55 protein-coding genes, 1 tRNA gene and 2 pseudogenes (1 of these 58 running past the window's edge) are annotated in these 55838 nt (G+C 63.7%); 32 read left to right on the forward strand and 26 right to left on the reverse strand.

Translation table 11 applies throughout. The features are described from left to right. Together AC2VNO_RS10750 and AC2VNO_RS10755 are read left to right on the forward strand one after the other, a co-directional pair. The coding region (locus AC2VNO_RS10750; protein ID WP_486934132.1) for a hypothetical protein at positions 1-291 on the forward strand (291 nt) is incomplete at its 5' end. Then, a complete protein-coding gene (locus AC2VNO_RS10755; RefSeq protein ID WP_486934133.1) occupies positions 281-1102 on the forward strand; it encodes an ankyrin repeat domain-containing protein in 822 nt (273 codons plus the stop codon). The genes AC2VNO_RS10750 and AC2VNO_RS10755, both read left to right, overlap by 11 nt. A 118-nt stretch (positions 1103-1220) precedes the next feature. Here AC2VNO_RS10755 and malG read toward each other — a convergent pair whose 3' ends face one another. From malG to copM, 4 genes are all read right to left on the reverse strand, one after another. Next, positions 1221-2111 (reverse strand): maltose ABC transporter permease MalG, encoded by an 891-nt coding sequence (malG, locus tag AC2VNO_RS10760; protein WP_486934134.1) that lies wholly within the window; start codon positions 2109-2111, stop codon positions 1221-1223. Positions 2112-2136: 25 nt separating this feature from the next. After that, on the reverse strand, positions 2137-3750 hold the full coding sequence (malF, locus tag AC2VNO_RS10765; RefSeq protein ID WP_486934135.1) for a maltose ABC transporter permease MalF: 1614 nt from the start codon (positions 3748-3750) through the stop codon (positions 2137-2139). A gap of 60 nt (positions 3751-3810) precedes the next feature. After that, positions 3811-4998 (reverse strand): maltose/maltodextrin ABC transporter substrate-binding protein MalE, encoded by a 1188-nt coding sequence (gene malE / locus AC2VNO_RS10770; protein ID WP_486934136.1) that lies wholly within the window; start codon positions 4996-4998, stop codon positions 3811-3813. A 199-nt stretch (positions 4999-5197) separates the two neighbouring features. Next, a complete protein-coding gene (copM, locus tag AC2VNO_RS10775) occupies positions 5198-5767 on the reverse strand; it encodes a CopM family metallochaperone (RefSeq protein WP_486934137.1) in 570 nt (189 codons plus the stop codon). A gap of 95 nt (positions 5768-5862) precedes the next feature. Here copM and AC2VNO_RS10780 point away from each other — a divergent pair, with 95 nt between their 5' ends. The 4 genes from AC2VNO_RS10780 (at position 5863) to AC2VNO_RS10795 (ending at position 8359) form a co-directional block, all read left to right on the forward strand. Then, on the forward strand, positions 5863-6315 hold the full coding sequence (locus tag AC2VNO_RS10780) for a nodulation efficiency, NfeD-like protein (protein WP_486934138.1): 453 nt from the start codon (positions 5863-5865) through the stop codon (positions 6313-6315). 84 nt (positions 6316-6399) lie between these two features. Further along, a complete protein-coding gene (locus tag AC2VNO_RS10785; protein WP_228575360.1) occupies positions 6400-7446 on the forward strand; it encodes an SPFH domain-containing protein in 1047 nt (348 codons plus the stop codon). A 136-nt stretch (positions 7447-7582) separates the two neighbouring features. Next, positions 7583-7741 (forward strand): YhfG family protein, encoded by a 159-nt coding sequence (locus tag AC2VNO_RS10790; RefSeq protein ID WP_228575340.1) that lies wholly within the window; start codon positions 7583-7585, stop codon positions 7739-7741. 21 nt (positions 7742-7762) lie between these two features. Beyond that, positions 7763-8359: a putative adenosine monophosphate-protein transferase Fic gene (locus AC2VNO_RS10795; protein WP_486934139.1), complete on the forward strand. Its 597-nt coding sequence runs from the start codon at positions 7763-7765 to the stop codon at positions 8357-8359. 10 nt (positions 8360-8369) lie between these two features. Here the strand turns inward: AC2VNO_RS10795 and zapE are convergent, their stop codons facing one another. From zapE to fabV, 10 genes are all read right to left on the reverse strand, one after another. Beyond that, on the reverse strand, positions 8370-9515 hold the full coding sequence (zapE, locus tag AC2VNO_RS10800) for a cell division protein ZapE (protein ID WP_486934140.1): 1146 nt from the start codon (positions 9513-9515) through the stop codon (positions 8370-8372). Beyond that, on the reverse strand, positions 9512-9985 hold the full coding sequence (locus AC2VNO_RS10805; protein WP_486934141.1) for a GNAT family N-acetyltransferase: 474 nt from the start codon (positions 9983-9985) through the stop codon (positions 9512-9514). The genes zapE and AC2VNO_RS10805 overlap by 4 nt, the downstream gene beginning before the upstream one ends. Before the next feature lie 43 nt (positions 9986-10028). Further along, on the reverse strand, positions 10029-11390 hold the full coding sequence (astB, locus tag AC2VNO_RS10810; RefSeq protein ID WP_486934142.1) for an N-succinylarginine dihydrolase: 1362 nt from the start codon (positions 11388-11390) through the stop codon (positions 10029-10031). Next, positions 11387-12856 carry a succinylglutamate-semialdehyde dehydrogenase gene (gene astD / locus AC2VNO_RS10815; RefSeq protein WP_486934143.1) on the reverse strand — a complete coding sequence of 490 codons (1470 nt, stop codon included), beginning with the start codon at positions 12854-12856 and terminating at the stop codon, positions 11387-11389. Before astD ends, astB begins: the two co-directional genes overlap by 4 nt. Continuing rightward, positions 12853-13899, reverse strand: coding sequence for an arginine N-succinyltransferase (gene astA / locus AC2VNO_RS10820; protein WP_228575328.1), 1047 nt, complete (start codon positions 13897-13899; stop codon positions 12853-12855). The genes astD and astA overlap by 4 nt, the downstream gene beginning before the upstream one ends. After that, positions 13899-14972, reverse strand: a complete 1074-nt coding sequence (locus AC2VNO_RS10825; RefSeq protein ID WP_228575326.1) for an arginine N-succinyltransferase — start codon at positions 14970-14972, stop codon at positions 13899-13901. The genes astA and AC2VNO_RS10825 overlap by 1 nt, the downstream gene beginning before the upstream one ends. A gap of 50 nt (positions 14973-15022) precedes the next feature. After that, complete coding sequence (locus AC2VNO_RS10830) at positions 15023-16237, reverse strand: aspartate aminotransferase family protein (RefSeq protein WP_486934144.1); 1215 nt, start codon at positions 16235-16237, stop codon at positions 15023-15025. Between the two features lie 111 nt (positions 16238-16348). Continuing rightward, on the reverse strand, positions 16349-17326 hold the full coding sequence (locus tag AC2VNO_RS10835) for a GlxA family transcriptional regulator (protein WP_486934145.1): 978 nt from the start codon (positions 17324-17326) through the stop codon (positions 16349-16351). Between the two features lie 144 nt (positions 17327-17470). Next, positions 17471-17680: a hypothetical protein gene (locus tag AC2VNO_RS10840; RefSeq protein ID WP_486934146.1), complete on the reverse strand. Its 210-nt coding sequence runs from the start codon at positions 17678-17680 to the stop codon at positions 17471-17473. 60 nt (positions 17681-17740) lie between these two features. Further along, positions 17741-18952, reverse strand: a complete 1212-nt coding sequence (fabV, locus tag AC2VNO_RS10845) for an enoyl-ACP reductase FabV (RefSeq protein WP_486934147.1) — start codon at positions 18950-18952, stop codon at positions 17741-17743. 161 nt (positions 18953-19113) lie between these two features. Between fabV and AC2VNO_RS10850 the strand changes: the two genes are divergently transcribed. Next, on the forward strand, positions 19114-19503 hold the full coding sequence (locus tag AC2VNO_RS10850) for a DUF7079 family protein (RefSeq protein ID WP_228575316.1): 390 nt from the start codon (positions 19114-19116) through the stop codon (positions 19501-19503). Between the two features lie 15 nt (positions 19504-19518). Here the strand turns inward: AC2VNO_RS10850 and AC2VNO_RS10855 are convergent, their stop codons facing one another. Then, positions 19519-20013: a glutathione peroxidase gene (locus AC2VNO_RS10855; protein WP_486934148.1), complete on the reverse strand. Its 495-nt coding sequence runs from the start codon at positions 20011-20013 to the stop codon at positions 19519-19521. A 229-nt stretch (positions 20014-20242) separates the two neighbouring features. Between AC2VNO_RS10855 and AC2VNO_RS10860 the strand changes: the two genes are divergently transcribed. Then, positions 20243-21895, forward strand: a complete 1653-nt coding sequence (locus tag AC2VNO_RS10860; protein WP_486934149.1) for an acyl-CoA dehydrogenase family protein — start codon at positions 20243-20245, stop codon at positions 21893-21895. Here the strand turns inward: AC2VNO_RS10860 and AC2VNO_RS10865 are convergent. The 4 genes from AC2VNO_RS10865 to AC2VNO_RS10880 all read right to left on the reverse strand — a co-directional run bounded on the left by AC2VNO_RS10865 (position 21835) and on the right by AC2VNO_RS10880 (position 24544). Continuing rightward, positions 21835-23058, reverse strand: a complete 1224-nt coding sequence (locus tag AC2VNO_RS10865) for an EAL domain-containing response regulator (protein WP_486934150.1) — start codon at positions 23056-23058, stop codon at positions 21835-21837. The two genes, AC2VNO_RS10860 and AC2VNO_RS10865, sit on opposite strands and share 61 nt — an antisense overlap. A 92-nt stretch (positions 23059-23150) precedes the next feature. Next, positions 23151-23768, reverse strand: a complete 618-nt coding sequence (locus AC2VNO_RS10870) for a LysE family translocator (protein WP_486934151.1) — start codon at positions 23766-23768, stop codon at positions 23151-23153. Between the two features lie 45 nt (positions 23769-23813). Further along, positions 23814-24227 (reverse strand): nucleoside diphosphate kinase regulator, encoded by a 414-nt coding sequence (gene rnk / locus AC2VNO_RS10875; RefSeq protein WP_486934152.1) that lies wholly within the window; start codon positions 24225-24227, stop codon positions 23814-23816. A gap of 158 nt (positions 24228-24385) precedes the next feature. Beyond that, complete coding sequence (locus AC2VNO_RS10880) at positions 24386-24544, reverse strand: hypothetical protein (protein WP_486934153.1); 159 nt, start codon at positions 24542-24544, stop codon at positions 24386-24388. 368 nt (positions 24545-24912) lie between these two features. Here AC2VNO_RS10880 and AC2VNO_RS10885 point away from each other — a divergent pair, with 368 nt between their 5' ends. Next, entirely contained in the window at positions 24913-25329 is a 417-nt protein-coding gene (locus tag AC2VNO_RS10885; protein ID WP_486934154.1) for a GNAT family N-acetyltransferase, read from the forward strand. Positions 25330-25410: 81 nt separating this feature from the next. Here AC2VNO_RS10885 and AC2VNO_RS10890 read toward each other — a convergent pair. After that, positions 25411-25497 (reverse strand) — tRNA-Leu (locus tag AC2VNO_RS10890). A 137-nt stretch (positions 25498-25634) separates the two neighbouring features. Between AC2VNO_RS10890 and queA the strand changes: the two genes are divergently transcribed. From queA to secF, 5 genes are all read left to right on the forward strand, one after another. Further along, positions 25635-26675 carry a tRNA preQ1(34) S-adenosylmethionine ribosyltransferase-isomerase QueA gene (queA, locus tag AC2VNO_RS10895; RefSeq protein WP_486934155.1) on the forward strand — a complete coding sequence of 347 codons (1041 nt, stop codon included), beginning with the start codon at positions 25635-25637 and terminating at the stop codon, positions 26673-26675. A 73-nt stretch (positions 26676-26748) separates the two neighbouring features. Continuing rightward, positions 26749-27867 carry a tRNA guanosine(34) transglycosylase Tgt gene (tgt, locus tag AC2VNO_RS10900; RefSeq protein ID WP_486934182.1) on the forward strand — a complete coding sequence of 373 codons (1119 nt, stop codon included), beginning with the start codon at positions 26749-26751 and terminating at the stop codon, positions 27865-27867. A gap of 102 nt (positions 27868-27969) precedes the next feature. Continuing rightward, positions 27970-28299 carry a preprotein translocase subunit YajC gene (gene yajC / locus AC2VNO_RS10905; protein ID WP_486934156.1) on the forward strand — a complete coding sequence of 110 codons (330 nt, stop codon included), beginning with the start codon at positions 27970-27972 and terminating at the stop codon, positions 28297-28299. A gap of 153 nt (positions 28300-28452) precedes the next feature. After that, a complete protein-coding gene (gene secD, locus AC2VNO_RS10910; protein WP_486934157.1) occupies positions 28453-30303 on the forward strand; it encodes a protein translocase subunit SecD in 1851 nt (616 codons plus the stop codon). 22 nt (positions 30304-30325) lie between these two features. Beyond that, positions 30326-31252, forward strand: a complete 927-nt coding sequence (gene secF / locus AC2VNO_RS10915) for a protein translocase subunit SecF (RefSeq protein WP_486934158.1) — start codon at positions 30326-30328, stop codon at positions 31250-31252. Positions 31253-31368: 116 nt separating this feature from the next. Here the strand turns inward: secF and AC2VNO_RS10920 are convergent, their stop codons facing one another. The 3 genes and pseudogenes from AC2VNO_RS10920 to AC2VNO_RS10930 form a co-directional block, all read right to left on the reverse strand. Then, entirely contained in the window at positions 31369-33075 is a 1707-nt protein-coding gene (locus AC2VNO_RS10920) for a potassium/proton antiporter (protein WP_486934159.1), read from the reverse strand. A gap of 18 nt (positions 33076-33093) precedes the next feature. Then, a pseudogene (locus AC2VNO_RS10925) lies at positions 33094-34191 on the reverse strand (AI-2E family transporter). A gap of 374 nt (positions 34192-34565) precedes the next feature. Beyond that, positions 34566-35360, reverse strand: coding sequence for an inositol monophosphatase family protein (locus AC2VNO_RS10930; protein ID WP_228575292.1), 795 nt, complete (start codon positions 35358-35360; stop codon positions 34566-34568). A gap of 190 nt (positions 35361-35550) precedes the next feature. Between AC2VNO_RS10930 and trmJ the strand changes: the two genes are divergently transcribed. From trmJ to AC2VNO_RS11010, 16 genes and pseudogenes are all read left to right on the forward strand, one after another. Then, positions 35551-36354, forward strand: a complete 804-nt coding sequence (trmJ, locus tag AC2VNO_RS10935; RefSeq protein WP_486934160.1) for a tRNA (cytosine(32)/uridine(32)-2'-O)-methyltransferase TrmJ — start codon at positions 35551-35553, stop codon at positions 36352-36354. A gap of 115 nt (positions 36355-36469) precedes the next feature. Further along, a pseudogene (cysE, locus tag AC2VNO_RS10940) lies at positions 36470-37342 on the forward strand (serine O-acetyltransferase); the annotation flags it as partial. A gap of 125 nt (positions 37343-37467) precedes the next feature. Next, a complete protein-coding gene (locus tag AC2VNO_RS10945; protein ID WP_228575286.1) occupies positions 37468-37938 on the forward strand; it encodes a Fe-S cluster assembly transcription factor in 471 nt (156 codons plus the stop codon). Between the two features lie 40 nt (positions 37939-37978). After that, positions 37979-39127 (forward strand): aminotransferase class V-fold PLP-dependent enzyme, encoded by a 1149-nt coding sequence (locus AC2VNO_RS10950; protein WP_486934161.1) that lies wholly within the window; start codon positions 37979-37981, stop codon positions 39125-39127. Positions 39128-39163: 36 nt separating this feature from the next. Continuing rightward, positions 39164-39490, forward strand: coding sequence for a HesB/IscA family protein (locus AC2VNO_RS10955; protein ID WP_228575282.1), 327 nt, complete (start codon positions 39164-39166; stop codon positions 39488-39490). A gap of 223 nt (positions 39491-39713) precedes the next feature. Next, complete coding sequence (gene ndk, locus AC2VNO_RS10960; protein WP_228575280.1) at positions 39714-40139, forward strand: nucleoside-diphosphate kinase; 426 nt, start codon at positions 39714-39716, stop codon at positions 40137-40139. A gap of 60 nt (positions 40140-40199) precedes the next feature. Next, a complete protein-coding gene (gene rlmN, locus AC2VNO_RS10965; protein WP_228575278.1) occupies positions 40200-41324 on the forward strand; it encodes a dual-specificity RNA methyltransferase RlmN in 1125 nt (374 codons plus the stop codon). Between the two features lie 39 nt (positions 41325-41363). Then, positions 41364-42173: a type IV pilus biogenesis/stability protein PilW gene (pilW, locus tag AC2VNO_RS10970; protein WP_486934162.1), complete on the forward strand. Its 810-nt coding sequence runs from the start codon at positions 41364-41366 to the stop codon at positions 42171-42173. Positions 42174-42204: 31 nt separating this feature from the next. Further along, a complete protein-coding gene (locus AC2VNO_RS10975) occupies positions 42205-43179 on the forward strand; it encodes a RodZ domain-containing protein (RefSeq protein WP_486934163.1) in 975 nt (324 codons plus the stop codon). Positions 43180-43184: 5 nt separating this feature from the next. Further along, entirely contained in the window at positions 43185-44300 is a 1116-nt protein-coding gene (gene ispG, locus AC2VNO_RS10980; protein ID WP_486934164.1) for a flavodoxin-dependent (E)-4-hydroxy-3-methylbut-2-enyl-diphosphate synthase, read from the forward strand. Positions 44301-44327: 27 nt separating this feature from the next. After that, positions 44328-45638, forward strand: a complete 1311-nt coding sequence (gene hisS / locus AC2VNO_RS10985; protein ID WP_486934165.1) for a histidine--tRNA ligase — start codon at positions 44328-44330, stop codon at positions 45636-45638. 35 nt (positions 45639-45673) lie between these two features. Beyond that, positions 45674-46318, forward strand: a complete 645-nt coding sequence (locus AC2VNO_RS10990) for a YfgM family protein (protein WP_486934166.1) — start codon at positions 45674-45676, stop codon at positions 46316-46318. Next, on the forward strand, positions 46315-47481 hold the full coding sequence (bamB, locus tag AC2VNO_RS10995) for an outer membrane protein assembly factor BamB (RefSeq protein ID WP_486934167.1): 1167 nt from the start codon (positions 46315-46317) through the stop codon (positions 47479-47481). The genes AC2VNO_RS10990 and bamB overlap by 4 nt, the downstream gene beginning before the upstream one ends. Then, positions 47478-48881 (forward strand): ribosome biogenesis GTPase Der, encoded by a 1404-nt coding sequence (gene der, locus AC2VNO_RS11000; protein ID WP_228575264.1) that lies wholly within the window; start codon positions 47478-47480, stop codon positions 48879-48881. The genes bamB and der overlap by 4 nt, the downstream gene beginning before the upstream one ends. A gap of 108 nt (positions 48882-48989) precedes the next feature. After that, complete coding sequence (locus AC2VNO_RS11005; RefSeq protein WP_486934168.1) at positions 48990-49628, forward strand: hypothetical protein; 639 nt, start codon at positions 48990-48992, stop codon at positions 49626-49628. A gap of 33 nt (positions 49629-49661) precedes the next feature. Next, positions 49662-50390 carry a hypothetical protein gene (locus AC2VNO_RS11010; RefSeq protein WP_486934169.1) on the forward strand — a complete coding sequence of 243 codons (729 nt, stop codon included), beginning with the start codon at positions 49662-49664 and terminating at the stop codon, positions 50388-50390. Between the two features lie 17 nt (positions 50391-50407). Here the strand turns inward: AC2VNO_RS11010 and AC2VNO_RS11015 are convergent, their stop codons facing one another. Beyond that, a complete protein-coding gene (locus tag AC2VNO_RS11015) occupies positions 50408-51292 on the reverse strand; it encodes an ATP-binding protein (protein WP_486934170.1) in 885 nt (294 codons plus the stop codon). 120 nt (positions 51293-51412) lie between these two features. On the opposite strand from AC2VNO_RS11015, the gene AC2VNO_RS11020 reads away from it, so the two are divergent. Continuing rightward, the gene (locus tag AC2VNO_RS11020; RefSeq protein WP_228575256.1) at positions 51413-52213 is read left to right on the forward strand and encodes a M48 family metallopeptidase; all 801 of its coding nucleotides are present in this window, start codon (positions 51413-51415) and stop codon (positions 52211-52213) included. A gap of 43 nt (positions 52214-52256) precedes the next feature. Further along, positions 52257-52517, forward strand: coding sequence for a hypothetical protein (locus AC2VNO_RS11025; RefSeq protein ID WP_486934171.1), 261 nt, complete (start codon positions 52257-52259; stop codon positions 52515-52517). Positions 52518-52571: 54 nt separating this feature from the next. Here the strand turns inward: AC2VNO_RS11025 and AC2VNO_RS11030 are convergent, their stop codons facing one another. After that, on the reverse strand, positions 52572-54869 hold the full coding sequence (locus AC2VNO_RS11030; protein ID WP_486934172.1) for a dipeptide ABC transporter ATP-binding protein: 2298 nt from the start codon (positions 54867-54869) through the stop codon (positions 52572-52574). Beyond that, on the reverse strand, positions 54866-55838 hold the 3' portion of the coding sequence (locus tag AC2VNO_RS11035; protein ID WP_486934173.1) for an ABC transporter permease subunit. It continues 770 nt past the right edge of the window; the window shows 973 of its 1743 coding nt (coding positions 771-1743); its start codon lies off the right edge, out of view; the stop codon is at positions 54866-54868. Before AC2VNO_RS11035 ends, AC2VNO_RS11030 begins: the two co-directional genes overlap by 4 nt.

The raw sequence follows: 55838 nt of genomic DNA on the forward strand, positions 1-55838 counted from the left end.
ATTGCATTTGATGAAAGCACGTTAGGCACCAAGCCTGAGATCGCGATTTACTTACTCGAGCAAGGCGCCGAGCCCAACATTCGCCTAGAGAATGGAGTGACGACTGCTTGGGGGGTATATGACAGGCTACAGCGCTTGCCTCCTGGTGACATTCGCCAAGGCTTCGAATCAGTACGCGACATGATGATCGAGCGCGGCGTCGAGTTCCCCCCGCCCTCGCCTATCGAAGTGCGCGAGCAGATGCGCGCCGAGGGGCTGACACCGCGTGTGCCCCCCGGTCATGAACGCTGATCTGTTTATGGGCAGGACTGGGTTCGTTCTGGTCGCTTTCCTGATGCTGTTACTGGCCGTATCGGGCTGTCAGGTCAAGCCTAATCGTCACACTGCCGACGAGTTATTCACCGGTCCGCATCTCGAACTCGCCCGGGCCATCGAGCGCAACGATATGGCGGCATTGCGCCGCGAAGCCGAAGGAGTCGACCTCACCGCCCGAGGCGATAAGCAGATGACCCTGATGTGGTTCGCCATGCTGCAGCAGAATCCCGATGCCGTACGCACCTTGGTCGAGCTAGGCGTACACCCAGGTGAAGGTTCGATAGAAGAAGCTGAGGCTCGAACTCCTTTAGGGGCGGCATTGATGAGCAGTGAAACACGTTATCTGGCTTCCATGCTGGATGGCGGCCTGTCGCCCAATGATGGGGGCGATACACCGCTACTGGAGCAAGCTGTTATCAGCGGCACACTAGAGCACGTTAAGCTGCTAGTAGGGCGAGGTGCAAAGATCGACGCAGCTCCGGGAGCCGTAGGAAGAACGGCCTTCGATCTAAGCACCTCAGGTACGAAACCCGAAATTTCGATTTATCTATTGGCCCAGGGGGCTGCACCTAACATTCGCACCTCAACGGGTGTTACAACTGCTTGGCGAGTTCACAATCGCATCGAAGATGCCCCGCCCAGCCCCCTTCGCGACGAATTCATCAAGCTTCGCGACATGATGATCGAGCGCGGCGTCGCGTTCCCCCCGCCCTCGCCTATCGAAGTGCGCGAGCAGATGCGCGCCGAGGGGCTGACACCGCGTGTGCCCCCCGGTCATGAACGGTAGGTTGAACGGCGGCAAAATGAACGCCCGCCGGCTTTGAACTGCCCCCCAATAGTTGGACGGTTCAAAGCCGGCGGGCGTATTCGTCTCGGTAAGATGCAGCGCTTTCCTGACAAAGGCGTTAGCCCTTCACTCCCCCCGCCGTCAGCCCGCCGATGATCCAGCGTTGGCAGATCAGGAAGGCCACGGTGATGGGTAGACCGGAGAGCACCGCTGCCGCAGCGAAGTTGCCCCAGCGCTGGTTGTGGTCGGCCAGGTACTGCTGGGCTCCCACCGCCAACGTCAGCTTGTGCTCGTCGACGAGCAAAACGGATGCCATGGGGTACTCCATGATGCTCATGACGAAGGCGAGGATGAACACCACCATCAGGATTGGCAGCGACAGCGGCAGCAGGATGTAGCGAAACGCCTGCCAGGTGCTGGCACCGTCGACCATGGCGGCCTCTTCCAGCGAGCCGTCGATGGATTCGAAGTAGCCCTTGATGGTCCAGATGTGCAGCGCCACCGCCCCCAGCGAGGCGACGATCAGCGCACCATGGGTATTGATACCGAGTGCCGGCACCAGCTGTCCCAGGCGGTCGAACAGCGCGTATAGCGCCACCAGCGAGAGCACCGCCGGGAACATCTGAAAGATCAGCATGCTCTTGAGGATCGGCGCCTTGCCAGCGAAACGCATGCGAGCGAAGGCGTAGGCACTGGTGGTGGAAAGCAGCACGATCAGAAACGACGATACCAGCGCCACCTTGACAGAATTCCACAGCCACAGCAGCACCGGGAACGGCGGCTGTATCACGCTGCCGTCGGCGCGCTCCCAGGGAATGCCCAGCGCCAGCGACCAGTGTTCCAAGGAAAAATTCTCCGGAATCAGGCTGCCGGTGGCGAAGTTGCCCTCACGGAAGGAGATCGAGATCACCAGCAGTAGCGGGAAGAGGATCAGTGTGAGAAAGCCGATCAAGGCGAGATGAGCCGCCAGCTTGCGTATCCGAATCGAACGCGGTTGAACCATGGCCATGACGATTCTCCTGTGACCTTGCGAATCAGACCCTGACCTTGGCCAGGCGCAAATTGAGCAGCGCCAGGCCCGCGACCAGCAGGAAGATCAGCGTGGCGATGGCGGCCGCCAGTCCGAAGTTCTGTCCGGCGTCCTGGAAGGCGATGCGGTAGGTATAGCTCACCAGCAGGTCGGTAGTGCCCGCTGGCGTACTCGCCCCGAGGATGTCGGGGTTGCCTCCGGTGAGCAGCGCGATCAATACGAAGTTATTGAAATTGAAAGCGAAGCAGGCGATCAGCAGCGGTGTGAGCGGCTTGATGATCAGCGGCAAGGTGATCTGGAGAAGATTGGTGAGCGGACCACCGCCGTCCACAGCAGAGGCCTCGTAGAGATCCTTGGGGATCGACTGGATCAGCCCCATGCACAGCAGCAGCATGTAGGGATAGCCGAGCCAGGTATTGACGATCAATAGCATACTGCGAGCGAGCCAAGGGTCGGTGAACCAGCCGGGACGTACGCCGAACAGAGCATCGAGGATAAGGTTTATCTCGCCGAAGTGCTGATTGAACATTCCCTTGAAGATCAGGATCGAGATGAACGCCGGCACCGCGTAGGGCAGGATCAACAGGGTGCGGTAGAGTGCCTTGCCGCGCAATTGGTCCCACTGCAGCAGCGAGGCGAGCACGAAGCCGACGACCAGGGTGAACAGCACGGTGAGCCCGGCGAAGACAAAGGTCCATACGAAGATCTGAATGAAGGGGCCGCGGATGTCGGGGTCGAGGAAGATCCGCGCGTAGTTGTCGAATCCCACCGCCACCGGCCAGCCCGGCATGATGCGTTCGCCCTCGTCGGTGACAAAGAAGCCCGTCTCTCTATCAGCGACCAATAGCCGGTCGTCACGGCGGTCGTAGAGAGTGCCGTCATCGCGGGCTTCGTATCGATCGAGCATGGGGGCGTAGTGGCGCAGCCCGGCCATGCGCAGCTCGAGCCCCTCGGGGGTGACCAGCACAAGATTCTGCAAGGCACCTCGGTTGGCGATCACGTCGCGCATTGCCAGTGGTTCACCGGCGAGCTCACCTTCGGCAGGCTGGATACCGACATGGCGGCGCTCATTACCCTCCAGCGATATCGGGCCGGTGACGAATCGCGAGCCCCCCTCGAGCGCCGCCTCCAGCTCGGCTTCCGCTTCACCGGTACCCCCCGGGACACCCTCCCTTTCCAGATAGAGCTGCAGCCCCTCGGCGGTGCCATAAAGGAGAAAGCCGAAGGTGGCACTCTCCTCCTGATAAGTGCGCGACAACAGCTGGGCGCGTACCCGGTCCTCGCTGAGCAGGTTGCTGGAGCTGTAATTGCTGAAGCTGATACCGACGGTATAAAGCAGGGGAAATATGACGAATACTGCCATGCTGGCCACGGCAGGAAAGATATAGCGGTGGCTCATCAGGCGGCGGCGGGTGAAGACCACGCCCAGCGCAGCTCCCAGTACCAGGAACAGAAGAGCGAAAATCTGCTGGCCGTTGAGGTGGAAAGCCAGCACCAGCCACAGCAGCGCCAATACCAGCGCCGCCACCAGGCCCCGCAGGGCCCAGCGAGTGTAGCGCTCGGCGGGGTAGCGGGAACGGTGGCGAGGCAGGCCGCGGGAAGCATTGATGGTGTACATGGTTAGCGTCCTGCACCAGGTCGACGACGATAGGCGCCGACCTGGCATCGAGCGGGTTCGTTACTGGCGCATGCGGCGGGCCGCGGCATCCAGGGCTTCGCGAGGCGACTGACGCCCACTGCCGATATTTTGTAATGCCGGCTCCATGGCCGCCCAGAAGGCTCCCATCTCGGGGATGTTGGGCATCGGCATACCGAACTCGGCGTTTTCGAGAGTGGCGGCAATATTGGGATCGCGCTCCAGCTCTTGCTGGTAATCGATATGCGCCACGGCACCCAAGGTGCCGTCGCTATTGAAGGTGCGCATGCCCTCCTCGCCGAGCAGGTAGCTCTCCAGGAACTCAACGGCGAGGAAGTCATTGGGTGAAGCCGAATTGATCATGGCCGCCATCACGCCGAACATCGGTCTGGCACGCTCGTCCCCCACCTTGGGCAGCAGTGCGACGCCGTAGTCGATACCGCTCTGCTCCAGGTTGCTCCAGGCCCAGGGGCCGCTGATCATGGTCGCCACTTCGCCACGATTGAAGCGCGTGTCCATGATGCTGTAGTCGGTACCACGAGGCAGCACGCCGCTCTCGATCAGCTCCACCAGCAGCTCGGCTCCCTGGATGGCCCCTTCGTTGTTGACGCCGATGTCATCGACATCGAAGCCTTCTTCGGTTTGACGGAAGGGATAGCCACCGTTGGCCGCCAGCAGAGTCCACCCGTAGTAGGGCTCACTGTAGTCGAACAGGATGGCTTTCTTGCCCTGCCCGGCCAGCTCGGCATCGAGTGCCGCGAGCTCCGCGAAGCTCTCCGGCGGCGTCTCGATCAGGGCCTTGTTGTAGATAAGCCCCAGCGCTTCCACCGAGATCGGATAGCCGTAGTGCTCACCGTTCCATAATGTGGCGTCCCATGCGAAATCGAAGTAGCGCTCACGAAAATCGCCGGAAGGGGCAACAGGCGCGAGAAGGCCGCTTTGCGCCCACTCGCCGATTCGATCGTGAGCCCATATCACGATGTCAGGCCCCTGGCCGCTCCCAGCCGCCTGCTGAAAGCGGTCGGTGAGATTGTCCGGGTTGACGATCTGCACTCTGATCCCTGTTTCGTTCGTGAACTGGCGAGCCACTTCACGGATGCCGTCATAGCCTTTGTTGTCGCCCATCCAGATCGTCAGCCGGTCGTCGTCGAAAGCGTTGGCGGAGAAAGCCAGACCGCTGCCGAGCGCGGCCAGCACGGAAAGCAACACACCGTGGCGTGTCCGATGCATGAGTTGAACCTCCGGATTGTTGTTATCGGCGCCAATGCCGCTGCAGCATGGCGATAGCGAACATATCCAGACTCGCCAATTACGGCTTCGGGGTCCTCCTCCCCGGGGGGCGTAGCGGTGGCGTATGAGTGGGGCGTAGCGGAAGCGGGGGAATGGCTAGCTCGGGTGGGGCGGCATGCAGCATGCCGCCCCAGGTGGGTCACTCGGCAGTCGTCTCTTCCTCGTCGTAGCCGTGCTTGGCCAGCCAGTCGCGCAGGAAGGCGATCTCGTCCTCCTGAGCTTCGATGATCTCGCGAGCAAGGTCACGGATCGCTTCGTCCTCGCCGTGCATCAACACCACGTTGGCCATGTCGATGGCGCCCTGGTGGTGGGGGATCATGCCGCGAGCGAAATCGGCGTCGGGGTTGCCGGTGAAGTCGATCGACATATCTTCATGCATGCGTCGATTGACGTCGCGGTAGGCCTGAACCGCCTCGTTGTCGGCATGCTCGTCGGGCTCATGGACACCATGGGCGTGATCGTCATCATCGTGCTCAGCATGGTCGTGATGGCCCGCATGCGCCTCCGTCTCGTCGCCGTTGGCTGCTTCAGCGTCATCGCCTGCGTCCTGCCCCTGCTGCTCTTCAGCTTCAGCGGGCTCTACCTGCTCTATCTGCTCCTGGGCCTGGGCTTCCTCTTCCGAGGCCAGGGCAGGCGCCGCCAGCAGGGCGCTGCCCGCCAGAATGAGAGCCAATGCTGAAAAAGGACGTACTGCCAGGGTGTGCGACATGATGCTCTCCTTTACCATGGGTGTCGTACGGCTACGATAGAACCAAGTGCAACGCAGGTCACCCTGCGCCCGGGAATATAGATCACGAGACTACCATGGACTGGAACCCTGCCCTTGTCTGGCTGGCCATCGCCCTGCTGTTGGGCCTGGCGGAGCTTTCATCCGGCGGCCTGGTGCTGCTGTCACTGGCAGTCGCAGCCGCCCTCACCTCGGCCCTGGCGGCGCTGGGAATCACCCTGCCCTGGCAATTGCTCGCCATGGGAGTTTTCTCGGGCGTCCTGATTCCAGTTGCGGTCAAGGTGATCCGGCCCTGGTTCTCGCCCCGGGGCGTCTCCTATGGCACCACCGGCACCGGCGTGGAGAAGGGCCACACCTACACCACGCTCAAGCGCGACTACGACGGCGCCAGCGGGGTCAAGGTCAACGGCGATTTCTATCGCCTGCGCGTGGCCGAGACCGGCGAAACCGAGCTGCCGGAAGGCTCGCTGGTGATCTTTCAGGAATTCGATGGCACCACGGCCATCGTCAGCCACGCGCCCCAGAGCTAGCCATACCCGATCTACAGCGTTAGGCGCTTCGCTCCATCAAGCGTCAGGATTACATTCGTCGACACAAGGAGTCGTAACGTGAACATGGACCTACCCATCAACCCGGGGCTGCTGATAGCCCTCATCGTTGTCGTCATCGGCATTCTCATCATCGCCAAGGGCCTGGTGATCGTGCGCCAGTCCGAAGTCATGGTGATAGAGCGCCTGGGGTCGTTCAACCGCCTGCTGGAAAGCGGCATCAACATCATCATCCCTTTCATCGAGCAGCCCCGTGCCATCACCATGATTCGCTACCAGAAACGCGGTGAAGAGTACCTTCCCATCACGACCAGCGAAGTGCGCATCGACCGTCGCGAGACCGTGATGGATTTCCCTGGCCAGCCGGTGGTAACCACCGACAACGTCACGGTACGTATCAATGGAGCGCTCTATTATCAAATCATCGATCCGCGTCGTGCCGTCTACGAGATTGAGAACATGAGCCAGGCGGTAGAGGTACTGGCCAAGACCACCTTGCGCTCAGTGGTAGGCAAGATGGAGCTCGACAAGCTGTTCGAGTCCCGCGCCGAGGTCAACAACGAGATCCAGACGGCGATGGAAGAGCCCGCCTCCAAATGGGGTGTCAAGATCTCGCGGGTCGAGGTGCAGGACATCGCCATGCCCGAGGAAGTTGAGACTGCGATGCGACTGCAGATGGCAGCGGAGCGCAAGCGCCGCGCCACCGTGACCGAAGCGGAAGGTGAGAAGTCCGCCGCCATCGCCAAGGCTCAGGGCCAGCGCGAGTCGGCAATTCTCAACGCCCAGGGGGACAAGGAGTCGGCCATCCTGCGCGCCCAGGGCGAGCAGGAGTCGATCAAGCTGGTACTCAGCGCCATCGGCGACAGCGACGAGCACAAGCGAACCGTAGTCGGCTACCTGCTCGGCCAGAGCTACATCAAGGCGCTGCCGACCATGGCTCAGGAGGGGGAGCGGGTGTTCGTGCCCTATGAGTCATCCGCACTGCTCGGCTCCATGGGCATGTTCCGCGAGATGGCCGGCTCGCCGGAGGATACCGTGGCGCAGCACCTGCGCGGCAGCGACCGCCAGAGCGGCTTTCGCAGCGGCATCGTCGGCGGAGCGGCCAGCAGCTAAAGATTGAAAGCTGGGCATCGGCTGTCAGGCCGATGTCCCAGCCTCTTTCCAATGCCAGCGACTAGCGACCGGGCAGGAAGCATCGTGGGCCGAAATGCGTTAAAATACGGGCATCGGCAAATTCGAGGTCATCCGCATGATCAAGGTATCCCTCAAGACCAAGCAGGACTATTTTGCCAAGGTCAAGCAGCATAACTATGCGGCCAGCCTGCGCCTGGAAGGGTTCAGTGCTCCCGATGCGCCACATGCGCTGCCCAGCAAGTCCGCCACGCTGGAAAAATATCGCCAGCGCTGAGCGTGGCCACTAGCTGCTGTCATGGACAAGTACGGCGTCGGCCAGGATCCCTACTGTTACGACGGTACCAACGTTTTCAAAAATCTTCTCGAGATTCGTGACGATACAACCCTGCAGGAAGCCGAACGCGAGCTGACGATCATTGCTGCCGACGGAATTCCTTTCTCTCTCCCGCCCTACGATTTTGACTATCTCAAGACGCTGCACAGGCGGCTCTTCCGCGACCTTTATCCTTGGGCCGGCGAGATCCGTGCCATCGACATTTCCAAAGGCGATACGCGCTTTTGTCATTGCGACCGCATCGAGCCGGAAGCGAAAAACCTATTCACCCAGTTAGAACGAGCCGACTGGTACACAGACCTTGAACGTGACGAATTGATAGTGGCCGCCGCCGAGTTTTACGGTGATCTCAATGTTCTGCACCCCTTTCGGGATGGCAACGGCAGGGCGCAGCGTATTCTCTTCGAGCATCTGATCATCAATTGCGGCTACGAGATTTCATGGGCCGGGCTGGATCGGGACGAATGGATCCGAGCCAACATCGCTGCTTACTACTGCGATTACGATCCCATGGTCGCAGTTTTCAGGCAGTGCATCGGCGCGCCGCTTACCGAATGACAAAGCCGGTTCAATCGTTCGCAGGTAGCCCACCAAACCTTTCCAGCTGCATTTCCTGCAGCCGGCTGAGGGTGCGCCGGAAGGCGAACGCCAGGTAGCCGTGAGGGTAAAGCGCCTCCATAGCCACCTCGGCTTCGACGTAGAGGGGCACTCGGCGGTCGTAGCACTCGTCGACCAGGGCGATGAAGCGGCGCACGCCATCGTCACGACGCGACAGCGGCGGCAGCTCCCGCTCACCCGCCTCGACACGCTCGCTGCTATCTTCGGTACCGCGAGCGATACTGCCCTGCGCATGGGCATCGTTCAGCCGCGGCACTTCGCTGAGCAGGACGTGATCGAACTCGTCGACCAGCGCGATGAAGTCCATTGCGGAGAGCGGCTGCTCGCACAGTTCGGCGTAGCGACACCACACCACGTTCTCACTGCGGCGCTCCACCTCAATTCGTCGATGACCCAATTCAATTGGCTCGGCACTGGCGTTTTCAGCCTGCCTCAAGCGCTCGAAGAGGTTTGTCAGTGGGCTCGGCCGGCCAGACTCGGTCACCCAGTAACGCTGACATGGCCGACCGGGGTGCAGGCGATGATCATAGCCGCCGTCGAGCTCAACCACTTCCATGTGACGTTGGATGGCTTCGATGGCGGGCTGGAAGCGCTCACGGTTGAAGCCATCGGCATAGAGCTGGTGCGGTGCCTGGTTGGACGTGCACACCAGCACCAGACCGTGCTCGAACAAGGCCTGCAGCAGGCGACCGAGCAGCATGGCATCGGCGATGTCGCTGACGACCAGTTCGTCGAGGCAGAGCACGCGCACCTCGGAGGCCAACTCTTGCGCCAGTGCCTTGAGAGGGTCGCTGGTACCACTCAAATGGAATTGACGCTGATGCACCCAGCGCATGAAGTGGTGGAAATGCAGGCGCCGGGAAGGCACCCGCAGGTGGCGGTGGAAACCGTCCATCAGCCAGGTCTTGCCACGGCCCACCGGTCCCCATAGATAGACGCCGGGTACGGCCCTGCGCTGCTCCGCGGCCCTTTCGCCGTGCAGCGACTGGAAACAGACATCAAGCCGTGCCGCAGCGCTCTGCTGGGCCGCGTCCGGTGCAAAACCTTGGCGCTCGACTGCCTCGCGATACAACGCCAGCGGCGAGGCGGTCGTCATGCCTCGAGACGGCGCAGCATGATGGTGACCTCTTCGCCTCGGTAACTCAGCGCTTCATGGTCTTGCCAGCCGAGACGACGATAGAGGCCCTGCTGGTCGGGGGTGTAGAGGTAGAACTGGCTGAAGCCGCTGTCAGCGGCTTCCTCTTCGACGCGGCGAATCAGCCTGGCGGCAATGCCCTGCCCGCGCCATTCCGGCAGCACGAACACCGAGGCCAGCCAGGGCGTGAGTTCGCGACGACTGTCCATGTCCTCGGCCATCAACGCCGCCGTTCCTACCGGCCGGTGGCCTGCCATGGCCACGAATACGGAGGGCACGCCGCCGTCACCGCACTCGCGGCGAAATGCCTCGCGGTAGGATTCGGCGGTGCTGCCCGGATGCAGGTGGCCCCATTCGGCGTAGGTCCAGCTCGACACCGTAGCGACATGGGGCGAGTCTGCATTCAAGCGTACCAAGGTGATATCTCGCATAGATTTCCTTATCCGGACGTTGCCTGCGCTGCGCTCTATGACCTCATCCTAATTGAAACGGATAGACCGCGCCGATCTGAAGTATGCGAGTGAGTTCATCCAACGCATTCAGGGTCTCGTCGGCCAGCTGAGGGTCGGCGAGGTCGTCGGGTGCCAGCCGGTCGCGGTAGTGGCGCTCGACCCAGGCGACGAGTTCGTCGTGCAGGACGTCGGTAAGCAGCACGCGACCGGTCAACGCGGCACGCTCCTCGGCGGAGAGCACTACCCGCAGGCGCAGGCAGGCAGGGCCACCACCGTTGCGCATGCTCTGCTTGACGTCCTTGACGATCACATCGGTGATGGGATTGTGGCCGGCCAGCAGGAGGTCCTGGATGGTGCGCCATACCGCTTCGCGTTCCTGGCACTCGCCGGGTACCACCAGCGTCATGGTGCCGTCGGGGTTGCTGAGCAGCTGCGAATTGAACAGGTAGGAGGCCACGGCATCCTCCAGGCTCACCGCCTCGCTGGGCACACGCACCGGAATCAAGGGCGAGGCCATCTTGCTGCGCAACGCCTCGAGGGTGGCCTGCTCGTCGAGGAAAGCCATCTCGTGATAGAGCAACACCGGGCCATTGCCCACTGCGATCACGTCGTTGTGGAACACGCCGGCATCGATGGCGACGGGATGCTGTTGAGCGAATACCGTCTGGACTTCCGAGAGGCCGTGCTGGCGGGCTACCGCCTGGCTCGCCTCCAGAGTCTGTCGCGCGGGAAAGCGCTTGGGCTCATGAGCCGAATCTCCGCCGAAGGCCTGGCGACCGTAGACGAACAGGTGTACTCCGGCATCGCCGTGTTCGCCGCACAGGCGTGTGTGGTTGGCCGCGCCCTCGTCGGAGAAGGCCGGGGTGGCCGGCAGTACCGGGTGATGAGCGAAGTGCGCCTCGCTGCGGAAGATGGCCGCCAGCACGCGGCCGGTGGTTTCCGGCTCCAGAAAGCGATGGAAACTCGACTGCAGGTTGGCAGGAGTGAAGTGCACCCGCCCGTCCGGTGCATCGCGGCTCGGCGTCACCGTTCCGGCATTGGCTGTCCACATGCTCGAGGCCGAGCACACCGCGCGAAGAACCTGAGGTGCCTCGCTGGCCGCCCGCGCCAGCACCTCACGATTGCTGCCGGAGAAGCCCAGCGAGCGCAGCGCGCCAAGATCAGGCCGCTGCTGGGGCGGCAGCACACCCTGTGCGTAGCCGGCATCCATCAGCGCCTTCATCTTCTCCAGGCCCTGCAACGCCGCTTCCCGGGGGTTGGAGAGCAGCCCGCCATGACTCATGGAAGCGACATTGCCGTGGGCCAGGCCCGAGTAGTTGTGAGTGGGGCCCACCAGGCCGTCGAAATTGACTTCCCGGTAGTCGGCGTTCGTCGTTTGGCTCATAACACCACTCCGGGCGGCAAGTTGTCAGGCAGGGTCAGGGTCTCGGCCTCCATCGAGGCCACCGGGTAAGCGCAGTAGTCCGCCGCGTAATAGGCGCTGGGACGATGGTTGCCGCTGACGCCCACTCCGCCGAACGGGGCATCGCCGGATGCACCGGTGGTCTGGCGGTTCCAGTTGACGATGCCGGCGCGAATGCGCAGCAGGAAGTCGTCCCAATCGGCGCGCTCGCCGCCAATCAGCCCGGCGGCGAGGCCATAGCGGGTGTCGTTGGCCAGCTCCAGAGCGTGATCCCAGTCGCGGTAGCGATAAACCTTGAGCAGTGGGCCGAAGTGCTCTTCGTCGGGCACATCGAGCCCGGTCACGTCGATCAACGCCGGCGAGAGCAGGCTGGTGTCCTCTTTCAGGCACTCCATGCGTGCCAGCACCACGCCGCCCAGCGCCTCCAGTTCGTCCTGGGCCTCGAGCAGCCCCTGTGCCGCCTCGCGGCTGACGAGGCCGCCATAGAACGGTGCCGGCTCCTCGAACTGCCCTGACACCCGCAGGCGGGCCATGGCATCGACCAGGGCATCGAGCAGGTGATCGCCGACCTGCCCCTCGGGCACGATCAGCCGCCGGGCGCAGGTGCAGCGCTGTCCGCCCGAGAGAAAGGCCGACTGCAGGATGGTCAGCACAGCGGCGTCCTGGTCGTGCACGTCCTTGACCACCAGCGGATTGTTGCCACCCAGCTCCAGCGCCAGGATCTTCTCCAACTGGTCGGCGAACTGACGGTTGAGCAAGCCACCGACTCGAGCGCTGCCGGTAAACAGCAAGCCGTCGATACCCGGGTGCGACGACAGCGCCTGGCCCACTGAAGCACCGCCCTGCACCAGGTTGATCACGCCGCCGGGCAAGCCTGCCTGCTGCCAGCACTGCAGGGTGAGATCGGCGGTCAGCGGGGTCTGCTCGCTGGGCTTGAATACCACCGTGTTGCCGGCCAGCAGCGCCGGCACCATGTGGCCGTTGGGCAGATGGCCGGGGAAGTTGTAGGGGCCGAATACCGCCATCACGCCGTGCGGCCGATGGCGCAACACGGCCGTGGTGTCACCGAGATCGCGGCTACGCTCGCCGGTACGCTCCTGATACGCGCGCACCGAGATCGCCACCTTGCCGATCATGGCGCCCACTTCGGTGCGCGCTTCCCATAGCGGCTTGCCCGTCTCGCAGGCAATCGCCCGGGCCAGGTCCTCGCGGTGGGTCTCCAGCAGTTCCCGAAAGCGCTCCACTACGCTCAGACGCTCGGCGAAGCCGAGCCGCGCCCAGGCCGGGAAAGCATTGCGGGCAGCCTCTACCGCTGCCGCCACCTGGCTGTCGCTGGCGCTTCCCCCCTGCCACAGGGTCTCGGCGGAAACCGGATCGCACTTGGTGAAGCCCTTCGCCTCGCCCGGCAGCCAGCGGCCGCCGATCATCAGCTGTTGCATCGCGTTCATGATGTCTCCTCGGTATCCAGGACGCGCAGCGAGTCGCCGGCCGCCACGCCCAGCCGCTGCGCTTCTGCCTCGCTCAAGGTGAGGGTGCCCTCCTCGTCGGGGCCATGGGCCACCCAGGCGGAGCGAAAATTCGCCATGCCGGTGCTCGCCGCCAGCCAGCGCGGACGCCCGCTGGGCGTCTCGCTGCCGCTGCGAATCTCGGCCCGACAGCGTCGCGACTTGCGAATCGCGCGCACGTCGTCGATGTAAGCCTCCACCGTGGGCCCGCCATCGAAGATGTCGATGTAACCTTCCCAACGCAGTCCCTCTTTCTTGAGCATGGCCAGCGCCGGGCGGGTATCGCGGTGCACCTTGCCGATACAGGCCCGTGCCTCGTCGGAAAGGAAGGGGGTATAGATGGGGAACTTGGGCATCAGCTCGCCGATGAAGCTCTTCTGACCCAGCCCGGTGAGGCGATCGGCCTCGTCGAAGTCCATGGGGAAGAAGTGGCTGCCCAGGCACTCCCAAAACGGGCTCTTGCCACGCTCATCGAACACGCCACGCATCTCGGCCAGCACCTTGTCGGGAAACTGGTCGCGAAACTCGGCCATGAACAGCCAGCGCACCAGCGACAACAGCGTGCCGTTACGCTGGTGCCGACGCTCCTTGCCGCGGAAGGCGGGGCGCAGGAACAGCGAGGCCACTTCAGCGTCGCCGGTGTGGTCGGAGCTGAGAAACAGGGTGTCGATGGTGCGGTGCAGGTCGAGCTGCACCGAGGAGTGGGCCAGTGTGCCCAGGCGGTAGTGATAGAACGGTACCTCGCGGCCCACCTGCCCCTCGATGGCGCAACAGCCCGCCAACTCGCCGTTGGTTTCGTCTTCGAGTACGAAGAAGTAGTTGCGCCGGTCGGCCGGCGTGCGCTGCTCGAAAGCACTGACCGCAGCGGCGATCTTGTCGCTGAGGAATTCACGGTTGTCGGGCAGCGAGGTGAAGCCGACTCCGGTTTCGCGGGCGATCTTCTGCAGTTCTTCCAGGTCGCCCTCGGCAATCGGTCGGATACGCATCACAGCTCTCCCTCGTCGAAGCCCAGTTCGTCCTCACCGGCGGTGGGCAGCGCCAATGGCGCCGCCAGCACCGCTCGCCCTTCCTCCACGCCGAGCAGCTCGGCGTGCTCGGGGGAGAGCATCAGCTGGCCGGTAGGCGACAACGCATAGCGCGCTATCACGCAGCGGAAATCGGCCAGCCGCTGGTTGGCAATCATTGCCGGCTCGGCATCCGGCAGTGCGTGTGCCGGACGCACTCGCACCGGGTGCCAGGCGGCGCGACGGAAGGTGTGCAAGCGTTCGCGTTCGCCCTTGATCACCGGGCCGGCGTCGAACAGGTCGACGTGACGCGAACGCATGAAACCCTCGGCCAGCATCTCGGCCATGGCCGCCTCATGAGCCGGATGCTCACGCCCGATGGCGGCCCTGGCCTGGGGGGTGAGCAGCGCCAGGTAGAGGGGAAACTGCGGCATCACCTCGGCGATGAAGCTCTTCGAGCGAACCCCGGCGAGATAATTGATCTCGTGATAGTCACGCACGAAGAAATGGCGGCCAACGCTGTTCCAGAACGGCGATTCGTTCTGCTCGTCGAGATAGCCGGGGAAGGCCATCGCCAGCACCTCGGCGAAGCGTTCCGGATACTGGGCGATGAACATCAACCGCGCGCGGCGCAGCAGGCTTTCTGCGCTGGTGCCGCGATAGCGGGGATCCAGCGATAGCGCGCATAGCTGAGTGGTTTCGGAAACCTCGTGGGAGAGCGCCAGGGTCTGTACCTCACGGCGCACGTTGAGCTGCTGCGAGGCGTGGATCAGCGTTTCCTGACGATAGGTGTAGTAGGCCTCCCGCGCACCGGCCTCGGCGCGCAGGGTGGCGGTGCCCACCACCTCGCCGCGCTCGAGATCCTCGAGCACGAAGGTGTAGTGTTCGTCGCCGGGAAAGTCCACTTCGCGCCCGAACGACTGCCGCGAGCGGGCGATGCGCTCCTCGAGACGGTCCCGATGGGCCGGCAGGTTGGTCAGGCTCGGCGTCGCCAAGCCCGCCAGTCGCTCCAGGGCCGGCAGGTCGGCCGGCCGAACGGGGCGTACGACCATCATGGCGAGATCTCCAGGTCGATTGGCGGGAGGGGGCATGGCTTGACCAGACTTCACTTGGCCGCGACCAGCCGTTCGATCGCACGCTCCAGCCGCGTCATGCCCTCGGCGATGTCGGCCTCGGGAATCACCAGAGACGGTGCCATGCGCAGCACGTTGGGACCGGCGATCAGCGCCATCAGCCCCTCTTCGATGGCCAGCGGCAGGATGTCCTTGGCACGGCCCTCGTACTCGGACGACATCTCGGCGCCAACCAACAGCCCCATACCGCGAATCTCCTTGAATACGCCGTACTTGCGGTTGATCGACTCGAGATGCTCGCGGAACAGATCGTGGCGCTGCTTGACGCCGCCCAGCACTTCGGGGGTATCGATGTGCTCCACGGCGGCCAGGGCCACGGCCGAGGCCAGGGCGTTGCCACCGTAGGTCGAGCCGTGGGTACCGATGGCCAGCGCCGGGGCGACGCGATCGGTAGTCAGCATGGCACCGATGGGGAAGCCGCCGCCCAGGGCCTTGGCGGTGGTAAGAATGTCAGGCTCGATGCCGTACTCCATGTAGGCATAGAGCGAGCCGGTGCGGCCCACGCCGGTCTGCACTTCATCGAAGATCAGCAGCGCATCATGGGCGTCGCACAGGTCGCGCAGACCCTGCAGGAACTCCTGAGTGGCCGGCTGGATGCCGCCCTCTCCCTGCATCGGTTCGACCATCACCGCACAGGTGTCGTCGTTGATCAGGTCGCGCACGCTGTCGAGGTTGTTGAACTCACCATGGACGATGCCGCCCGGCACCGGGCCGAAGCCCTGGGAATACTTGGGTTGGCCACCCACGCTCACGGTGAAGAAGGTGCGGCCGTGGAACGACTGATAGAACGAGACGATGCGATGCTTGTGCTCACCGAAGTTGTCGTGGGCCCAGCGCCGCGCCAGCTTCAGCGCCGCCTCGTTGGCCTCGCCGCCGGACGAGCAGAAGTAGGCCTTGTCGGCAAAGGTGCGCTCCACCAGGGCCTTGGCCAGTTTCAACGACGGCTCGTTGGTGTAGACATTGGAGAGGTGCCACAGCTTGCCGGCCTGCTCGGTGAGCGCTTCCACCAGCACCGGATGACAGTGCCCCAGTGAGTTGACGGCAATGCCACCGGCGAAGTCGATGTACTCGCGCCCCTCCTGGTCCCACAGTCGGCTACCCTCGCCGCGCACCGGAATGACATTCTGGGGGGAGTAGTTCGGCACCATGTACTGGTCGAAGTCGGCACGGGTCGGGGTATGGCTCATCTCGGTCTCCATTCCTGCAAAAGTGATAGCAACGCAACGATGTCACTCGAGTATAAGGAGCGACGGGCGGGCCGGCTTTCAGCAATGGGACCCCGACTTCTAGATAAGGACTTAAAGTCGCTCTTCGCGCGGGGTAACCCCGAAATGGTTGCGGTAGGCGGTGGAGAAATGGGCGGGCGAGGAGAAGCCCGTCTTCATGGCGATCTCCCCTGCGGGCAGGTCGCTCTCACGAAGCAGGCGGCGGGCCTCCTTCAGGCGCAGGTCGAGGTAGTAGCGGCCAGGCACGGCTTGTAGGTACTTCTTGAACAGCCGCTCGAGCTGGCGGCGCGAGATGCCCAGGTGCTCGGCCAGCTCATGGGTGGTCAGCGGCTCTTCGATATTGGCTTCCATCAGCATGACGGCGTCCACCAGCGGTGCCGGGGCATGGCCCAACCGGGCGCGCAGCGGCACCTGCTGCGGCTCATCGCCCATGCGCACCCGCTCGAGCACGAAATGCTCCGAGACGCGCTCTGCCAGCTCGTTACCGTGATGGGTGGCGATCAGCGTCATCATCATGTCCATGGCCGCCGTGCCGCCGCCACAGGTGAGGCGGTCGCGGTCGATCTCGAACAGCTGCTGGGTCAAGCGCACACGAGGAAAATCACGTGTGAAGGCGGCAAAGCGCTGCCAAGGCAGCGTGGCGCGATAGCCGTCCAGCACACCCGCACGCGCCAACAGCTCGGTGCCACCCCCCACCCCCACCAATACCACACCGCTGCGTCCCAGCAGGCGCAGCTGGCCCGGCAGCGCGCTTTCATGCATGGCCGGCAAAGGGCTGGGCGCACAGACGATCAGCATGTCCAGCTCGGGAGAAGCAAGTTCGAAGGGGGTGCAGGCCGTCTGGCTGATATCGGCCATGCTGACGACCTCGCCCCCAGCCGGGGAGAACGCCTGCAGACGATAGAGCCGGCGGCCGGCCAGCTGATTGGCCACCGTCAGCGGCTCCAGGGCACAGGCCTGAGCCAGCAACGAGAAGCCCGGCAGTGTCAGTACCCCGACCCAGCGGGGGGTGGCGCTAACACAGGATGTGGCCGTGGAGTTGTCGGGCATTGAGCAGTGCCATGAGCCGGGACGAAGCGGAAATGGTACTCCATCGGCAGCGTTGGCAATACCGCGCGCTCCTAGCCCCGCCCCAACGACGAACCCCGTGACCAGGGCCACGGGGTTCGTCGGTTCAGGGCGGCAAAAAAGAGATTACAGCCAGGCTGCCGAGAGCAACCTGTAGATCAGGAACACCCCCGCGGCGATGGCGACGCCCAGCACCAGCCAGTGCCACCCCTTGGCGGGTCGCTTGGCTTCGGGCTGGCCAGCATCCGGCTCGCGATGCTCGAAGTCTTCGGGCATTCTCACTTCCTTGAGATGCTCGTACTCCTCTTGCGACGTCTTGCTCTCCCTGGTGTCCATGGAAATCTCCTTTGACGCTGGTTTTGCCCGCCTTGCCTCACCTTTGCTGTTGCAGCGGACCTATAACGTCACGACATCAAAATTCACTTCCGGGTTCACCTCGGCATCGTAATCGACGTCGTCGCGCTCGAACCCGAACAGCTTCAGGAAGTCGTGCTTATAACCAGCATAGTCGGTGATCTGGAAAAGGTTTTCGGTGGTCACCTGCGGCCACAGGTCCTTGCAGGCCTGCTGCACGTCGTCGCGCAGCTCCCAGTCGTCCAGACGCAGGCGTCCCGCTTCATCGGTGGCGAGCTCGCCGCCCTGTCCTTGAGATGAGTAGAGACGATCCCCGAACAGACGGTTGAGCTGCTCGATGGTGCCCTCATGCAGCCCTTTTTCCTTCATCACCTTGTAAACCATGGCGATGTAGAGCGGCATGACCGGAATGGCTGCGCTGGCCTGGGTCACCACCGACTTGAGCACGGCCACGTTGGCGCCGCCGCCGGTGGCCTTGAGCTTGGCATCGAGTTCCCCGGCAGCGCGGTCGAGATCCTCTTTTGCCTTGCCCAGAGCGCCATGCCAGTAGATCGGCCAGGTGATCTCGGTGCCGATGTAGCTGAACGCCACGCTACGGGCGCCGGGTGCCAGCACACCGGCACGGTCCAGGGCATCGATCCAGAGCTCCCAATCCTCGCCGCCCATCACCGCCTTGGTGTCCTCGATCTCCTGCTCGGTGGCGGGCTCCACTTCGGCTTCGATGATGACATCCTTGTTGGTATCGATGGCGGTGGCGCGATAGGTCTCGCCGATGGGCTTGAGCGCGGAGCGCTTCAGTTCACCGCTGTCGGGCAGCTTGCGCACCGGCGAGGCCAGCGAGTAGACCACCAGATCGATCTGGCCCATGTCCTGCTTGATCAGCTCGATGGCCTTGTCGCGCGCCTCGTGGGAGAAGGCGTCGCCGTTGATCGACTTGCTGTAGAGTCCTTCGGCCTTGGCAAACTTGTCGAAGGCGGCGGCGTTGTACCAGCCGGCGGTGCCGGGCTTCTTCTCGCTGCCGGCCTTTTCGAAGAACACGCCCAGCGTGTCGGCACCGAAGCCGAACGCTGCGGTAATCCGTGCCGCCAGGCCATAGCCGCTGGAGGCACCGACCACCAGCACCTTCTTCGGCCCATTGGCCTTGTCGAACTGACGCGCACGGGTCGCCTCGATCTGCTCGAGCACATTCTTCTCGCAGCCAAGCGGATGAGTGGTGGTACAGATGAAACCGCGAACCTTGGGTTTGATGATCACGACAGACCTCGTTATTGGTGTTGCAGCGCCGCTCGGGGCGCCGTCTCGATACGAATGAGCAGTGGCGACATTCTAACGGTCACACTTGCGTCTGTCCGCACTTGAGCGACGATGGCTACTGGGGCACGATGCAACCCCGGTATCCGTGGCAGGAGATGATCATGAACGCACAGGCGCTGGTGGATGAACGTGGCGAGCTGTGGCTGACGCTGGCCCCGCTGTGGCTGGACCGCGAACCCAGCGAGCGCGAATTCACACGGATGGTGGCGGTGATTGAGCGTCAGCAATTGACGCTGCACGAACTGGAATGGATCTTCCGCCTGGAACTGGCCCCGGTGATGGCACGCAACCAGATGTCCATTGCCGGACGCTGGCGCGATTTCGACGATTATCAGTTGATGCAGCAGCTCGTCGCCCACAACCTCAGGCTCAAGGGATGGCGTCGCAAATCCTGGGCACTGTTTTCAGGCCTGACCACCATGATGACCCGACATCGCTGGAACGAGCTGATCGCCAGGGTGATGATGGAGCGAGGCGAGTCGCCTCATTGACACGAGAGCCGGCATCTATAGCTGGAAGTGCTCATCGAGCGTCTGCTCCAGTGCGCTCTCCAACGCCGGCCCACTTTCCCGTGGAGAGAAGCGACGCACCACCCTGCCATCCCGCGCCACCAGGAACTTGGTGAAGTTCCACTTGATCATGCCGGTGCCCATCACGCCCGGCGCCTGGCGCTTGAGTTCGACAAACAGCGGATGAGCGCCGCCGCCATTGACCTTGACCTTCTCCATGACCGGAAAGGTGACGCCATACTGACTGGAGCTGAAGGCACAAAAATCCAGTGCCGTTTCCGGCGACTGTCGAGCGAACTGATTGCAGGGAAAGGCCAGTACGGTAAAGCCACGGTCGCGGTGACTGCGATAGAGACGCTCCAGCTCGCCGAGCTGAGCCGTATAACCGCAGCGGCTAGCCACGTTGACGATCAGCAGTACCTGGCCCTGCAGGGCTCCCAGATTGAAGGGCTCGCCGCGAAAGGTGCGGCATACATGTTGATGTATGGTCATGTCTGCCTGCCTCACTGTCACCTTCCCCATGCCACGACTCACACCTAGCACTCCTCAGCGTAGCCCGGCAACCCTTGCGACGGGACTGACCAAAGCCAGGTTTCTTTACACGCCGGCTCCAAGCCTACCGGTAAGCGGCAACCAGGTCACGCCCGCTGCGCGTTGACCGACCCGGCGGGACTGACCATGCTGCAGGAACGAGGCACGACGGCGTCCGAGGAGAACCTGCATGCGCGACAATGCCCCTCGCAGCCGACTGACCACCCATGAGGTGGTCAACCAACCCGACACGCCCGGCGACAGCGACCTGTTCGCCGACGACCTGCCATTGCGTGAAGCGCTGGAGCGCGAAGCCCCCGCCTGGGTCAGCCAGCGCCTGACACCTCTGGGGCGCGAAGCGGGCAGCCTTCACGTACAGGCGTTGGGCGAACAGGCCAACCGCCACCCGCCGGAACAGCAACTGTTCGATCGTCATGGCCGGCGGCTGGACGAGGTGCGCTATCACCCCGCCTACCACGAGCTGATGCACCTGGCCATCGACAACGGCTGGCACGCCGTGGCCTGGCAGGAAGAGGGCCGCGGCGGCCACCAGGCCCATGTCGCCGCGCTCTACCTGCTGACCCAGGCCGAGCCCGGCTTCTGCTGCCCGGTGACCATGACCCACGCCGCCATGCCGGTGCTGCGCCGCAGCCCCGACATCGAAGCGGCATGGGCGCCGGGGCTGCTGGCCAACGCCTACGACCCGCGTCCGCTTCCCGCCGACCAAAAGCGCGGGCTCACCTTCGGCATGGCCATGACCGAGAAACAGGGCGGCAGCGACGTGCGCCGCAACACCACCCGCGCCGAACGCGACGGCGAGAGCTGGCGGCTCACCGGTCACAAGTGGTTCTGCAGCGCGCCGATGTCCGATGCCTTCCTCACCCTGGCCCAGACCGACGCGGGACTGACCTGCTTCCTGGCACCGCGCTTCACGCCGGACGGCGAGCGCAACGCCATCGAGCTCCAGCGCCTCAAGGAGAAGTGCGGCAACCGCTCCAACGCCTCCGCCGAGATCGAGTATCGCAGCGCCTGGGCAAGCCTGGTCGGCGAGCCCGGCCGTGGAGTGGCCACCATCATCGACATGGTGCAACAGACCCGACTCGATGCCGCCACCGCCCCGGTCGGCATGATGCGTCAGGCTTTGGTCGAGGCGTGGCGCCACGTGCGCGGTCGGCACGCCTTCGGCCGCCTGCTGGCGGAGCAGCCGCTGATGCAGGCGGTCATCGCCGATCTGGCGCTGGAGGTGGAAGCCGGCGTGGCACTGATCATGCGCGCCGCGCGCGCCTTCGACGGAGACGCTCGCGGCGAGGCACACGAAACGGCCCTGGCCCGAGTGCTGCCCACCTTGGCCAAGTACTGGCACAACAAGCGCGGGCCCGGCTTCATGGCCGAGGCCATGGAGTGCCTGGGCGGCATCGGCTATGTCGAAGAGTCGCCGCTGGCCAGGCTCTATCGCGAGGCGCCGGTCAACTCCATCTGGGAAGGCTCGGGCAACGTGATCTGTCTGGATCTGCTGCGGGTACTGGCGCGCCACCCCGAATCGATCGCCGCCCTGCGTGGCGAACTGCGCACCGCCCAGGGCCTGCAACAGGATCTCGATCTGGCCTTGGCCGGCCTGGAACACGACCTGACCCTGTCCGCCGAGCCCCTGGAGCCCCGCGCCCGCTGGCTGACCCAGCGTCTGGCACAGAGCCTGCAGGGCGCGCTGCTGCTACGCCATGCACCGGCCGAGGTGGCCGAGACCTTCTGTCGCTCGCGCCTCGGCGTGGAAGCCAGCCCGGCCTATGGCGTGCTGCCGGCCGGTTCGCCGCTGGCGGCGATTCTGGCGCGAATCGGCGACTGATCGCAGGCCAGCAGCGGTATCTCCTCGGCCGGGACCGGCCGCGACAAGCCGAAGCCTTGCACGTGGGTACAGCCGAAACGGGCCAGCATCGGCAGGCAGTCGAGTTCCTCGACCCCTTCGGCCACCACACGGATTCCTAGGCGCCGACCAAGCAGGGCGACAGCCTCTACGATGGCCGCGTCCTGACTCTCCTGTTGGATATGGCGAATGAAGCTGCGGTCGATCTTCAGCTCGCTGATAGGCAGCATCTGCAAGCGCGACAGCGACGAGAAGCCGACGCCGAAATCGTCCACCGCCACCTCCATGCCACTGAGGTGGAGCCGGGCGGCAATCTCCGAGCCTAGCAGCTCGTCATCCATGGCCGCGGTCTCGGTAATCTCGAGCACCACCAGTGGCGAATCGTCCGGAGCCAGTTGGCGCGTCAGTGACGGCAGCTGCGACTCCATCAGATCTTCGGCAGTGACATTGACCGAGAGCGACAAATACACGCCCTGCTCGCGCCAACGCTTTGCATCCGCCAGCGCCTGCTCCAGCACATGGCAGGTAAGGCGCCGACTCTGGCCGGCAGTCAGCATGGGCAAAAAGCTGGCTGGGCCGATCATGCCGATCTGGGGGTGCGCCCATCGCACCAGCGCCTCGACGCCGCTGAGTCGGCCGCTAGACAGTTCGAACTGGGGCTGATAGTGCACGGTGAGCTCATGCTGCTGCAGCGCCGACTCCAGTTCGGCCGCGGAGAAGAAGGGACTGTCTTCCGGAACGATGGTCGGCTTGCAACCGGGGTGCAGCCGCTCCAGCCGCTGCCTGAGCTCGGCCAGGCGCATCGGTTTGTCCAGAGAGCCGAGCATCTGCAATCCCAAGGTGTGCCCGACACGCTCGGCAATGCGAGAGATCTTGCGTTCGACGCCACCCAGCAGCAATACCCAGCCGGTGAAGCGTTGCTTAGCCAGCAGGCGCAGCAGCTCGATACCGTCCGGGTCGCCGAACTCAAGCCCCATGATCACAAGCTGAGGGGCACAATCGTCCAGCTCCGCCAGCAGTGCATCTGCCCGCCGGTAGCAGCGACTCTCGAGGCCCAGGACATGCAGCTGAAGCGAGAGGACCGCCACCACGTCGGGATCCTCGTCGAGCACCATCGCCAGGGCCCGCTCTTCGTCTATGTCCATTAACGGATTCATCAGGGGAAATCGCTCTCGAATGATACCGAGGCTTCCATCATCCCTGACGTACAGCCGGTTCGCTTATCGAACAACCCCCCTCAGCCGAGGGGGCCTGCCACCACTCGCAGCGCAAGTGCCAGCAGCATCACGCCAGTGATGCGATGAATCCAGTGGGCCCGCGACTGCAGCCAGGGCAGTACGCGCGAATGGGTCAATGACACCGCTACCAATACATACCAGGCGCCATCGATGATCATCGCCGTGAGCACGATGACCGCCTTGGCCACGAGCGACATGTCAGGGGTGACGAATTGACTGAGCAGCGCGATGAAGAACAGGATCAGCTTGGGATTGCCCAGGGCCACCAGCATGCCCTCGCGCGCAGCCTGGCGACGCGTCGTCGCCACACCGGCTGCCTCCAGCGCCGCCTCCCGACCTGCTCGTAGCGCCTTGATGCCAAGCCAGGCCAGGTAGGCCGCGCCGGCCCAGGTGATGGCTTGAAACAGGGTAGGGAAACGCACGATCAGCGCCCCCAGCCCCATCACCGTGAGCAGCGCGTAAAAGCCCACGCCCAACGCATGTGACAGGGCTGCCACGATACCCGGGGCGCGACCGCCACCGAGCGTATGGCGCAACACCAGCGCCAGGCTCGGCCCCGGCGACATCGCCCCCATGGCGCACACGGCTACCAGCGACATCCATAAAGAAAGCGGCACTCCCCTACTCCTTTTCGACCATACGATACAGACGCTGACACCACCTCAACGGTGGAACTGCCCCTCACGCTCGGGCTGCCACAGGATTGCATCAACGCGCAGAAGCGCAGTGCCGCCACCGGGCAGCGGCCATTCGATCTCGTCACCGATACGCAACCCGATGAGACCGGCCCCGATGGGCGCCATGACCGAGATGCCATCCTCCGTGCTAGCCAACGCATGCGGATAGACCAAGGTGCGAATCATCTGACGGTTACGTGTCAGATCGGTGAATTGCACCTGGCTGTTCATGCTGACGACATCTTCCGGAATATCCTCCGGGTCGATCACCTCGCCGCGTTCGAGCTCTTCTTCAAGGCAGTCGGCAACGAAGCGATCCTTGTCGCTGGCCTGATCGATCAAACGCTGCAACCGCTCCGCATCCAGGCGGTTGATGATGATGGGGGGACGAGACGACATACAACCTCCTTGGCACCGGCAGCGTCGATTGCTGCAATAGTGGCTGCCGGCCATGCAACGAAAACAGCCCTTCGCCCAAAATGGGAGAAGGACTGTGACTCTACTAATGGTAAGCCCAAGCCCAACGAAAGTCAGGCCCGGGAGATAATTGCGCGCCCCTAGCGCCTAGGCCGACGTCCCGAGGTGGCAAGCACCACGATACCCACCAGGGCCAGCGCCATGCCCACGAACGCGGCGGGATTCCGCGTTTGCCAACCGTACAGAACCAGTGCGAGCCCGAGTGCCACCAGCACCCAGGCAAAGCCTTTCACACCCATTGCGCAATCCTCGACTCGAGTATAGGCCTCAGCATGCAGCGAATAGGGAGTTACATCAAGAAAAGCGCAGATAGCGACCCCCTGTGCTGGCGTGGCGCCCACCATAGATCCGGTGGGCGGGCCACGCAAGTGCACTTCCCCCTCTCCTCAAGAAGGTCGCCCACGCCGGTTCTGCCTCAGCCCATCGCTGAAGGCCAGCATAATCATGGGCTTGTATTTTTAAAAATACCATGCTCTGGTTTTGTTCACCAAGTGCACTTCACTGTCTATCCTGTGCAAACACGGATTTTTAGCCTTAGACCGAAAATCCCCCTACTGGAGAACTACGAAACTGATTGCTCGATGAGAGTTTCGACTCAAGGCATATCATGACGACAACTGAACTGATACACATGATGCAGGTGGAAGGAGAGCGCTACAAACCCGGCTTCTGGCACGACGTCGACCTCAACGATTATGCTAGCAAGCTGTTAAACAGGGCTGAGATAAGGTTCCATTACAGCGAAGGTAAGTGCCAAGGTTTCATCGCCTATTATTGCAACGACATGGAGAGTCGTTGTGGTTATATCTCCTTGGTTCTTGTAGCGCATACCGCCCAGGGATCGGGACTGGCGAGAGAACTGTTGGAGCACGTCATCGACGCCATGGAACGGCGGAAGTTTACTCGGGTCAGGCTGCAAGTAGATAACGACAATCCGCGTGCCATCAACTTCTACAAGCGTCACGGGTTCGAGTTCGTCGAAGCTCAAAGTGAAACGTCGACAATGGAGCGCAAGCTCGCTTGAGTCACGCTGCGACCAAGCATGAAACAGGGGAAACGAGGCGGGAAAAGCCAGGTAAGGCTCTAAAGGAACTGAAAGGAAAAGTGGTACCGGCGGTCGGACTCGAACCGACAAGGGCTTGCACCCGGCGGATTTTGAATCCGCTGCGTCTACCAATTCCGCCACGCCGGCAGCGCCGAGCATTATACGTGGCCGGCGCGGCAGGTCAATCGTCAGGCCTGACGCGAGAAGCGATTTTCGGTATCCTTGGCGGCTGTTTGCGGCTGCCCGGCAGCTGCTCGTCTCGACTTTCCGTGGACCCACCTTGCATGCAGCGCGCCGATTTTCACTATGAACTTCCCGAGGAGCTGATTGCCCGCTACCCGTCCGAACGGCGCAGCGACTGCCGCCTGCTGTGCGTTAACGGCGCAAGCGGGGCGCTGGAACACCGCCGCTTCACCGACCTGCTGGAGCTACTGGAGCCAGGGGATCTGCTGGTATTCAACGACACCCGAGTGATTCCGGCACGGCTGCACGGACACAAAGCCAGCGGCGGCAAGATAGAGATGCTGCTGGAGCGCCCGCTGGACGCTCACCGCGGGCTGGCGCACATCCGTTCCAGCAAATCGCCCAAGCCGGGCACCGAACTGGTGTTCGAAGGCGATGTACGCGCCGTGGTGGAAGGTCGTCATGAAGCACTGTTCGAGCTCCGTTTTCTCGGCGAGACACCCCTCATCGAGCTGCTGGAGCGACACGGCCACATGCCGCTGCCGCCCTATATCGACCGTGCCGATGAGCTCGCCGACCGCGACCGCTATCAGACCGTATATGCGCGCCGCGACGGCGCCGTGGCAGCTCCCACCGCCGGACTCCACTTCGACCAGCCACTGCTGGAACGCCTCGCGGCCAGAGGAGTCGAAAGCGCATTCGTCACCTTGCACGTCGGCGCCGGCACCTTCCAACCGGTGCGCGCCGACGACATTCGCGAGCATCGAATGCACAGCGAGTGGATCGAAGTGAGCGATGCGGCCTGCGAAAAGGTCCGTGCCGCCCAGGCAGCGGGGCGCCGAGTCGTTGCGGTAGGCACTACCAGCGTGCGCTGCCTGGAGAGTGCATGCCTCCAGAGCGTCGACGGCAGCATCGCGCCCTACTGCGGCGAAACCGACATCTACATTTATCCCGGCTACGAGTGGCGTTGCGTGGATGCACTGATCACCAACTTCCACCTGCCCGAGTCGACCTTGCTGATGCTGGTCTCCTCCTTTGCCGGATACGAGACGATCATGGCGGCCTATCGCGAAGCCGTGGCCGAACGCTACGCGTTCTTCAGCTATGGCGACGCGATGTTTCTGACCCGCAAGAACACCTGACCTGCAAGGGGCCCGGCCATTTCTGCCTACTTGTTACTGTTCGAGACCGATACCCATGCGTAACGAAAGCTTCATGTCCTTCGAGCGGCTGGCCAGCGACGGCCGGGCGCGGCGCGGACGCCTCACCTTCCCCCGCGGCACGGTAGAAACCCCGGCCTTCATGCCGGTGGGCACCTACGGCACGGTCAAGGGCATGACGCCCAAGTCAGTGGAAGAGATCGGCGCCGACATCATACTCGGCAACACCTTCCACCTGTGGCTGCGCCCAGGCACGGAGGTGATCGAGGCCCACGGCGATCTTCACGACTTTGCTCAGTGGCACAAGCCGATTCTCACCGATTCCGGCGGCTTCCAGGTCTTCTCGCTGGGCGAGATGCGCAAGATTACCGAAGAGGGCGTGCATTTCCGCTCACCGGTGGATGGCGCCAAGGTATTCATGGGCCCTGAAGAATCCATGGCGGTGCAGCGCTCGCTGGGCTCCGACGTCGTCATGATCTTCGACGAGTGCACGCCCTATCCGGCCACCGAGCAGGAAGCCGAGCTTTCCATGGAGCGCTCGCTGCGCTGGGCCAAGCGCTCGCGGGATGCCCACGGCAGCTCGCCCTCGGCCCTGTTCGGCATCATCCAGGGCGGCATGTATCCCGAGCTGCGCCGTCGCTCGCTGGAGGGACTGATGGAAATCGGCTTCGACGGCCTGGCCATCGGCGGCCTGTCGGTGGGCGAACCCAAGGAAGAGATGATCGGGGTGCTGAACTATCTTCCCCAGTGGATGCCCGAGGAGTACCCGCGCTACCTGATGGGCGTGGGCAAGCCGGAAGATCTGGTCGAGGGCGTGCGCCGCGGCGTCGACATGTTCGACTGCGTGATGCCCACACGCAACGCGCGCAACGGCCACCTGTTCACCGCCGCAGGCACGATCAAGATCCGCAATGCCAAGTACCGCCATGATACTCGCCCGTTGGAAGACGACTGCGACTGCTATACCTGCCAGAACTTCTCTCGCAGCTATCTGCACCACCTGGACCGCTGCGGCGAAATGCTCGGCTCTATGCTCAATACCATCCACAACTTGCGCTATTATCAGCGCCTGATGGCCGGTTTGCGCGGTGCCATCGAAGCGGGTACATTGGCTGACTTCGTGGCAGGCTACTATGCGCAGCGGGGGCTGCCGGTACCTGACGCACCGGATTGAATGACCGGCCGATGAGCGCCTGGCGCCCGGTTCATGACCGCATCGGCCGGCAGCAGCATACTCATTCGCGACTTAACCTACCTCTCAGGAGAAACGCTTCTCATGCTGGACTTCTTCATCTCCCCGGCCATGGCTCAGGACGCCGGCGGCGCCGGTGGCGGCATGGCACAAATCATCATGCTGGTCGGTTTCGTGCTGATCTTCTACTTCCTGCTGTGGCGTCCTCAGGCCAAGCGGGCCAAACAGCACCGCGAACTGGTCGGCGGCCTGTCCAAGGGCGACGAGGTAGTGATCGGCGGCGGTCTGGTAGGACGTATCACCAAGGTGAGTGACGAGTTCATTACCCTGGAAGTGTCCGAAAACACCGAAGTCAACGTACAGAAGAGTGCCGTGGCCAACGTGCTGCCCAAGGGCACCATCAAGTCCATCTAACGTCGACGCTCCTCGCCCTTGCCGTTGGCTCGTCCCGAGCCGGGTAACGGCGGGGGTCGCATGGCGGCCGGGTGTCCCACTCCTCGAACGGAGCGGACACACGGCCGCGCTGCCGTCCCGTAGCCTTCTTTACGCAACCTAGGCAGGGCTCCCATGCTCAACCGTTATCCCTTGTGGAAGTATCTGCTGATACTCATCGTGCTCCTGGCCGGTGTCGTTTATTCGCTGCCCAACCTCTATCCGGAGGACCCGGCAGTGCAGATCAGCAGCGCTCAGGGCGACACGACCCTGGATGATGCGCAGCTCGAGCGCGTCCAGCAGACCCTTCGCGACGCCGGCATCGGCATCAAGGCCGTGGAACGCGATGAGGCCAGCGTGCTGATCCGCCTCGACGACCCCGATTACCAGCTACGCGCCCGCGACCTGTTGACCGAGCGACTCGGCAACGATTTCGTGGTGGCGCTCAATCTGGCCGAATCCACCCCGACCTGGCTGCAAAGCCTGGCCGCCTCGCCCATGACACTGGGCCTGGACCTGCGTGGTGGCGTGCACTTCCTGCTTGAAGTCGACATGGATGCGGCCGTGACCCAGCGTCTCGAGGTCAACGCCAGTGCCATGCGCGAACAGCTGCGCAGCGAGCGCATTCGTTACCGCGGCACCGATATCGATGGCCGCACGCTGACCATCACCTTTGCCAGTGACGAAGACCGTGACACGGCACGCCGGCTGATCAGTCGCGAGTTCCGCGATTTCGACTATGCCAGTGAACAAGAGGGGCGGGCCTCACTGCTGGTGATGACGCTGACCGACCAGGCGGTCAACGAGATCCAGGACTACGCCATCAACCAGAACCTCACCACCCTGCGCAATCGGGTTGACGAACTGGGCGTGGCGGAGCCGCTGGTGCAGCGCCAGGGGCCGGACCGGATCGTGGTAGAGCTGCCCGGCGTTCAGGACACCGTCGCCGCCAAGCGCGTGGTAGGTGCGACTGCCAACCTCGAATTCCGACTCGAGGCGCGCCCGGACACGCCTGACATCGAAACCGAGAGCTTCGCTTTCCGCAACAACCCGAACCGCACCGCCGACCTGATGCGCGATGTCATCATCACCGGTGACAGCGTTTCCAGCGCCAGCCGCAGCTTCGACGAGAACGGGCGCCCCCAGGTCAACATCAACCTGGACGGTACCGGTGGCACCCTGATGAACCGTGCCACCCGCACCAACATCGGGCGCAACATGGCGGTGCTCTTCATCGAGCACAAGACCCGCGACCGGGTAGTGATGGAGGATGGCGAAGAGATCACCGTGCGCGAGCCCTATACCGAGCGCGGCCTGATCAGTCTGGCCACCATCCAGAGCGCACTGGGCAACAGCTTCCGCATCACCGGGCTCGACTCGCCCACCGAAGCGGGCGAGCTGGCGCTGCTGCTGCGCTCCGGCTCGTTGGCGGCCCCCATCTACTTCGTGCAGGAGCGCACCATCGGCCCGAGCCTGGGCGCCGAGAACATCCAACGCGGTGTAATGTCGGTGCAGATCGGCCTGCTGCTGGTCGTGCTGTTCATGCTGATCCGCTACAAGGTGTTCGGCATCTTTGCCAACGTGGCGCTGGCATTGAACCTGACCCTGCTGATCGCCGCCATGTCGCTGCTCGGCGCCACCCTAACGCTGCCGGGCATCGCCGGTATCGTGCTGACACTGGGCATGGCGGTAGACGCCAACGTGCTGATCTTCGAGCGAATACGGGAAGAGCTGCGCAACGGGCTGTCGATCCAGCAGGCCATCCATGCCGGCTACGAACGCGCCTTCAGCTCGATCGTCGACGCCAACATCACCACCCTGCTGGTGGCGGTCATTCTGTTCTCGATCGGCACCGGCCCGGTCAAGGGCTTCGCCGTGACCCTGTCGCTGGGGATCATCACGTCGCTGTTCACCGCACTGCTGGTGACCCGAGCGATGGTGAATCTCGTCTACGGCGGCAAACCGGTCAAGAAGCTCTGGATCTAAGGCTCACCAACTTGAGGTGGTTATGAAAACCCTCGTCAATCGACAGTTCGACTTCATGGGCAAGCGCCGGATCGCCTTTGCGATCTCCGGCCTGCTGATCCTGGCGTCGATCGTCTCGCTGCTGTTGCAGCAGCTCAATCTGGGGCTGGACTTCACCGGCGGCACCCTGATCGAAGTCCGCTATGCGACGGCCCCCTCGCTGGACGCCATCCGCCAGGTGCTCGAACAGGCCGGCTTCCGCGATGTTTCGGTGCAGACCTTCGGTGCCTCCACCGAGGTGTTGATCCGCCTGCAGCAGGCCTTCGAGCCCGATGTCGGCGAGCAGGTCGTCACCCTGCTGCGCGCCGAAGGCGATACCGTGGAGCTGGTGCGCGCCGAGTTCGTCGGCGCCCAGGTCGGCGAACAACTGCGCGACCAGAGCGGCCTGGGGCTGCTATTGGCCATGGCCGTGGTAATGGTCTACGTGGCCTTCCGCTTCCAGTACAAGTTCGCCATTGGGGCCGTGCTGGCGCTGTTCCACGACGTGCTCATCGTGGTCGGCATCTTCTCGCTGTTCCAGTTCGACTTCGACCTCACCGTCATGGCGGCGCTGCTGGCGGTCATCGGCTATTCGCTCAACGATACCATCGTGGTCTACGACCGGATTCGCGAAACGATCCGCACCTCGCGGATCGACGACATGCCGGCGATCTTCAACGAAGCGATCAACCTCACCCTGTCACGCACGCTGGCGACGTCTGGTACCACCTTGCTGGTACTGATGGCACTGCTGCTGCTGGGCGGAGACATGATCCACCACTTCTCCATCGCGCTGATCCTCGGGGTGGTGGTGGGTACCTTCTCTTCCATCTACGTGGCGGCCGCACTGCTGCTTGCCGTGAAGCTGGAGCGCAAGGACCTGATCCCGCCGAAGAAGGAAGAGCACGAGACGGAGGAGGAACTGCCCTAGCCACAAAGGATAACGACCCGGACGACCCTGCCCCCACAGCCTGGCTGCGGGGGCATTTTTCATCCGGTTTGAAGCTACTGCGAGAGGAGTGCAGTGATCTTCTCTGCCGCTCTCGATCAGTAAAACCTTACGCCAACGCTTTTAATTTTATCGCCCTCTACCTCCCTGACGACCCAGTGCATGCCGTGCCAGCTAACGTCATCACCCACCACGGGATGGCCCCCCACCCGCTGGGAGATGAAGTCCCCCAGGGTCATCTCTCCTTCACCGGGCGTGATCGCAAGGCCATAGGCCTTGGCAATTTCCTCCATCCGAGCATCGGCTTCGACCGTGAAGGGGCCGAAGAACTCCTGAGTCTTCTTGAGACGTTCCTCCCCGCTGAAGAGCTTGTTGAGGGCGGGAAGGTCATGTTCCCTGCCGATCACACAGACCACGTCTCCCAGCTGCAGCCGCGTGCTGCCCTTGGGGTGCAGCATGCTGCTGTCACGAAACAGAGCCGAAATGAGCGCTCCCGAGGGGAAGCGCAGCATTCGAATGGGCACGGCGTCCAGTGTCTCGTTCTCGACCCGATAGACGAACATCTCGTAGTCGTTCTCGGGCAGTACACCCAGCAGACCTCGCTGGTCAGGTTCCACGCTCGGCGGCACCTCCACCTTCATCCAGCGCGCCATCAGGGGAATGGTGCCCCCCTGGATGAGTAGCGACATAAGCACCACGGCAAAGGCGGCGTTGAAATAGAGCGAGGCGTTCTCGACCCCGCCGATCACGGGGAAGATCGCTAGCACGATGGGCACTGCCCCACGCAGCCCTACCCAGGAGATGAAGCCGACCTCGTGCCAGCGGAACTTGAAGAACGGCTTGACGGAGAGCACCACGGCCAGGGGCCGAGCCACGAATATCAGTACCAGCCCCAGCAGCGCAGCCGGCAGCGCGAGCTCCAACAGCTCGCTGGGGTTGACCAGCAGCCCCAGCATCAGGAAAAGGCCGATCTGGCTCAGCCAGGCCAGACCGTCGTTGACGGGTAGGATATAGGTCAGGTGCTTGCCCGGCTGGTTGCCGATCATCAGGCCCGCCAGGTAGATCGCCAGAAAGCCGCTGCCACCCAGCACGCTGGTGACACCAAACACGCAAAAGCCCAGCGCCAGGGCGAGCAGGGCGTAGAGCCCCGGCTCGATGTCGACCCAGCGCATCAGGCGGGCAATCAGCCAGCCCCCCCCGGCGCCGATGATGATCCCCAGCCCAAACTGCTGGACAAAGAAAAGCGCGGTCTCGACGATGCCACCGATATCCCCGACCAGCAGCTCGATCAGCATAATGGTCAGGAAGATCGCCATGGGATCATTGGTCCCCGACTCGATCTCCAGGGTCGCCCCTACCCGCTCGTTGAGGTTGACCCCCCTGCCGCTGAGCATCGAGAATACCGCCGCCGCATCCGTGGAGCCCACGATGGCGCCGATCAGCAGCCCTTCGATCAGGCTAAGATCGAAGATCCACATGGCGATCAGCCCGGTGATGCCGCTGGTCAGGAAGACCCCGGCGGTGGCCAGAGCCATCGCCGGCTTGAAGGCGGCACGGAAAGTAGTCAACCGCGTGCGTAGGCCGCCGTCGAGCAGAATCATCGCCAGCGCCAGGTGAGCGATCATGAACGCCAGGGGATAGTCGTCGAAGCGAATGCCCAGGACGCCTTGCTCGCCGGCCAGCATGCCGAGCCCCAGGAAGAGCACCAGCAGCGGCAGGCCGAACTGGCGGGAAACCCGGCTGGCGAGAATGCTGAGGGCGAGAAGAAACCCGGAAAGAAGAAACAGGGTATTGATAGCGTCCATCTCTCAGCCTTTGAAAATTTAGTTAATCGAGTTAGCTTTTGCCAGCGTATCGGCCTTCGCTGCTCGGCCGTGCTGCTGGATACCCCGTGGCCAGGCGTAAACCAGCGCCTTGAGCAGAGTCGCCAGAGGAATGGCAAAGAAAACTCCCCAGCCCCTCCTAAGAAGAACACTGCCACGATAATCGAGACCGGGTGGATATTGTTAGTTTCCGCGAAGAGAATCGGGGCCAGCACATTGCCGTCCAGCGCCTGAATCACGCCGTAGGTGATCAGCACGTAGAGGAACTCATTGCTCATGCCGAAGTGAAAGCCGGCTACCGCCGCCATCGGCAGGATGGCCACCGCCGCCCCGATGTAGGTCACCAGCACCGAGAAGCCCACCAGCACTGCCAGCACCGCCGAATAGGACAGACCGAAGAAGGCGGAAGGTGAAGAATGAAACGGTGCCGACGATGATGATCTCGATGAACTTGCCGCGCACATAGTTGGTGATCTGGGCGTCCATCTCCTACCAGATTCGGGCCATCAGGGTGCGCTTCTGCGGCAGCAGCGAGAGTACGAAGCCCACCAGCGTCTCGTGATCCTTGAGCAGGAAGAAGACCAGAATCGGCACCAGCACCAGGTAGATGATCAGCGCCAGCACGTTGCCCAGGGAGGCCAGCGACAGCGTCAGGGCGCGCTGGCCGAACAGGGTCAGCTCGCGACCGGCCACGGCGATCCAGCTCTGGATCTGGTCGGGGGTCACCAGTTGCTGGTAGCGCTCCTGCAGGTCGTCGAGCAGCTGCTGGCCGCTGGCGAACATGCGCGGCGTCTCCTGCACCAGCCCCACCATCTGGTTCCAAATCAGCGGCATCAGGATGAGGGCCAGCGCCAGCAGTAGGCCGATAAAGCCCAAGAACACCAGGCTCACCGCCAGCAGGTGGGGCACGTGGCGCCGCTCCAGCCAGCCCACCGCCCCCTGCAGCAGGAAGGCGATCACCAGCGCGGTGAGGAAGGGCGCCAGCATGCTGCGGAAAAGGATCACCACGGCGAACCCGAGCAGCGCCAGCAGGATCACCGCCTTTTTGTCGGAGAAGTAGTTGTCGATCCAACTCTTGAAGACGGAACGCAGCGTCATGTCGTACCCCAAGGCATACCTTTAACGCAGTTATGGCAGTCAGCCCCTGGCGGCCTGCTGGCGTTTAAAGAACAAGCGAGCCCACTCCATGGCCTATGAACAGGCGCAAACAGCGCCGTACCAGTCTGCCACCGGGTATCAAAGGTAGAGCCAGCTTGCCCTTGTAGCTTGTAGTGAGTGACCACCGGATTTCACACCCGCTTATCAAAACACTTATTATTCAACAAGATCAATAACTCTAGCATGTCGACTCCACGGAGACCCGCGCAATAAAAAAACCCCGAAGGTCGGATTTAGTGTCCAACCTTCGGGGTGCCGTTCAGAGCTCCCTGAGGGGGAGTGGGGGGCCGTGCCGTTACTCCTTCTACCGAGACCTAGAAATGCGGTTTGAGCTGCTGCACCAGAGCCTTGTACAGGCGCGGACCAGCGGCCATCAGCTGGCCTTCGGCTTCGATGCTGGGCTGTCCGTCAGGAGTACCCATCAACGCACCGGCCTCCTTGAGCAGCAGGGTACCGACCAGGCGGTCCTGCTCTTCCAGCCCCAGCACGAAGGCAGCGTCGACACGGCCCGCCGCCAGTTCGGCCATGTCGAGCAGGCCGCTGCCGGTGGCCAACTGCGCCTCCACCTGAGGACCGAGCTGCTGAACCAGGGTCAGATAGGCGGGAAGATGGCGCGAACGTTGCCCACTCTCGGGCAGGCTCATGGCTATCCGGGTGCCGGGAATGGCGCTGGACTTGGGCACACGAATCCGCTTGCCGTTGTGCTGGGCACCGCGGCCACGGCTGGTCAGGTATTCATCGTCGCTGAAGGGGCAGATCACCACCGCATGCTCCGGGCGACCCTTCACCAGGCACACCACCGACAGGGCAAAGCCACTGCCGGCGACGCCCAGGCTGGAATAGCCATGAAAAGGCTCGATCTGCCATTCGATATCCCGGCCTTCGCCTTCACCGGGACGGTGCGGCGTGAACCGGCCGATGACCCCGTGCTGGGGGTAACCGCGACTGAGCTGACGAACGATCAGCGTCTCGGCATTGCGGGCGGTATCCTCGAGCAGACGCTCGAGACTGTGTTCCTCGTGAGCATTCTCAATGCGCTCACGAATACGCAAGAACTGTTCAGCGGCGCTGCGCGTGGCGCGCAGGGCAAATTGGACCATCGGATGCATGATCGGGCCTTGGAGCGTCGGGGATGTTAAAGAACAGGCTAGTTCGAACGCAAAGCAGATGGTCCGAACGCGTGGCGCGCATCCTAGCAGAATCGTCAGGTGTGCGCCATTACCGCCGACAGGCGTGATAAACTCGCCCTCTTCTGCGGACCAACCCTCTTCACCACGTCATCGGCAAAGGCAGTTTTCCATGCTCGAGCGCATTCGTATCGTGCTGATCGGCACCAGTCACCCCGGGAATATCGGCGCCGCCGCTCGCGCCATGCACAACATGGGGCTGGGCGATCTGGCCCTGGTGGCACCGCGCTGCGAACCGCTGACCAGCGAGAGCATCTCGCGAGCCTCCGGCGCCGATCACATCGTGCACGCCGCCAAGGTGGTCGAGACACTCGATGAAGCAGTCGCCGACTGCACGCTGGCCGTGGGCGCCAGTGCGCGCTCGCGGACGCTGCCCTGGCCGATGATCACGCCACGCGAGCTGGGTGAACGACTGCCTCGGGAGCTGGCCGGCAGCGAATCGCGGGTGGCACTGGTATTCGGCCGCGAGGACAGCGGCCTTTCCAACGCCGAACTTCAACGCTGCCATGCCCATGTCCATATCCCTACCAACCCGGACTTCAGCTCGCTGAACCTGGCCGCGGCCGTGCAGGTGCTGGCCTATGAGTGCCGCCTGGCAAGCCTCTCGACCGAAGGCGAACCCAGGGAGACGGACGACGAAACCCACCAGCCCCTGGCCAGCCATCAAGAGCTGGAGCGTTACTTCGCCCATCTCGAACGAACCTTGGTCGCCATCGGCTTTCATGACCCCGCCATGCCGCGTCAATTGATGGCCCGGCTGAGACGCTTCACCCTGCGCGCGCGTCCCGAACGCATGGAACTCAACATCCTTCGCGGTATGCTGACGGCCACGGAAAAGTGCGCCGAGCATCATCCCCCCGGTGCCGCCAAGGGGCGCCAGAACCAGACCGGGGAGCGCAGCGACGAGGAGGTCTAGCACTAGGATCATGGTTCGCACGCGAAGCACCTTGAAGCCTTGCTGCCGCGCCCCCATATGATGACTCAACCACCCGCTCCCGCCGCCAGGCTGCCTCACCGCCACCAAGGACCGCTGCATGTTTCAACGACTGCGCGAGGACATCAATAGCGTATTCGCCCGTGATCCGGCAGCACGCAACTTCCTGGAAGTGCTCACCAACTATCCGGGACTGCATGCGCTGCTGCTGCATCGACTGGCCCACTGGCTGTGGCAAATGCGCCTCAAGTGGCTGGCCCGCACCCTCTCGACCTTCTCGCGCTGGCTCACCGGGATAGAGATCCATCCCGGGGCGAAGATCGGTAGGCGCTTTTTCATCGACCACGGCATGGGCGTGGTGATCGGGGAAACCGCCGAAGTGGGCGATGACGTCACCCTCTATCAAGGCGTGACGTTGGGCGGTACCAGCTGGCACAAGGGCAAGCGCCATCCGACTCTGGAGGATGGCGTCATCGTCGGTGCCGGCGCCAAGATACTCGGCCCCTTCAGCGTGGGCGCCGGGGCCAAGGTGGGCTCCAACGCGGTAGTCACCAAGGAGGTTCCACCCGGGGCCACGGTGGTGGGCATACCCGGCAAGATCGTCAAGCGTGCCGACCCGGATGCCGCCGATGTGCTTGATGTCGACCCCGAGCGTCGCGAGGCGATGCGCCGCAAGTTCGGCTTCGATGCCTACGGCGTGAGCGAGGACATGCCCGACCCGGTGGCACGCTCCATTCAGGCCATGCTCGATCACATGCATGCCGTGGACGAACGCATCGAACGCATGTGCGGCACGCTGCGCAAGCTCGATGCCAGCTATCGCGAGGGCAAGATGCCCCAGCTGCGCGACGAGGACTTCGCCGACATCCTTTCGGATGTCGACGGCTGCTGCGGCCCTACCGCCGTCGATGCAGGCCCCATGCATGACGGAGATCAAGACGGCAGCAAGCCACCGCGAGGCAATGGTTGACCTTGGTAGTCGGGCTTTCCCATAATGGCGTTTCATCCACGCTCGCGGCTTGCGGCGAGCCAATGCCGACCGCCCTGCCGTCATTGTCTGGGCCGAGGTCTCTCGATGCGCCGGAAGAGCTCACCATGCGTTTGACTACCAAAGGACGCTACGCCGTCACCGCCATGCTCGACCTGGCTCTGAACGTAGACAAGGGAGCCATCTCACTGGCCGATATTGCGCGTCGTCAGGAAATCTCCCTGCCCTATCTGGAGCAGCTCTTCGCTCGCCTGCGGCGCGCCGGACTGGTCAATAGCGTGCGCGGCCCCGGCGGCGGTTATCTGCTGGCGGTGCCTGCCGAAGCGATTTCGGTATCGAAGGTGATCGACGCCGTCGATGAATCGGTCGATGCCACCCGCTGCCAGGGGCTGTCGGACTGCCAGCAAGGTGACACCTGCCTGACGCACCACCTGTGGTGTGAGCTCTCCGATCAGATCCGCGGCTTCCTCGACGGCATCACTCTGGCACAGCTGGTCGAGCATGGTGACGTGCGCCGCATCGCTGCTCGCCAGAACAGCCGCAACGACGCCAATACCATTCTGACCTCCTCGCCTTGAGCCCCTGCTCGAGGAACGCACTGGAGACTCCCGCGAGACCATGAGCGACCTCGTCTATCTCGACTATGCCGCCACCACCCCGGTCGACCCCCGTGTCGCCGAGGTCATGCAGCGGCATCTCACGCTGGATGGCATCTATGCCAACCCCGCTTCTCGCAGCCACATGCTCGGCTGGCAGGCCGAGCAGGCCGTAGAGAACGCCCGGCGCCAGGTAGCCGACCTGATCGCCGCCGACCCACGCGAAATCGTCTGGACCAGCGGCGCCACCGAGGCCGACAACCTGGCACTGATCGGTTTCATGCGTGCCAATCGCGAACGCGGGCGCCACCTCGTGACCTCCATCATCGAGCACAAGGCGGTGGTAGACACGGCGACGGCACTCGAACAGGAGGGCTTCGAGGTTACCTGGCTTACCCCCGGTGCCGACGGCCGCATCCTGCCCGACCAGCTGAGCGAGGCGATGCGTGCGGATACCACGCTGGTGTCGTTGATGGCGGTCAACAACGAGCTGGGCTGCGTGCACGACCTGGCAGAGCTCGCCGAGGTGGCCCACGCCGGCGGCGCGGCCTTTCATGTCGACGCTGCCCAGGGCGTCGGGCGGATCGAACTGGATGTGAGTCGCCTGGGCATCGATTTGATGTCCCTTTCCGGCCACAAGGCCTATGGCCCCAAGGGCATCGGCGCCCTCTACGTACGGCGCAGCCCGGATATCCGCATCGAGCCGCTGATTCATGGCGGCGGGCACGAGCGCGGCATGCGTTCCGGCACGCTGGCGACTCATCAGATCGTCGGCATGGGTGAAGCCTTCGCTCTGGCCGCCGCCGAAGGCGAGGCCGACCAGCGGAATATCCTGGCGTTACGGAACCGACTGCTCGATGGGCTGTCCGAGCTGGACGGCATCCATTGCAATAGCGTGATCGACGTGGCGGTGCCGAACATTCTCAACCTGGCGTTCGAGGGAGTGGACGGCGAATCGCTGCTGATGGCCCTTCGCCGCATTGCGCTATCGACCGGTTCGGCATGCAATTCCGCCAGCGTCGAGCCATCCTATGTATTGAAGGGTATCGGCGTGCCGCGAGCCTTGGCGCTGGCTTCATTGCGCTTCAGCTTCGGTCGTTTCACCACCGAGGCCGATATCGATACCGCTCTGGAGGCGCTGCACCATGCCCTCCCGGGCCTGAGACGCTAACCGCCGCCCCGCCACTTTTGCTGCAGGAGAACGCACATGGCGCACCTTTCGATTACTACCTCCGCCGCCGAGCAAATCCAGCGTGTGCTGGAGGAGCGTGGACAAGGCCTGGGCCTGCGGGTCACGGTCAAGCCCAGCGGCTGCTCCGGCTACAGCTACGTGCTCGATTTCGCCGACGAAGCCGCCAATGACGACGCTGTGTTCGAGGCGCATGGCGCCACGGTCTTCGTCGCTCCCGAAGCCTTGGAAATGCTCGATGGCAGCGAAGTCGACTATGTCTCGGAGGGATTGAATCGTTTTTTTCGCTTCAATAACCCCAACGTCAAGGATCAATGCGGCTGCGGCGAGAGCTTCACCGTCTGAATGACAGGCGCTCGGGCATGGACGACGATTGTTCAACGCCCGCCCGCGGCGGTATACTCTGCGCCCATTGATGCTGATGCCGCCACGGTACAGACCCGGGGCTAGCGACAGCGACGCATCAGAATCCCATAGCGCCGCGCCGTACCGACTCCACCGTGAGCAGGTGCGGCGTGGCGCCGTACCATTCGCATCACCCTTCCACCACATCAACGAAGAGGCCCCCATGGCAACCGAACGCACTCTGTCCATCATCAAGCCCGACGCCGTCGCCAAGAACGCCATCGGCGAAATCATCTCCCGCTTCGAGAAAGCCGGCCTCAAGGTCGTTGCCGCCAAGATGCTTCAGCTGTCCGACGACAAGGCCGGCGGCTTCTACGCCGAGCACAAGGAGCGCCCCTTCTTCAAGGATCTGGTCGGCTTCATGACCTCGGGCCCGGTGGTCGTCCAGGTGCTGGAAGGCGATGATGCCATTGCCAAGAACCGTGAGCTGATGGGGGCCACCAACCCCAAGGAAGCCGCTCCCGGCACCATCCGCGCCGACTTCGCCGAAACCATCGACGCCAACGCCGTGCACGGCTCCGACTCGCCGGCTTCCGCCGAGCGTGAAGTGGCTTATTTCTTCAGTGCTGACGAGATCTGCCCGCGCTAAGGGATCTCTGCGAGCGGGGTGCCGTCCCCGCTCTCATCCTGACCCGACCTACGTGATGCCATGACCGCTACCGCCATCCAACGTACCAATCTGCTCGGCATGACCCGTGAGGAGATGGAAGCCTTCTTCCTTTCCATCGGCGAGAAGAAGTTCCGCGCCGCCCAGGTGATGAAGTGGATCCATCACGACGGCTGCGACGACTTCGAGTCCATGACCAATCTCTCCAAGGCGCTGCGCCAGCGGCTCGCCGAGGTGGCCGAGATTCGCGGCCCCGGAGTGGTCTATGAAGGCACGTCCAGCGACGGTACCCGCAAATGGGTGCTGGAGGTGGAAGATGGCAGCTATGTGGAGACGGTGCTGATTCCGGCCGACAACGGCAAGCGTCGCACTCTCTGCGTATCGTCCCAGGTGGGCTGCTCGCTCGACTGCAGCTTCTGCTCCACCGGCAAGCAGGGTTTTCAGCGCAATCTTACCGCCGCTGAAATCATCGGCCAGGTGTGGGTCGCTCAGCGCAGCGTGGGCCCGCGCAAGGATACCGCCAACCGCCCGGTGACCAACGTGGTGATGATGGGCATGGGCGAGCCGCTGATGAATTACGACAACGTCGTGCCGGCAATGAAGCTGATGCTCGACGATAACGGCTACGGGCTCTCCAAGCGCCGCGTCACCCTGTCCACATCGGGTGTGGTACCGATGCTCGACAAGCTTGGCGACGAGCTCGACGTGAGCCTTGCCATTTCGCTGCACGCCGCCACCGATGAGCTGCGCAGCGAACTGGTACCGCTCAATCGCAAATACAATATCCGCACGCTGCTCGATGCCTGTCACCGCTATCTGGCCAAGTGTGACGACACGCGGATGGTCACCATCGAGTACACGGTGATCAAGGACATCAACGATCAGCAGGAGCACGCCCAACAGCTGGCCGAGCTACTGCGCGAGCTGCCCTGCAAGATCAACCTGATACCGTTCAATCCATTCCCCCATTCGGGTTATGAGAAGCCGTCGCGCAATCAGGTGGTGCGCTTTCAGCAGTGGCTCTATGAACTGGGCTACACGGCGCCCATTCGCAGCACTCGCGGCGACGACATCGATGCCGCCTGTGGCCAGTTGGTGGGCCGAGTGAAGGACCGCACCCGGCGTCACGAGCGATATATTCGCTCGATTCAGATCGACGCCGATTGAACGGGGGCCGCCTTGACTTCAACTCGTCACGGCGCTTTGATGGACAGGCTTTTTTCGCCCCTGGCCAGTGCCGTTCGGGTGAAGGTACACGCACCGCCCACCAGGCCCGACCATGAGGATGCCATGACGCGCTTCCCCAATCTGCCAAGCCGACGCATGCCGCTGGTAGCCATGGTGGTCGTCTTGTCGTGGCTTTCCGGCTGCGCTGCCCAGCCCGAGCAGCAGAGCGACATGGACCCGGCCGAAGCGTTTACCGATCTGGGCATGGCCTACCTGGAGCGAGGCAACCTGCCGCGCGCCATGACGGCACTCAATCGAGCCCTGGACATTGCCCCCAACGAGCCCGAAGCACTGCAGGCCATGGCCATCGTTTACCAGCGGCAAGGCGAGCGGCAGCAGGCCGAGGAAATGTTCCAACGAGCCATCAATGCCTCGCCGAACAATAGCCGTACGCGCAACAATTACGCCGTCTTCCTTTATGAGCAGGGCCAGACAAGACGCGCCTGCGATCAGCTCGAGGCGGCGTCTCAGGACACGCGCTATGCCAACCGGGCTCAGCTCTTTGCCAATCTGGGGCAGTGTCACTGGGAACTCGGCGAGATCGACAAGGCACGCCGCAGCCTGGAGCGCGCCCGCAATCTCGAGCCGCGCAATCCCAGGAGCTATTTCACTCTGGCTGAACTGGAGCTGGACCAGGGCAACCCCGACCGCGCCAGACAGCAGCTGGAGATTTTCGTGGGGCTAGCCGGTATGACCCCGGCGGCTCAGGCGCTGGCCCAGCAGATCGCCGGCAGCGCCCCGAACATGACCGTCACACCCGGACCTGACGCCCAGCGTGACGCACCTTGATCAATGATTCCAAGACGAAGGATGCTCAGCCATGAGCGATAACCACGATATCGATGCCGGCAGCCTCGGGTCTCCGGCTTCTCCCGGAGAGATGCTTCGCCGAGAGCGTGAAACGCAAGGCCTGTCCCGTGAAGAGGTCGCAACGGCACTGAATCTGCGCCCTGCCGTCGTCATCGGAATGGAAGATGACAACTACGAGCAGGTGCCGGTAGCCGCCTATCGTCGTGGCTATCTGCGCGCCTATGCCCGCCTGCTGGGCATCGACGATCGACCCGTGCTGCAGGCATATGCGGAACGCTATGCCACGCAGGAAACCGAACAGCGAGTCACACCGGTGCAGGTCACCAAGCCGCCATCCCGCCTCGGCGCCTGGCTGTTCAAGATCGTTACCCTGCTGGTGATCGCCGGCCTGATCGGCCTGACCCTGGTGTGGTGGCAAAGCCGCGACGGCAACCAGCCGCCGGATGTCGATGACAGCGAGCCGGTTTCGGTCGAAACGCTCGACGGCACCACAACCATCGAGGAGGAGCCGCGTCCCGAAGTGGAAGAGGCGCTGCCGCCGGTCCCGGTCGAGGGTGTCGATCCCATCGACGGCGAGGCCGACATGGCGCTCGGTGAAGTCGATCCGACGGGCGCCCAGGCGCTGTTGGCGCAGACTGGCGAAACCGCCACCACCGACGAAGCCATCGCCGAAGAGGCCGCCGCCCAGGACATCGTCACCGAGGAAGAACCGGAAGTGGCTGAAGTGGCGGCGCCGGCCGACCGCACCATGCTGCAGCTGACCTTCAACGAGCAGTCCTGGACCGAAATTTTCGATGCCACCAATAGCCGCGTTTTCGTCGGCCTTCAGGAACCCGGCACCACGGCCAGCGTCGAAGGAGAGCCGCCGTTTCGCCTGACCATCGGTAACGCTACCGGTGTCGAGCTGATCTGGGCCGGCGAGCCGGTCGACCTGCGCACTCGTGCGGGGGCCAACAACGTAGCCCGCTTCACCCTGGGAGAGTGACGATCATGCATTCGCCATCGCCCATCGTGCGCCGCAAGTCGCGCCAGATTCACGTCGGCAAGGTGCCGGTCGGGGGCGATGCCCCCATCTCGGTCCAGAGCATGACCAACACCGACACGCTGGACGTGGCTGCTACCGTGGCCCAGATCCAGGGCCTGGAAAATGCCGGTGCGGACATCGTGCGCGTCTCGGTACCGTGCATGGACGCCGCCGAAGCCTTTGGCCGCATCAAGCAGCAGGTCAACGTGCCGCTGGTGGCCGACATCCACTTCGATTACAAGATCGCCCTGCGTGTCGCCGAGCTCGGCGTCGACTGTCTGCGCATCAATCCCGGCAACATCGGCAAGGAAGACCGCGTACGCGCCGTGGTTTCCGCCGCCCGTGACAACGGCATTCCGATCCGCATCGGCGTCAACGCCGGTTCGCTGGAGAAGGAGCTGCAGCGCAAGTACGGCGAACCGACGCCGGAGGCGCTGGTGGAGTCGGCCATGCGCCATATCGACCACCTCGAGCGCCTCGATTTCCAGGAGTACAAGGTCAGCGTAAAGGCCAGCGACGTGTTCATGGCCGTGGCCGCCTATCGACAGCTGGCCAAGCTGATCGAGCAACCGCTGCACCTGGGCATCACCGAAGCCGGCGGGCTGCGCTCGGGCACCGTCAAGTCGTCGATCGGCCTCGGCATGCTGCTGATGGACGGTATCGGCGATACCATTCGCGTCTCGCTTGCCGCCGACCCGGTGGAGGAGATCAAGGTCGGCTACGACATGCTCAAGAGCTTGCGCCTGCGCAGCAAGGGCATCAACTTCATCGCCTGCCCCAGCTGCTCACGCCAGAACTTCGACGTGATCGGCACCATGAACGCCCTGGAAGAGCGCCTGGAAGACATCATGACGCCGCTCGATGTCTCGGTGATCGGCTGTGTGGTGAACGGTCCCGGAGAAGCCAAGGAGAGCGATATCGGCCTGACCGGTGGCACCCCCAACAACCTGATCTACATCGACGGCAAGCCCGCCGTCAAATTGACCAATGAGCATCTGGTCGACGACCTGGAACGTTTGATCCGCGACAAGGTTCGCGAGAAGGAACAGGCCGAGAAGGACGTGATCGCCCGTGGGGCATGATCCGTCTCGACCATCAAGGAGCCATCGTTGAGCAAGCCCGAAAGCACCAAGAAGAAGATCCAGGCCATCCGCGGCATGAACGACCTGCTGCCGGATCAGTCCGCCCTGTGGCAGTACTTCGAAGAGACGGTTCAGCGCCTGACGCAGCGCTACGGCTACGCCGAGATTCGCACGCCCATCGTCGAGCAGACGGCGCTGTTCGCCCGCTCCATCGGCGAAGTCACCGATATCGTCGAGAAGGAGATGTATACCTTCGAGGATCGCAATGGCGACAGCCTGACCCTGCGCCCCGAGGGTACGGCGAGCTGCGTACGTGCCGCCATGGAGCACGGCCTGCTGCACAACCAGACCCAGCGGCTGTGGTACAAGGGGGCGATGTTCCGCCATGAGCGCCCGCAGAAGGGGCGCTATCGCCAGTTCCACCAGGTCGGCGTGGAAGCCTTCGGCCTTGATGGACCGGACATCGATGCCGAGGTGATCCTGCTCTCCGCCCGCCTCTGGCGGGAGCTGGGCCTCAGCGATCACGTCACGCTGGAGCTCAATTCGTTGGGCTCCAGCGAAGCACGCGCTGCCTATCGCGACAAGCTGGTGGCCTACTTCGAGCAGCACCGCGACCTGCTCGACGAGGACTCCCTGCGTCGTCTCACCAGCAACCCGCTGCGCATCCTCGACTCCAAGAACCCGGATATGGCGCCGATGCTGGCCGATGCGCCCAAGCTGATGGATCATCTCGACGACGCCTCCCGCGAGCATTTCGACGGCCTGACGGCCCTGCTCCAGGCCGCCGGCATCGACTACGTGATCAATCCACGCCTGGTACGCGGCCTCGACTACTATGGGCGCACCGTTTTCGAGTGGACCACGACGGCGCTCGGCAGCCAGGGCACCGTATGTGCCGGCGGCCGCTACGACGGTCTGGTCGAACAGCTCGGCGGCAAGCCGACACCGGCGGTGGGTTTCGCGATGGGTATCGAGCGCCTGATCCTGCTGCTCGAAACCCTGGAGTTGGTTCCCGGCGCAGCCCTGGGCGAGCTGGACCTCTACGTGCTGCCCATGGATGATGGCGCCACTGCCCAGGCGATGCTGCTTGCCGAAAGGCTGCGCAGCGAGCTGCCCGCGCTGCGTCTGCAGCTGCACTGTGGTGGCGGCAGCTTCAAGAGCCGTATCAAGAAGGCCGACAGGAGCGGCGCCCGACTGGCGCTGCTGCTGGGCGAAAACGAAATCGCCGAAGGCCGTGCAACCCTCAAGTTTCTGCGCGAGGAGCGCGAACAGCTGAGCCTGGCACAGGCCGAGCTGATCGATACCCTCGGCAACCTGGCGAGCGACGAGCGCGCCTGACCGAACCGCATATTGCTGTGACAAGGAGACCGCCCGTGGCGGAGCTGAGAACCGAAGAAGAGCAGCTGGAAGCCATCAAGCGCTGGTGGAAAGAGAACGGCATGGCGCTGATCGCCGGCGTCGCCATCGCGGTTGCCGGGGTGGTGGGATGGAACGCCTGGCAGAACCATCAGGAGAACCAGGCGGTATCGGCTTCAATGCGCTATCAGCATCTGGTCAACCTGACCGACAGCGGTGAAGTCGCCGAGGCACGTAGCCTGGTCGCCGAGATCACCGATAACCACGGCCGCACCCTCTATGCCGACCTGGCTCGGCTGATCGATGCCCGGCTGGCCGTCGAGGAGGGGAATCTGGACGAAGCCCGTCAGGTGCTGGAAGGCGTCATCGAGAGCAGCCGACGCGACTACGTACAGGGCCTGGCGAGGCTGCGCCTGGCCAGGCTGCAGGTGGCCGGCGACGATGCCGAAGCCGCTCTCGATACCCTGGCGCGCGATGTTCCGGCCGCCCTGGCTGCCCAGCAGGCCGACGTGCGCGGCGATGCCCTGTTCAACCTGGGCCGCACCGATGAAGCTCGCCAGGCCTGGCAGGAAGCACTTGCCGTCGCCGAACAACGTAATCAGCCGATCTATGGCGTCCAGCTGAAGCTCGACGACCTGGGTGCCGAAGAGGCCACGCTATGAAAACGACCTTCGCTCGTAAATCCGCGCTTACCCTGATGGCGATTCTGGCCCTGGGAACACTGGCCGGCTGTGCCAACAAGGCGGAACCGCGCTACAGCCCCAAGGAGCTTCAGCGCTTCGAGGCCAGCGCAGAGCTCTCCACCGACTGGCGTCAGCGTGTCGGCCAGGGCCTTGGCCGTGCCGTCTACCCCATTTCGCCCTCTCTTGATGGCGGTGTGATCTTTGCCGCCGACGAGCGCGGCCGGCTAATGGCGGTAGACGCCCAGAGCGGAGAGCGTCGCTGGCAGACCGATCTCGATGTCGGGGTTTCCAGTGGCCTGACAGCTGCGGCGGGGCAGGTCTATCTGGGCACACGCAACGGCGAAGTCCTGGCCGTGAACCAGAGCGACGGGCAGGTCGCCTGGCGCTCGCGCGTTCCCAGCGAGGTGCTCGCGGCTCCCCAGCCCAACCAGCAGCTGCTGGTGGTGCAGAGCGTGGATGGCGCCATCACCGCTCTGGATCGTCGCACCGGCCAGGAGCGTTGGGTCCACACGACCAACGAACCGTCCCTCACGCTGCGCGGTACCGGTACCCCCTCGGTCATCGACCAGGTGACGTTTGCCGGCTTTGCCAACGGCCGCCTAGCCACCCTGGACAACCGCAGCGGGCAGCCGCTGTGGGAGCGCCGTATCGCCGTTCCTCGCGGACGCAGCGAGATCGATCGCATGGTGGACCTGGGCGGACAACCCGTTCTGACCCCTGACGGCCGCCTGTTCGTCTCCAGCTACAATGGCCGGCTGGTGGCGCTCGATGCCACCAGTGGCGAAATGCTGTGGGAACGCGAGCACTCCAGCCACCTTACGCCGGTACTGGTGGGCGAGCGTCTGTTCACCGTCAATGAAGCCAGCCACGTCACCGCATTCGACGCCCGCACCGGCGAAGAAGTGTGGCGCAACCGCGACCTCGAAGGCCGCTGGCTGACGGCCCCGGCGTTTTCCGATGGCAACCTGGTGGTGGGCGACTTCGAGGGCTACCTGCATCTGATCGACGTCCAGAACGGCCGCTTCAGCGCCCGCACGCGAGTCGACAGCTCCGGTATCAGCGTGCGTCCGGTCACCGATTTCCGCCGCATCTATGTGTTGACCAACAACGGACGCCTGGAAGCCCTGGACATTAGACGATGACACCCGTGATCGCCCTGGTCGGTCGCCCCAACGTGGGCAAGTCGACCCTGTTCAACCGTCTGACCCGCAGCCGAGACGCCCTGGTGGCGGACTTTCCGGGCCTTACTCGCGACCGCAAGTACGGCAACGGCATGCTCGGCGACAAGGCCTACACGGTGATCGATACCGGCGGCATCAGCGGTGACGAAGAGGGTATCGATGCCGCCATGGCCGAGCAGTCTCTGGCCGCCATCGACGAAGCCGACATCGTACTGTTCATGGTGGACGCCCGAGCCGGCTTGCAGGTGGCCGATGAGGCCATTGCCAACCACCTGCGGGTCAACCAGAAGAAGACCTGGCTGGTGGTCAACAAGACCGACGGTCTGGAAGAACACTCGGCCATGGCCGACTTCTGGCAGCTGGGGCTGGGCGATCCTCATCCCATCGCCGCCGCCCACGGGCGCAACGTCACCAATCTGATCGAGGAAGTGCTCCAGCCCTTCCCCGAGCGCGACCTCAGCATCCCGGCGGACACCGGCACCAAGGGGATTCGCATCGGCGTCATCGGTCGTCCCAACGTCGGCAAATCGACGCTGGTCAACCGCCTCCTCGGCGAGGAGCGGGTAGTCGTCTTCGACGAAGCAGGCACCACCCGCGATGCCATCGAGATTCCCTTCGAGCGACGCGGCAAACCCTATGTGCTGATCGATACCGCCGGCGTGCGGCGTCGCAAGAACGTCAGCGAGATCGCCGAAAAGTTCTCGATCATCAAGACACTCGATGCGATCAAGGAGTGTCATGTCGCCATCATGGTGCTCGATGGACGCAGCGGCCTGGTGGAACAGGACCTGCATCTGCTCGACTACGTATTGACGACCGGCCGCGCCCTGGTACTGGCAGTGAACAAGTGGGATGGCCTCGAGCATGAGGCCAAGGAGAAGATGCGCGCCGACATCAAGCGACGCCTCGGCTTCGCCGACTACGCCGAGCTGCACTTCATCTCGGCGCTGCACGGCACCGCCGTGGGCGATCTCTACCCCTCCATCGAGCGCGCCTTCGCCTCGGCCAACAGCCACTGGTCGACCAACCGGCTCACCACCCTGCTGCAGGATGCCGTCAGCCAGCACCCACCCCCGCTGGTGCACGGGCGGCGGATCAAGCTGCGCATGGCCCACCAGGGCGGCAGCAACCCGCCGATCATCGTGGTCCACGGCAACCAGACCGAAGCGCTGCCGGAAGCCTACAAGCGCTTTTTGATCAATACGTTTCGCAAGGTACTCAAGGTTCGCGGCACGCCGATTCGCTTCGAGTTCCGCTCCGGCAACAACCCGTTCGACCCGCTGGCGGGTGCCAGCGACCGAGAGAAAGCCAAGCAGCGTGAACTGGGGCGTACCCGCGACGCTCGCAACAAACGCCGCTGATCGCGACGCCCGACCACCCGGTCGGGCCGTCGTCACCCCGAAAAGGCCATCCTGGTCTACCCTGCTACCAAACCTTCGTCTGAGCTGTGTCATCCACAGGAGGAACCGATGTTCCTGAGTCGCATGCTGTCGTTCATGCTGTCGCGTCGCCGTTGGCGCCTGCTGGCGCCATTGAGTCTGTCCCTGCTGCTTGCTGGCTGTCTGGCCATCCCCCAGACCGGCCTGTTCGCCTTCCGCCTGGCCGTGACCTCGCTGGGCGTGGAAGAGGTCCGCATAGGCCCCTACTCGATCCAGGCCGGACTCGATACCAGCGATGTCGCTTCGCTGATCGCCTCGAGCCTCGGCATGGGCAGCTTGCCTGTGCAGGCCACCCTGGCAATGGGGCTGTCGCTGCCGGCGGGTATGCCGGCAGTGGAGATGTCAGGCTTCCGCTGGACCCTGGACGTGCCGGGCGCCGAACCGGTCAGCGGTAACTACCAGCAGGACGTGACGCTGACCTCGGGCGACGATGCGCGTCTGCGCCTGCCGGTGGCCTTCGACGTACTGGCTACCGACCGGCGGCGCCTGGGCCCCATGGTGGAACTGGCAACACAGCTTGCCAGTCAGGGTGAGCTGCCCGCGGGCAGCGAACTCGCCATTACCCCGGGCAGTCTTCGCGGCCTGGGCGTGACCCTGCCCGCCGGCCTATGGACGCCGACCCTGCGCTTCGCCGTCGGCGAGAATGGCGAGCTGACGCCGCAGCGCTGAGCCGAGAACGGGAGTCCAGGGAGGGACCCTCAAATGCTGCTGGAGCTCATGTTCATTATCGGCCTGGCGCTCGTGCACCTCTTCGCCGCCCGCATTCACTACCAGCAGCTTTTACCGCATCGAGCCTGGCTCTCCTTCGCAGGCGGCGTTTCCGTCGCCTACGTCTTCGTCTACATCTTTCCCGGCCTTCACCAGGCACACCAAGCCTTCAGTGATCAGGGCGCGCTGCTGTGGATCGAGTACAACGCCTATGTGGTGGCGCTGATCGGCCTGTCGGCCTTCTATGGCTTGGAGCGCCTGGCCAAGCGTCATTCGCAGCCCTCGCAGCACCAGGAGGAGTCGCGAGCGCCAACGGCTGCCGAGGCCGGCGTCTTTTGGCTGCATATCGGCTCGTTCGGACTCTACAATAGCCTGATCGGTTATCTCCTGGCCTATCAGGAGACGCTTTTTCCCGAGCTGCTGTTCTTCTATCTGGCCATGGGCTTTCACTTCCTGGTCAACGACTACGGCCTGGTACAGCACCACCGCAAGGTCTATCTGGACAAGGGCAGGTGGGTGCTGACGGCAGCGGTACTCGCCGGCTGGGGTGTTGGCCTGACACATGAAGTGAACGAGCAGGTCATTGCCGCCTTGTACGCCTTCGTGGCGGGCGGTCTGATACTCAACGTACTGAAGGAAGAACTACCCGAGGAACGTCAGGGTCGTTTCTGGTACTTCGCCAGCGGTGCCGCCGTGACGACGGCACTGCTGGTCATGGCCTGATGGCGAACGCTGGCGCGCTAGGGCGGCGGGTTGCCCGCCCCCTCGGCGAGACGGCGGCGTCCCACCCACTGGCAGGCAAATTGCCAGGCGCCCCGGCCACTGCGACCGCCGCGCAGGGTGGCATAGCGAATCGCTTCGGCGCGGGCATCGCCGTTCCAGTCCTTGGCGCTGCCCAACTGGCTGACCCAGTGGCAGCAGGCTTCGAGATAGGTATCCTGGCTGAAGGGATAGAAACCGAGCCACAGGCCGAAGCGGTCGGAAAGGGAGATCTTCTCTTCGACCGCATCGCCGTGGTGCAGCTCCTCCCCTACCAGGCGCGACCCCTCATTGTCGGCCATGGATTCGGGCAGCAGATGGCGCCTGTTGGACGTGGCGTAGAGCAGCACGTTGGGCGGCGGCCCGGTCAGTGCGCCGTCCAGCACGCTCTTGAGCGCCTTGTAGGCATCGTCGTGGCCCTCGAACGAGAGGTCGTCACAGTAGACCACGAAGCGATGCGGCTGGCCGCGCAAGTGCTCCACCAGCAGCGGAAGCCCGGCCAGGTCATGACGATCGACCTGCACCAGGCGCAGCCCCTCCTCGGCCAGGCTGTTGAGCAGAGCCCGGATCAGCGAAGATTTTCCGCTCCCGCGTGAGCCCCAAAGCAGGGCGTGATTGGCTGGCAGCCCTTGCAGAAAGGCGCGGGTATTGTCGACCAACGCCAGCTTCTGGCGCTCGATGCCCAGCAGGTCGTCGAGGCTAAGAGCGTCGCGAGGCGGCACCGGCAGCAGCCGCCCACCCAATACATGGCGCTGCCACAGCGCGGCCACGTCGCGGTTCCAGTCGACCTCCTGCGGGGCAGGTGGCAGCCAGTGCTCCACATGATCCAGCAGGCGACTGAGGCGTTTGCTCAGCTCGGCATCCATTGGCATCTCCTTGGAAGTTCCACGGTTTGCGGTTGACCTTGAGGCGGATCGGGGTATCTTGTGGCGAACCGTCACTGCCGTCCAGAGTCTCAAGGGACCTGTACGAATGAGGAATCGATAATGCGCTGGTTTCGTTTTGTTGCCGTGGCCACCCTGGCCTTGACCCTTACCGCCTGTGCTACCTCGCCCACCGGCCGCCAGCAGCTCACGCTGATGTCGGATGCCCAGCTCAACCAGATGGGCCGCGAGGCATTCGACCAGTACCAGCAGGATCTGCCCCCCGCCGGCCAGGCGGAGCAGCGCTATGCCCAGTGCATCGCCAATGCGCTGATCGCCGTACTGCCGGAGCGCGAACGCGACCAGGACTGGCAGATCCGCGTGTTCGAATCGGAGCAGGCCAACGCCTTCGCCCTGCCCGGTGGCTATATGGGCATCAACACCGGCCTGCTGCGGGTCGCCCGCAACCAGGACCAGGTAGCCGCCGTGGTGGGCCATGAAATCGGCCATGTGCTGGCGCGCCATGCCAACGAGCGAGTCTCCACGCAGACCTCGACCCAACTGGCACTCTCGGTACTGTCATCCGCAGCCGGCATGCAGGGTGCCGGCGGTCAGCAGCTGATGGGGGCGCTGGGTCTGGGCGCCCAGTACGGCATCATGCTGCCCTTCTCCCGCCGCCATGAAACCGAAGCCGATGTCATCGGGGTCCGGCTGATGGCCGATGCCGGGTTCGACCCGCGGGCCAGCCTCGACCTGTGGGACAACATGAGCGCCGAAGGCGGTGCCCGCCCCCCGGCCTGGATGTCGACTCACCCCAGCCACGGTGAGCGCACCCAGGTGCTGCAGTCCGAAATGGAGGGTGCCCTGGCTCGCTATGAACAAGCTCGGCAAGCGGGACGTACGCCCAACTGCCAGCGCCCATGAGAGCGTGGCGTAGCCGCTATCCCGCTGCCTCGACGGAGTACCAATGCTGAGACTCGGCCTACTGCTGTTGATATTGCCCATTCTGGTGCTGATGGGGATCTATTTCTGGGAATTCAGCCAGGTCCGGGAGTGCACCCTGGTGCAGGGCGGCTCCTGGGACTATCTTGCCGGCACCTGCCGCAGCAGCCCCCAGCCCTTCGTGCCCTGGGTCGAGCGGCAGCCCTGGCTGGTCAACGGGGGCATGCTGCTATCGGTGGTGGGGGTCTTCATGTGCATGGTGGGGCTCTACGTCCGCCGCCGCTAGCCGCGCGAAAGGCGCACGGTGAAACCGTGCGCCTTTTTGTCACCTCTTCCACTGCTATTCGTAGAGATAGCACGCCACCGAGTGCTCAGCGGCTATAGGCCGTCGCTGAGGCGAAGCCTGAGCCTCGAAGCGCACGCTCAATTGCCCCTCTCGGCGCTCCACGCCGCCTGCCTCGGCCAGTGACGGGTGCTTGGCTCTCATCAAGGCGTCGAGCTCTCGCTCCGCAGCATCGACATTCCCGCCACGTACCTGCAGGTGTACGTCGAGCCCGGCCACCTCCGCACGGCCCAGATGTTCCAGTTCGTTGCCGGCAATACGCCACTCGCTCATGGCGGTGACCACGTCGCGCCCCTCCCAGCCACAGTGAGGCATGGCCCTGGGGCAGCGGGTGTGGAAATGGCAGCCGTTGGGCGGCTCCACCGCGCTGGGTATCTCGCCGGCACTTTCCAGCGGCGGCTTGACCACCGAGGGGTCCGGCTCGGGGCTCGCCGCCAGCAACAGCTGGGTGTAGGGGTGCTTGCGCTCACGCACCACCTGCTCGGTGGGCCCCACCTCGACGATCTCGCCAAGGTACATGATCGCCGTGCGATCCGCCACGTAGCGGATGGTCGGCAGATCGTGGCTGACATAGACGAAGGAAATGCCCAGCTCGTTGCGAAAGCGGTGCATCAGGTTGAGTACGCCGGCACGAATCGAGACGTCGAGCATCGACACCGGCTCGTCGGCGACGATGAAGCGCGGCTCCAGCACGATGGCCCGGGCAATGGCGACTCGCTGGCGCTGCCCGCCGGAAAGCTCATGCGGGAATCTCTCGGCATACACCTCGGCCGGCTTGAGCCCGGCCCGCTCCAACGTTTCCACCACCCGGGCTTTCAATGCCTCCCCTTCTGCCAGACGATGGATGATCAGCGGCTCGGCCACGATGTCGTAGATGGTGAAACGTGGATTGAGCGTCTGGTAGGGATCCTGGAAGATCATCTGCGCCCGGCGACGAAACGTCTTCAGTTCGCTGCCGCTGAGCCTGGCGATGTCGGCACCCTCGAAGCGAATTTCCCCCTCGGTGATGTCGAGCAGGCGCACCAACATCTCACCGGTGGTGGTCTTGCCCGAGCCCGACTCGCCGGCCAGCCCGAGGATTTCGCCCTCGCGCAGGTCGAAGGAGATGCCATCGACGGCATGGACCTTACGATCCTTGTTCCTGCCGCGCAGGCCATCGAGGAAGCCCTGCTCCACCGGGAAGTGTTTCTTGAGACCCTCCACTTCGAGCAGCAGCGGGGTATCCGCCGTGGCAGGCTCGAGGGTGCCGGCACCCTGCACCGCTTCGTTGAGGCGCTCGCCGACTATCGCCCAGGTCTCGTTCAGCGCCGCCTTCAGGCGAAAGGCCTCGGCTTGATCCGGGTAGTGGCAGGCCGACTGACGGTCCGGGCTCACCGCATGCAGCGGCGGCGTCTCGCGCACGCAGCGCTCGGTGGCGAAGGGGCAGCGCTCGGCAAAACGACAGCCCGACGGTGGATTGAGCAGGTCCGGCGGGCTGCCCGGTATCGAGATCAGCTCGCGCTGGGCCCCTTCCAGGGTCGGGAAGGCGTTGGTCAAGCCCATGGTATAGGGATGGAAGGGCGTGCCGAACACTTCCCTGACCGGTCCCGTCTCCATGATGTGGCCGCCGTACATCACCGCCACCCGGTCGCAGGTCTGCACTACCACCGAGATGTCATGGGTGATGAACAGCAGCCCCATGCCGCGTTCACGGCGCAGCTTGGAGAGCCGCGCCAGGATCTGCGCCTGGGTCACGACATCGAGCGCCGTGGTGGGTTCGTCGGCAATGATCAGCTTGGGGTCCAGTGCCAGGGCCATGGCGATGACCGCACGCTGCTTCATGCCGCCGCTCATCTCGTGGGGATAGGCGGAAAGCCGGCCCGGATCGATGCCCACCGCACGAAACAACTCCTCGGCGTGGGCCCAGGCGGCTTTGCGGTCGATCTTGATGTGGGCGTTCATTGCCTCGAGGATCTGGTCGCCCACGGTATAGACCGGGTCCAGCGCATTCATTGCCGCCTGGGAGATCCAGGCGATCTCTTTCCAGCGCACCTTACGCATGCTCTCTTCGTCGAGCGCCGCCAGATCGCGCCCGTCGAAGTCGATGCGTCCGCGGGGGACCTCTCCGTTGGGTGGCAACAGCCGCAGCATGGCCTTGGCCGCGGTGGTCTTGCCGCAGCCCGACTCGCCCACCAGCCCCAGCGCCTCCCCGGGTCGCAGGTCGAAGTGGATGCCGTCCACGGCCTGGACCGCCCCCGCCCCGGTGCGGTAGTGAATGGCCAGGTCCTCGACCTTCAGCAGTCGTTGATCGGTCATCGGCGTGCCCTCAGTCGTGGATTGGCGACCAGCTCCAGCGAGCGGGAGATGAAGAACACGGAGAGCACCGTGATCATGATGAACAGCCCCGGCGGCAGGTTCCACCACCAAGCGTCGCGCCAGGCGCCGGAAAGCCGTGCGTTATGCAAAATGCCGCCCCAGGAGATCGATTGGGGCGGCCCCAAGCCGAGGAAGGATAGCGTCGCCTCGGCGATGATCGACACACCGACGATGATGGCAAGCTCGAGGAACACCAGCGGCATCACGTTGGGGAAGATGTGCAGGTACATGATGCGCAGGTCCGAGGCGCCCGCCACCCGCGCCGCCTTGACGAAGGGACGCTCGCGCAGGCTGAGTACCTGGGAACGGATCAGCCGCGCCACGGTACGCCAGGTGAGCAGCGACACGGCGAGTATCACGATCAATAGACTCGGCTCGAACAGCAGCACCAGGATCAGCGCGAAGGGCTCGAAGGGAATGCCGTACATCACGTCGACGGTACGCATCAGCACGGTCTCGGTGCGGCCGCGGAAGTAGCCGGCGATCAGGCCCACGTTGGCCCCGATCAGCACCACCAGGGCGGCGCCGATGAAACCCACCAGCAGCGCAATGCGCGAACCGTGCACGTTCTGGCTGTAGAGATCACGACCGAGGTGGTCGGTGCCGAACCAGTGCTCGCCGGAAGGCGGCGCCAGGCGATTGACGAAGCGATCCGACCCCAGGGCGAAGTAGCCATCGTCGGTGACCATCAGGGTACGCAGGTGGCGTTCCTCTTCGCTGGGTACCAGGCGCCATTCGTCCGCCTCGCGCTCGAACACGATGCCGCTGCGACCCACGGCGAAGGCGTGGCCTTCGTCGGTGACCCAGCCGGCACGCATGGCGCGGGAGTCCGGTGAGTCCTGGCTCTCCCAGCGCTCGCCCACGGCGCTGCGCGCCAGCAGAGTGCCCCGCTCGCCGACGATCAGGCCG

The organism is Halomonas sp. TH-94, from assembly GCF_057473365.1.

What these genes read in the sequence shown, in the direction of transcription:
- yajC (WP_486934156.1), top strand. Translation starts at nt 27,970, where the DNA reads ATGCTGGACTTCTTCATCTCCCCGGCCATGGCTCAGGACGCCGGCGGC.
- AC2VNO_RS10855 (WP_486934148.1), bottom strand. Translation starts at nt 20,013, where the DNA reads ATGACCATACATCAACATGTATGCCGCACCTTTCGCGGCGAGCCCTTC.
- AC2VNO_RS11015 (WP_486934170.1), bottom strand. Translation starts at nt 51,292, where the DNA reads ATGGATGCCGAGCTGAGCAAACGCCTCAGTCGCCTGCTGGATCATGTG.
- AC2VNO_RS11025 (WP_486934171.1), top strand. Translation starts at nt 52,257, where the DNA reads ATGCTGAGACTCGGCCTACTGCTGTTGATATTGCCCATTCTGGTGCTG.
- AC2VNO_RS10865 (WP_486934150.1), bottom strand. Translation starts at nt 23,058, where the DNA reads ATGGACATAGACGAAGAGCGGGCCCTGGCGATGGTGCTCGACGAGGAT.
- astD (WP_486934143.1), bottom strand. Translation starts at nt 12,856, where the DNA reads ATGAACGCGATGCAACAGCTGATGATCGGCGGCCGCTGGCTGCCGGGC.
- astB (WP_486934142.1), bottom strand. Translation starts at nt 11,390, where the DNA reads ATGAGCCAAACGACGAACGCCGACTACCGGGAAGTCAATTTCGACGGC.
- zapE (WP_486934140.1), bottom strand. Translation starts at nt 9,515, where the DNA reads ATGACGACCGCCTCGCCGCTGGCGTTGTATCGCGAGGCAGTCGAGCGC.
- AC2VNO_RS10885 (WP_486934154.1), top strand. Translation starts at nt 24,913, where the DNA reads ATGACGACAACTGAACTGATACACATGATGCAGGTGGAAGGAGAGCGC.
- copM (WP_486934137.1), bottom strand. Translation starts at nt 5,767, where the DNA reads ATGTCGCACACCCTGGCAGTACGTCCTTTTTCAGCATTGGCTCTCATT.
- ndk (WP_228575280.1), top strand. Translation starts at nt 39,714, where the DNA reads ATGGCAACCGAACGCACTCTGTCCATCATCAAGCCCGACGCCGTCGCC.
- AC2VNO_RS11020 (WP_228575256.1), top strand. Translation starts at nt 51,413, where the DNA reads ATGCGCTGGTTTCGTTTTGTTGCCGTGGCCACCCTGGCCTTGACCCTT.
- AC2VNO_RS10930 (WP_228575292.1), bottom strand. Translation starts at nt 35,360, where the DNA reads ATGCATCCGATGGTCCAATTTGCCCTGCGCGCCACGCGCAGCGCCGCT.
- AC2VNO_RS10830 (WP_486934144.1), bottom strand. Translation starts at nt 16,237, where the DNA reads ATGAGCCATACCCCGACCCGTGCCGACTTCGACCAGTACATGGTGCCG.
- AC2VNO_RS10780 (WP_486934138.1), top strand. Translation starts at nt 5,863, where the DNA reads ATGGACTGGAACCCTGCCCTTGTCTGGCTGGCCATCGCCCTGCTGTTG.
- AC2VNO_RS11005 (WP_486934168.1), top strand. Translation starts at nt 48,990, where the DNA reads ATGTTCCTGAGTCGCATGCTGTCGTTCATGCTGTCGCGTCGCCGTTGG.
- trmJ (WP_486934160.1), top strand. Translation starts at nt 35,551, where the DNA reads ATGCTCGAGCGCATTCGTATCGTGCTGATCGGCACCAGTCACCCCGGG.
- AC2VNO_RS10975 (WP_486934163.1), top strand. Translation starts at nt 42,205, where the DNA reads ATGAGCGATAACCACGATATCGATGCCGGCAGCCTCGGGTCTCCGGCT.
- AC2VNO_RS10825 (WP_228575326.1), bottom strand. Translation starts at nt 14,972, where the DNA reads ATGATGGTCGTACGCCCCGTTCGGCCGGCCGACCTGCCGGCCCTGGAG.
- pilW (WP_486934162.1), top strand. Translation starts at nt 41,364, where the DNA reads ATGGACAGGCTTTTTTCGCCCCTGGCCAGTGCCGTTCGGGTGAAGGTA.
- malF (WP_486934135.1), bottom strand. Translation starts at nt 3,750, where the DNA reads ATGTACACCATCAATGCTTCCCGCGGCCTGCCTCGCCACCGTTCCCGC.
- ispG (WP_486934164.1), top strand. Translation starts at nt 43,185, where the DNA reads ATGCATTCGCCATCGCCCATCGTGCGCCGCAAGTCGCGCCAGATTCAC.
- secD (WP_486934157.1), top strand. Translation starts at nt 28,453, where the DNA reads ATGCTCAACCGTTATCCCTTGTGGAAGTATCTGCTGATACTCATCGTG.
- AC2VNO_RS10835 (WP_486934145.1), bottom strand. Translation starts at nt 17,326, where the DNA reads ATGCCCGACAACTCCACGGCCACATCCTGTGTTAGCGCCACCCCCCGC.
- tgt (WP_486934182.1), top strand. Translation starts at nt 26,749, where the DNA reads ATGTCCTTCGAGCGGCTGGCCAGCGACGGCCGGGCGCGGCGCGGACGC.
- AC2VNO_RS10945 (WP_228575286.1), top strand. Translation starts at nt 37,468, where the DNA reads ATGCGTTTGACTACCAAAGGACGCTACGCCGTCACCGCCATGCTCGAC.
- rlmN (WP_228575278.1), top strand. Translation starts at nt 40,200, where the DNA reads ATGACCGCTACCGCCATCCAACGTACCAATCTGCTCGGCATGACCCGT.
- AC2VNO_RS10955 (WP_228575282.1), top strand. Translation starts at nt 39,164, where the DNA reads ATGGCGCACCTTTCGATTACTACCTCCGCCGCCGAGCAAATCCAGCGT.
- AC2VNO_RS10880 (WP_486934153.1), bottom strand. Translation starts at nt 24,544, where the DNA reads ATGGGTGTGAAAGGCTTTGCCTGGGTGCTGGTGGCACTCGGGCTCGCA.
- AC2VNO_RS10860 (WP_486934149.1), top strand. Translation starts at nt 20,243, where the DNA reads ATGCGCGACAATGCCCCTCGCAGCCGACTGACCACCCATGAGGTGGTC.
- AC2VNO_RS11010 (WP_486934169.1), top strand. Translation starts at nt 49,662, where the DNA reads ATGCTGCTGGAGCTCATGTTCATTATCGGCCTGGCGCTCGTGCACCTC.
- bamB (WP_486934167.1), top strand. Translation starts at nt 46,315, where the DNA reads ATGAAAACGACCTTCGCTCGTAAATCCGCGCTTACCCTGATGGCGATT.
- queA (WP_486934155.1), top strand. Translation starts at nt 25,635, where the DNA reads ATGCAGCGCGCCGATTTTCACTATGAACTTCCCGAGGAGCTGATTGCC.
- AC2VNO_RS11030 (WP_486934172.1), bottom strand. Translation starts at nt 54,869, where the DNA reads ATGACCGATCAACGACTGCTGAAGGTCGAGGACCTGGCCATTCACTAC.
- AC2VNO_RS10950 (WP_486934161.1), top strand. Translation starts at nt 37,979, where the DNA reads ATGAGCGACCTCGTCTATCTCGACTATGCCGCCACCACCCCGGTCGAC.
- AC2VNO_RS10785 (WP_228575360.1), top strand. Translation starts at nt 6,400, where the DNA reads ATGGACCTACCCATCAACCCGGGGCTGCTGATAGCCCTCATCGTTGTC.
- AC2VNO_RS10805 (WP_486934141.1), bottom strand. Translation starts at nt 9,985, where the DNA reads ATGCGAGATATCACCTTGGTACGCTTGAATGCAGACTCGCCCCATGTC.
- AC2VNO_RS10790 (WP_228575340.1), top strand. Translation starts at nt 7,583, where the DNA reads ATGATCAAGGTATCCCTCAAGACCAAGCAGGACTATTTTGCCAAGGTC.
- malG (WP_486934134.1), bottom strand. Translation starts at nt 2,111, where the DNA reads ATGGCCATGGTTCAACCGCGTTCGATTCGGATACGCAAGCTGGCGGCT.
- AC2VNO_RS10920 (WP_486934159.1), bottom strand. Translation starts at nt 33,075, where the DNA reads ATGGACGCTATCAATACCCTGTTTCTTCTTTCCGGGTTTCTTCTCGCC.
- rnk (WP_486934152.1), bottom strand. Translation starts at nt 24,227, where the DNA reads ATGTCGTCTCGTCCCCCCATCATCATCAACCGCCTGGATGCGGAGCGG.
- astA (WP_228575328.1), bottom strand. Translation starts at nt 13,899, where the DNA reads ATGCGTATCCGACCGATTGCCGAGGGCGACCTGGAAGAACTGCAGAAG.
- AC2VNO_RS10850 (WP_228575316.1), top strand. Translation starts at nt 19,114, where the DNA reads ATGAACGCACAGGCGCTGGTGGATGAACGTGGCGAGCTGTGGCTGACG.
- der (WP_228575264.1), top strand. Translation starts at nt 47,478, where the DNA reads ATGACACCCGTGATCGCCCTGGTCGGTCGCCCCAACGTGGGCAAGTCG.
- AC2VNO_RS10755 (WP_486934133.1), top strand. Translation starts at nt 281, where the DNA reads ATGAACGCTGATCTGTTTATGGGCAGGACTGGGTTCGTTCTGGTCGCT.
- malE (WP_486934136.1), bottom strand. Translation starts at nt 4,998, where the DNA reads ATGCATCGGACACGCCACGGTGTGTTGCTTTCCGTGCTGGCCGCGCTC.
- AC2VNO_RS10795 (WP_486934139.1), top strand. Translation starts at nt 7,763, where the DNA reads ATGGACAAGTACGGCGTCGGCCAGGATCCCTACTGTTACGACGGTACC.
- secF (WP_486934158.1), top strand. Translation starts at nt 30,326, where the DNA reads ATGAAAACCCTCGTCAATCGACAGTTCGACTTCATGGGCAAGCGCCGG.
- AC2VNO_RS10840 (WP_486934146.1), bottom strand. Translation starts at nt 17,680, where the DNA reads ATGGACACCAGGGAGAGCAAGACGTCGCAAGAGGAGTACGAGCATCTC.